This window comes from Duganella callida (assembly GCF_004614165.1).
GTDB lineage: Bacteria > Pseudomonadota > Gammaproteobacteria > Burkholderiales > Burkholderiaceae_D > Rugamonas > Rugamonas callida.
In genome coordinates this window covers 1-40,788 of the sequence record NZ_SPVG01000025.1, presented here as the reverse complement: position 1 = coordinate 40,788, position 40,788 = coordinate 1, and the positions used below count along the sequence as shown (strand labels likewise).

The 40,788-nt window shown below is 62.4% G+C and carries 32 protein-coding genes and 1 other annotated feature; of the genes, 14 read left to right on the top strand and 18 right to left on the bottom strand.

What is annotated here, in order from left to right:
- Nucleotides 1–196 precede the first annotated feature (196 nt).
- The gene (locus E4L98_RS02670) at nucleotides 197–382 is read left to right on the top strand and encodes a hypothetical protein (protein WP_135200027.1); all 186 of its coding nucleotides are present in this window, start codon (nucleotides 197–199) and stop codon (nucleotides 380–382) included.
- Nucleotides 383–407: 25 nt separating this feature from the next.
- On the opposite strand, the gene E4L98_RS02665 is transcribed toward E4L98_RS02670, so the two are convergent.
- From E4L98_RS02665 to E4L98_RS02650, 4 genes are all read right to left on the bottom strand, one after another.
- Nucleotides 408–2,066 (bottom strand): FAD-dependent oxidoreductase, encoded by a 1,659-nt coding sequence (locus tag E4L98_RS02665; RefSeq protein WP_135200026.1) that lies wholly within the window; start codon nucleotides 2,064–2,066, stop codon nucleotides 408–410.
- Between the two features lie 146 nt (nucleotides 2,067–2,212).
- Nucleotides 2,213–3,730, bottom strand: coding sequence for a sugar ABC transporter ATP-binding protein (locus E4L98_RS02660; RefSeq protein WP_135200025.1), 1,518 nt, complete (start codon nucleotides 3,728–3,730; stop codon nucleotides 2,213–2,215).
- A gap of 5 nt (nucleotides 3,731–3,735) precedes the next feature.
- Entirely contained in the window at nucleotides 3,736–4,722 is a 987-nt protein-coding gene (gene rhaS, locus E4L98_RS02655; RefSeq protein WP_229257204.1) for a rhamnose ABC transporter substrate-binding protein, read from the bottom strand.
- A 17-nt stretch (nucleotides 4,723–4,739) separates the two neighbouring features.
- Nucleotides 4,740–5,606, bottom strand: a complete 867-nt coding sequence (locus E4L98_RS02650; protein ID WP_135200023.1) for a DeoR/GlpR family DNA-binding transcription regulator — start codon at nucleotides 5,604–5,606, stop codon at nucleotides 4,740–4,742.
- A gap of 277 nt (nucleotides 5,607–5,883) precedes the next feature.
- Here E4L98_RS02650 and E4L98_RS02645 point away from each other — a divergent pair, with 277 nt between their 5' ends.
- From E4L98_RS02645 to E4L98_RS02635, 3 genes are read left to right on the top strand one after another with little or no spacing between them, the layout of a single operon-like run.
- On the top strand, nucleotides 5,884–7,980 hold the full coding sequence (locus E4L98_RS02645; RefSeq protein ID WP_135200022.1) for a bifunctional rhamnulose-1-phosphate aldolase/short-chain dehydrogenase: 2,097 nt from the start codon (nucleotides 5,884–5,886) through the stop codon (nucleotides 7,978–7,980).
- 15 nt (nucleotides 7,981–7,995) lie between these two features.
- Complete coding sequence (rhaI, locus tag E4L98_RS02640) at nucleotides 7,996–9,291, top strand: L-rhamnose catabolism isomerase (protein WP_135200021.1); 1,296 nt, start codon at nucleotides 7,996–7,998, stop codon at nucleotides 9,289–9,291.
- Nucleotides 9,288–9,605 carry an L-rhamnose mutarotase gene (locus tag E4L98_RS02635; protein WP_135200020.1) on the top strand — a complete coding sequence of 106 codons (318 nt, stop codon included), beginning with the start codon at nucleotides 9,288–9,290 and terminating at the stop codon, nucleotides 9,603–9,605. The genes rhaI and E4L98_RS02635 overlap by 4 nt, the downstream gene beginning before the upstream one ends.
- On the opposite strand, the gene E4L98_RS02630 is transcribed toward E4L98_RS02635, so the two are convergent.
- The gene (locus E4L98_RS02630) at nucleotides 9,593–10,525 is read right to left on the bottom strand and encodes an alpha/beta hydrolase (RefSeq protein WP_135200019.1); all 933 of its coding nucleotides are present in this window, start codon (nucleotides 10,523–10,525) and stop codon (nucleotides 9,593–9,595) included. The two genes, E4L98_RS02635 and E4L98_RS02630, sit on opposite strands and share 13 nt — an antisense overlap.
- A 75-nt stretch (nucleotides 10,526–10,600) precedes the next feature.
- Between E4L98_RS02630 and E4L98_RS02625 the strand changes: the two genes are divergently transcribed.
- Nucleotides 10,601–11,167, top strand: coding sequence for a 3-keto-disaccharide hydrolase (locus E4L98_RS02625; RefSeq protein WP_167761261.1), 567 nt, complete (start codon nucleotides 10,601–10,603; stop codon nucleotides 11,165–11,167).
- A gap of 112 nt (nucleotides 11,168–11,279) precedes the next feature.
- Here the strand turns inward: E4L98_RS02625 and E4L98_RS02620 are convergent, their stop codons facing one another.
- From E4L98_RS02620 to E4L98_RS02605, 4 genes are all read right to left on the bottom strand, one after another.
- A complete protein-coding gene (locus E4L98_RS02620) occupies nucleotides 11,280–12,767 on the bottom strand; it encodes an FAD-dependent oxidoreductase (protein WP_135200017.1) in 1,488 nt (495 codons plus the stop codon).
- Between the two features lie 52 nt (nucleotides 12,768–12,819).
- Nucleotides 12,820–13,578, bottom strand: a complete 759-nt coding sequence (locus E4L98_RS02615; RefSeq protein ID WP_135200016.1) for a helix-turn-helix domain-containing protein — start codon at nucleotides 13,576–13,578, stop codon at nucleotides 12,820–12,822.
- A gap of 63 nt (nucleotides 13,579–13,641) precedes the next feature.
- On the bottom strand, nucleotides 13,642–16,731 hold the full coding sequence (locus E4L98_RS02610) for a di-heme oxidoredictase family protein (RefSeq protein ID WP_229257202.1): 3,090 nt from the start codon (nucleotides 16,729–16,731) through the stop codon (nucleotides 13,642–13,644).
- A gap of 418 nt (nucleotides 16,732–17,149) precedes the next feature.
- Nucleotides 17,150–19,120: a peptidase U32 family protein gene (locus E4L98_RS02605; protein ID WP_135200014.1), complete on the bottom strand. Its 1,971-nt coding sequence runs from the start codon at nucleotides 19,118–19,120 to the stop codon at nucleotides 17,150–17,152.
- 121 nt (nucleotides 19,121–19,241) lie between these two features.
- Here E4L98_RS02605 and E4L98_RS02600 point away from each other — a divergent pair, with 121 nt between their 5' ends.
- Nucleotides 19,242–19,601 (top strand): ArsR/SmtB family transcription factor, encoded by a 360-nt coding sequence (locus tag E4L98_RS02600; RefSeq protein WP_135200013.1) that lies wholly within the window; start codon nucleotides 19,242–19,244, stop codon nucleotides 19,599–19,601.
- A 1-nt stretch (nucleotide 19,602) separates the two neighbouring features.
- On the opposite strand, the gene E4L98_RS02595 is transcribed toward E4L98_RS02600, so the two are convergent.
- Nucleotides 19,603–21,771, bottom strand: coding sequence for a glycoside hydrolase family 3 C-terminal domain-containing protein (locus tag E4L98_RS02595; protein ID WP_135200012.1), 2,169 nt, complete (start codon nucleotides 21,769–21,771; stop codon nucleotides 19,603–19,605).
- 222 nt (nucleotides 21,772–21,993) lie between these two features.
- Here E4L98_RS02595 and E4L98_RS02590 point away from each other — a divergent pair, with 222 nt between their 5' ends.
- Together E4L98_RS02590 and E4L98_RS02585 are read left to right on the top strand one after the other, a co-directional pair.
- Nucleotides 21,994–23,187, top strand: a complete 1,194-nt coding sequence (locus E4L98_RS02590) for a hypothetical protein (protein WP_135200011.1) — start codon at nucleotides 21,994–21,996, stop codon at nucleotides 23,185–23,187.
- Nucleotides 23,180–24,103, top strand: a complete 924-nt coding sequence (locus E4L98_RS02585; protein ID WP_135200010.1) for an AAC(3) family N-acetyltransferase — start codon at nucleotides 23,180–23,182, stop codon at nucleotides 24,101–24,103. Before E4L98_RS02590 ends, E4L98_RS02585 begins: the two co-directional genes overlap by 8 nt.
- Here E4L98_RS02585 and E4L98_RS02580 read toward each other — a convergent pair.
- Both E4L98_RS02580 and E4L98_RS02575 read right to left on the bottom strand, forming a co-directional pair.
- The gene (locus tag E4L98_RS02580) at nucleotides 24,100–25,116 is read right to left on the bottom strand and encodes an acyltransferase family protein (RefSeq protein ID WP_135200009.1); all 1,017 of its coding nucleotides are present in this window, start codon (nucleotides 25,114–25,116) and stop codon (nucleotides 24,100–24,102) included. The two genes, E4L98_RS02585 and E4L98_RS02580, sit on opposite strands and share 4 nt — an antisense overlap.
- Before the next feature lie 83 nt (nucleotides 25,117–25,199).
- Nucleotides 25,200–26,681: a hypothetical protein gene (locus tag E4L98_RS02575; RefSeq protein ID WP_135200008.1), complete on the bottom strand. Its 1,482-nt coding sequence runs from the start codon at nucleotides 26,679–26,681 to the stop codon at nucleotides 25,200–25,202.
- Nucleotides 26,682–26,929: 248 nt separating this feature from the next.
- On the opposite strand from E4L98_RS02575, the gene E4L98_RS02570 reads away from it, so the two are divergent.
- Nucleotides 26,930–27,517, top strand: a complete 588-nt coding sequence (locus tag E4L98_RS02570) for a PEPxxWA-CTERM sorting domain-containing protein (RefSeq protein ID WP_135200007.1) — start codon at nucleotides 26,930–26,932, stop codon at nucleotides 27,515–27,517.
- A gap of 5 nt (nucleotides 27,518–27,522) precedes the next feature.
- Here the strand turns inward: E4L98_RS02570 and E4L98_RS02565 are convergent, their stop codons facing one another.
- The 3 genes from E4L98_RS02565 to E4L98_RS02555 are packed head-to-tail and all read right to left on the bottom strand — an operon-like array spanning nucleotide 27,523 to nucleotide 30,460.
- A complete protein-coding gene (locus E4L98_RS02565) occupies nucleotides 27,523–29,058 on the bottom strand; it encodes a phage tail sheath family protein (protein ID WP_135200006.1) in 1,536 nt (511 codons plus the stop codon).
- A 10-nt stretch (nucleotides 29,059–29,068) separates the two neighbouring features.
- Entirely contained in the window at nucleotides 29,069–29,401 is a 333-nt protein-coding gene (locus E4L98_RS02560) for a hypothetical protein (RefSeq protein ID WP_135200005.1), read from the bottom strand.
- A gap of 9 nt (nucleotides 29,402–29,410) precedes the next feature.
- Nucleotides 29,411–30,460 carry a hypothetical protein gene (locus E4L98_RS02555; RefSeq protein ID WP_135200004.1) on the bottom strand — a complete coding sequence of 350 codons (1,050 nt, stop codon included), beginning with the start codon at nucleotides 30,458–30,460 and terminating at the stop codon, nucleotides 29,411–29,413.
- A gap of 211 nt (nucleotides 30,461–30,671) precedes the next feature.
- Here E4L98_RS02555 and E4L98_RS02550 point away from each other — a divergent pair, with 211 nt between their 5' ends.
- Nucleotides 30,672–30,878 (top strand): hypothetical protein, encoded by a 207-nt coding sequence (locus tag E4L98_RS02550; protein ID WP_135200003.1) that lies wholly within the window; start codon nucleotides 30,672–30,674, stop codon nucleotides 30,876–30,878.
- 104 nt (nucleotides 30,879–30,982) lie between these two features.
- Here the strand turns inward: E4L98_RS02550 and E4L98_RS02545 are convergent.
- Both E4L98_RS02545 and E4L98_RS02540 read right to left on the bottom strand, forming a co-directional pair.
- Nucleotides 30,983–32,229 (bottom strand): IS3 family transposase gene (locus E4L98_RS02545; protein ID WP_135200002.1). Its coding sequence is split into 2 segments (ribosomal slippage): nucleotides 30,983–31,941 and nucleotides 31,941–32,229, totalling 1,248 coding nucleotides; the frame shifts between segments, so codons are not numbered across the junction.
- Nucleotides 31,835–31,951: a sequence feature (AL1L pseudoknot), on the bottom strand. Its footprint overlaps the gene before it by 117 nt.
- A 50-nt stretch (nucleotides 32,230–32,279) precedes the next feature.
- On the bottom strand, nucleotides 32,280–33,989 hold the full coding sequence (locus E4L98_RS02540) for a putative bifunctional diguanylate cyclase/phosphodiesterase (protein ID WP_135200001.1): 1,710 nt from the start codon (nucleotides 33,987–33,989) through the stop codon (nucleotides 32,280–32,282).
- A gap of 526 nt (nucleotides 33,990–34,515) precedes the next feature.
- On the opposite strand from E4L98_RS02540, the gene E4L98_RS02535 reads away from it, so the two are divergent.
- Both E4L98_RS02535 and E4L98_RS02530 read left to right on the top strand, forming a co-directional pair.
- Nucleotides 34,516–35,004: a hemerythrin domain-containing protein gene (locus E4L98_RS02535; protein ID WP_135200000.1), complete on the top strand. Its 489-nt coding sequence runs from the start codon at nucleotides 34,516–34,518 to the stop codon at nucleotides 35,002–35,004.
- Nucleotides 35,005–35,023: 19 nt separating this feature from the next.
- On the top strand, nucleotides 35,024–37,438 hold the full coding sequence (locus E4L98_RS02530; RefSeq protein WP_135199999.1) for a catalase: 2,415 nt from the start codon (nucleotides 35,024–35,026) through the stop codon (nucleotides 37,436–37,438).
- Between the two features lie 68 nt (nucleotides 37,439–37,506).
- On the opposite strand, the gene E4L98_RS31025 is transcribed toward E4L98_RS02530, so the two are convergent.
- Nucleotides 37,507–37,638, bottom strand: a complete 132-nt coding sequence (locus tag E4L98_RS31025) for a hypothetical protein (RefSeq protein WP_267874877.1) — start codon at nucleotides 37,636–37,638, stop codon at nucleotides 37,507–37,509.
- 876 nt (nucleotides 37,639–38,514) lie between these two features.
- Here E4L98_RS31025 and E4L98_RS02525 point away from each other — a divergent pair.
- Together E4L98_RS02525 and E4L98_RS02520 are read left to right on the top strand one after the other, a co-directional pair.
- On the top strand, nucleotides 38,515–39,108 hold the full coding sequence (locus tag E4L98_RS02525) for an SLATT domain-containing protein (protein WP_167761260.1): 594 nt from the start codon (nucleotides 38,515–38,517) through the stop codon (nucleotides 39,106–39,108).
- Entirely contained in the window at nucleotides 39,105–40,499 is a 1,395-nt protein-coding gene (locus tag E4L98_RS02520; protein ID WP_135199997.1) for a reverse transcriptase domain-containing protein, read from the top strand. Before E4L98_RS02525 ends, E4L98_RS02520 begins: the two co-directional genes overlap by 4 nt.
- The last annotated feature ends 289 nt before the right edge of the window (nucleotides 40,500–40,788 follow it).

Below are 40,788 nucleotides of genomic sequence, written 5' to 3'. Positions count from 1 at the left end.
TGCAGGGCGGCCACTCCGGGGGGGGGGGGCTGCAGTGCGTGGGGGGGGCGCTCGTTGTGACCACCATCTGGGGGGGGGGCCGGGGCGTTTATGTGGGGCTGACGGGGGGCGCGCGGGCGCGGGCGCGCAAGGCGGTGAAGGAAGAAGAAGTGCTGGAGCAGGTGGTGCCGGCGCTGGCCACGGAAGGCGAAGCGCGATGAGCGGCCCGTTCATGCGCATGTGGGGCGCGCCCATCGCGCTGGCGGTGTTGACCGTGATCGGCCTGATCTCGGCATTGGTCGGCGATGGCGTGTGGGATCATGTCTCCGCGCTGGCGCTCGGCATTCCGGTGCTGCTGTGTCTCTGGTTCGGGCTGCGAAAAAAACGGCAGCCTGGTAACTGAAATCCCGGCCGTCCCTCAATATTCCTTAGCGCTGGCGGGCCAGGAAGGCGTGAATCTGCGCCACCACGGCGGCGCCTTCGCCCACGGCGGCGGCGACGCGCTTGGTGGAATTGGCGCGCACGTCGCCGATGGCAAACACGCCGGGAATGCTGGTTTCCAGCCCGGCACGCGGACCCGCCACTCCCGGCACATCGAAACCGGTGAGGATGAAGCCTTTATCATCGACCTGTACACCACAATCGGATAGCCAGCCGGTGTTCGGGTCGGCGCCGATGAACAGGAACACGCGACAGATGTCGTAGTCCGTTTCGGCGCCGCTGGGGTGATGCCGCACGCGTACCTGCTGCAGACCATCCTCGTCGCTGCCTTCCAGCGCGACAATCTCGGATTGCGTGTGCAGCTCGATGTTAGGGGTGGCGGCAATACGGTCGATCAGATAGCTGGACATGGTGGCGGCCAGGCTGTCCTTGCGGATCAGCATATGCACTTTGGCGGCGTGGCTGGACAGGTAGACGGCCGCCTGGCCGGCCGAGTTGCCGCCGCCGACCAGGATCACTTCGTCGCTGCCGCACAATCCCGCCTCCAGTGGCGAGGCCCAGTAATAAACGCCCTTGCTCTCGAACTGCTTGAGATTCGCCAGCGACGGCCGGCGGTAACGCGCGCCGCAGGACAGCACCACCGTGCGCCCGCGCAGCAGCGTCAGGCTGCCGCACATTTCCACCTGCAGCGGATAGGTGTCGCACAACAGACGGCCGGCAGGCGCCGGAATCGCCATCTTGACGCCGAACTTCTGCGATTGCACGAAAGCCCGTCCGGCCAGTGCACCGCCCGAAATACCGGTCGGAAAGCCCAGATAGTTTTCGATGCGCGCGCTGGCCGCGGCCTGGCCGCCGTAAGCGCGCGTCTCCAGCACCAGCACCGACAGACCTTCCGATGCGGCATACACCGCGGTCGCCAGGCCGGCCGGACCGGCGCCGACCACGATCACGTCCCAGACAGCATCGCTGCTCAGTTCAGGCAGCGTGCCCAGGCAGCGGCCCAGATCGACCACGCTGGGATTCTTCTTGACGTCACCGTTGGGGCAGACCGCCAGCGGCCAGTCTTCCGGCTTCGGCGCATAATGCGCACAGAGCGCGCGCGCCTGCTCGTCGCCGACAGGATCGAGCACACGGTGCGGCAAGCCATTGCTGTTCAACCAGCCCTGTAGCGCATGCGTGCGTCCGTGGCCGGGCGGCGCCACCAGCACCAGACCGCCGTCCTTGTTTTCGATCTGTTCGACGCGGCGCAGGATGAAAGCGCGGACGATGCGTTCGCCCAGCTCCGCCTCGGCGATCAGCAGCGCGCGCAGCGATTCGGTACTCAACGCCAGCACCTCCACATCGCCCACCGCGTGGCCGTTGACCAGCGTCGGCGCGCCGGACAGCTGGCTGATTTCACCCGCAAACTCGCCGGCTTCGTGTTCGGTGATGACCGAGGTGTTGCCCAGTCCATCGTGACGGCTGATGCGGATCACGCCCTTCAGTACCACGTACATGCCGAAACTGGTCATGCCGGCCTCGAACAGGCGTTCGCCGTCGCGGAAGCATACCCTGTCGCCAAAGCGTTCGATGCGTTTGATCTCCGCCTCATTCAGCTTGGGCAGCGCCTGCGCGGTACGCGTCTTGAAAGTGTCGTAAATGGCCATGTGCCTAGTCTAACGCGGTTTTTTCGGCACGCGCCAGCTTCTAAAGTCAGACATTCCCGCTACCCGACCGGGGCGCGCGCCGATCAGCGCTATCAGCGCCACGATGCACAGCGCCAGCTGCGTCTCGCGCACTTTCGGCAGCACGGTTATGCGCATTCCTCCAGCGGCAGCGCACAACCCGATGCGGCGGCGACGATCAGCTCCGGCGTGGCGGCGTTGCGTGCATATTCGTTTTCGATGCGACCCTGGTGCATGACCACGATGCGGTCGGCCAATCCCATCACCTCCGGCAGTTCCGACGACACCAGTATCACCGACAGGCCCTTGGCCACGAGTTCGCTGATGAATCGGTGCACGGCCGCCTTGGAGCCGATGTCGATCCCCTTGGTCGGTTCGTCCAGGATCATCACCCGAGGATCGGTCGCCAGCCATTTGCCCAGCACGACCTTCTGCTGATTGCCGCCGGAGAGCTCGGACACATGCTGGCACAGGTTGTGGGCCTTCAGTTCGAGCTGCTCGGCATAGCGCCGTGCGATGGCGATTTCCTGCGCGCGCCGGCCGCGCAGGAAGAAGCCCACGCGCGACAGTATCGGCAGGGTGATGTTGTGCAGAATGGGCAGCGTCAGATGCGCGCCTTGATGCTGGCGGTCTTCCGGCACGTAGGCGATGCCGTGGGCAATGGCGTCGGCCGGCGAATCGATGCGCACCGGCTTGCCATGCATCGTCATCGTGCCGCTGACGCCCGTCGTCAAACCGAACAGCGCTTGCATCACCTCCGAGCGGCCGGCGCCCACCAGGCCGTAGAAACCCAGTATCTCGCCTTCGCGCAGCGAGAAGCTGATGTCGTGGAATTCGGTGGGGTGGCAGAGGTTGCGCACCTCGAGTAGCGTGTCGCCCGGCGTGACGCTGGCCTTGGGATAGGCATTCCTGACCGAGCGCCCAACCATCAACGCCACCAGTTCAGGCTCGGTGATCTCGGCCATTGCGCCTTCGGCGATGAACTGCCCGTCGCGCAGCACCGTGTAGCGGTCGGCCACGGTGAATATTTCATCGAACTTGTGCGAGATGAAAATCACCGCCGTGCCGGCCGCGCGCAGCTGGGCGATGATGCGGTAGAGCTCTTGAATCTCGCGTTGCGACAGCGAGGCGGTCGGCTCGTCCAGGATCACGACCCGCGCGTCCTGCGACAGGGCGCGCGCGATCTCGACGAAATGGCGCTGTGCCACGCTCAGATCCTTGACCCTGGCGCGCACCGGCAGCGATACCTCCAGCCGCGCGAACAGCTTCTCGGCTTCCGCCTCGATCAGCTTCCAGTCGATGCGCGCGCCGCGGCAGGGCTGGCGCCCGACGTAGATATTCTCGGCCACCGTCAGCTCGTCGAACATCACGGTTTCCTGGTGTACCGCCGTGATGCCGGCCCGTATCGCATCCTGCACGCTGGCGAAGGCCACCGGCTGACCGTTCAGCGCGATGGCACCCTCGTCGGGCTGGTAAATGCCGGTCAGCGTCTTCACCAGCGTCGACTTGCCGGCGCCGTTCTCGCCAATCAGCGCCATCACTTCACCGGCCCGCACCGACAGCGAGACGCCGTTCAGCGCGACGATGCCGGCAAAACGCTTACAGATCCCGGTCAACTGCAGCACCGGCGTGGTGTCGATATCCATAAGTCTCAGAAGATCTTGGCGAATTTGTCGACGTTGCTCTTGTCGTAGGTGTAGGGCGCCGCCATGGCGCCTTCGCCATTGCCGTCGATGGCGATGCTGCCCATGCGGCCGGCGGACACGCTGCCGCCCGGCTTGGCCGTCGGTTGCTGTTTGATGTAGCCGTACGCCGCGTACGTCGCCGCATAACCGAGATCGATCGGATTCCAGATCGCGAACTCGCGCACCGCGCCGCTCTTCACATGCCCGGCCATCTCGGACGGCAGGCCCAGACCGGTGACGAACACCTTGCCCACCAGATGCTCATCCACCACCGCCTTGGACGCGGCATTGATGCCCACTGTGGTTGGCGCGATGATGGCCTTCAGCTGCGGATTGCTGCGCAACAGGCCGATGGCCTCGCGATAGCTCTTGTCCGACTGGTCATCGCCGTACACGGTCGCCACCAGTTGCAGCTTGCTGAACTCGGGTTTTTGCAGCACCTGTTTCATCACGCCGATCCAGATGTTCTGGTTGGTGGCCTGGGCCGACGCCGACAGGATGGCGATTTCGCCGGCGCCGCCGATGGCATCGGAAGCCATCTGGATCTGCTTCTCGCCGATCAGCGCCGCGTTGGAGGGATTCAGCTGCATCAGGCGGCCTTCCGGCGCCAGTCCGCTGTCGAAGGAAATCACCTTGATCCCGCGCGACATGGCCTTCTTCGTGATCGGCACCAGCGCGTTCGGATCGTTGGCCGAGATGACGATGGCATCGACCTTCTGGCTGATCAGCGAATTGATGATTTCGATCTGGCCTTCCGCGCTGGGCGTGGTGGGGCCGGTGTAGATGATCTCCACGTTCTTCAGCTCCCGCGCGGCGTCGTCGGCGCCGTTGTGGGCGGCGTCGAAGAAGCCGTTGCCGAGGTTTTTCACCACCATGGCGATGCGGATATGATCAGGCGCTTTCTCCTTGCAGCCGGCGACAAGCGCCAGCACGCCGGCGGCAACGGCCGCCAATACGATCTTCCTGAGCTTCAATGCGCGGCCTCCGGCTGGAACATCGCGATCGATTCATAGCCGTACGGCGCCGTGAAGGCGCTGGGCGCGATCTCGCGCGGCATGGCTTCCGGCTCCACCGTGACCACGCGCACGCCGGACTGCTCGAGCAGCTGCACCGCCGAATCGGATGCGTCGGTATCGGTGATCACGGTCGAGACGCGGTTCAAGCCGCACAGGATCAGGCCCGCTTTCTTGGCGAACTTGGAGCTGTCGGCCAATACGATCAGTTCCTCGGCCTGCGAAATCAGGCGCTTTTCGGCCTGGATCAGCAGCGGGTCGGCCTCCATCAGGCCAAGCAGCGACAGGCCGTAGACGCTCATGAACATCTTGGCGGCGTAGTGGTGCTGGGTGATGTCGTTGTCGAAGGGGCTGAGGATGACGTTTTGTTCGCGGTACACCTTGCCGCCGGGGACGATGATCTCGTTCTCGCTGGAGACCAGCAGGCGCTCGGCCATCAGGAAGGAATTGGTGAGGATCTTGAGATGGGTATCGGTCAGGAACTCGGCCATCATGAAGGTGGTGGTGCCGCCGTTGATGATGATGGTCTCGCCGTCGTTGCACATGCCGGCCGCGTGGCGGGCGATGGCGCGTTTGTGCTCGGCGCGGCACTGGATGTTGTTCTGGAAGGTCTCGCTGGTGAGCGTGAAACCGCGCTTTTTCTGCTCAAGATTGGCCGCGCCGCCGCGGGTGCGGGTGAGCAGACTGCGGGCGGCCAGCCAGCTGATGTCGCGCCGCACAGTGGCGGGGGAGGCATTCAACCAGTCGACCAGTTGAGGCACGCTGGCCGTACGATGTTCGGCGAGCAGCTTCAACAAACGTTTACGACGCTTGTGATTTACCATTTCAGTCTCCTTTTGTCTGACTACTATCGTCATCGCCCTCACGTGGCGAAGCAATGTGTCTGTTTATTAACTTAAAGGCTAACCACTTCCAAAACCGGCGTCAATCACTGTTCGATCAAATATTTGATTGTTTGAATCCGGATTTGGTATCGCACTCAGTCACCGCTCAACGCCATGATTATTTGAACCTTGCTCATTTTCTTGATCGCTTCTGCATTGACACCCTTGGCCGCCTGATTTCTACTGGTTGCAGCAAAAACCACAACGGAGATCAGCAATGAAAGAAGCCCGGCAAGCCCCGATTAACTCTCTCTGGGACGATGCGGCCGCAGCCAGCATGAGTGAACCGGAACTGTTGCTATATCGGTCCAATCTGCTCGGTTCGGACCTGCGCATCACGAATTTTGGCGGCGGCAATACCTCGGCCAAGGTGATGATGGCCGATCCGCTGACGGGCGAGCAGGTCGAGGTGCTGTGGGTAAAGGGGTCGGGCGGTGATCTCGGCAGCATCAAGCTCGATGGGTTTTCGACGCTGTACATGGACAAATTGCAGGCCCTGAAGTCGCGCTACCGCGGCCTGGCGCATGAAGACGAAATGGTGGCGTATCTGCCACACTGCACGTTCAACTTGAACCCGCGCGCGGCCAGCATCGACACGCCGCTGCATGCCTACATCGCCCGCAAGCACGTCGATCACATGCACCCGGACGCGGTGATCGCGATCGCCGCCTGCGCCAACAGCCGCGATCTGACGCAGAAAATTTTCGAAGGCGAACTGGGTTGGTTGCCGTGGCAGCGTCCCGGTTATGATCTGGGTCTGAAACTGGAACAACTTTCGCAATCGCAGCCGCAGCTGAAGGGCATCATTCTCGAAGGTCACGGCCTGTTCACCTGGGGCGACACCGCCAAATCCTGCTACGAAACCACGCTGGCCACCATCAAGCGCGCGGAGGAATGGCTGAACGCGAACGTGCGCCAGCCGGTGTTCGGCGGGCAGGCACTGGCGCCGCTGCCGGCCGAGCAACGCAGCGCGCTGGCGGCGAAACTGATGCCGCTGCTGCGCGGGAAAATCAGCCGCGACGAATACAAGCTCGGTCATTTCGACGACAGCGCGGCGGTGCTGGAATTCGTCTGCAGCCGCGATCTGGAGCCGCTGGCGGCGCTGGGCACATCCTGCCCGGACCACTTTTTGCGCACCAAGATCCGTCCGTTCGTGATCGATTTCGATCCGGGGCATCCCGATCTGGACGCGGTGGTAGCGGGCCTGGACGAGGCGCTGGAACGCTATCGCGCCGATTACATCGCCTATTACGAGCGCTGCAAGCACGCTAACAGCCCGAAGGTGCGCGACGCCAATCCGGTAATTTACCTGATCCCCGGCGTCGGCATGCTGTCCTTCGCCAAGGACAAGGCCACGGCGCGCATCGCCGGCGAATTCTACGTCAACGCCATCAACGTGATGCGCGGCGCGAACGGCGTCGATACCTATGTCGGCCTGCCGGAGCAGGAAGCGTTCGACATCGAATACTGGTTGCTGGAAGAAGCCAAGCTGCAGCGCATGCCCAAGCCGAAATCGCTGGCCGGGCGGATCGCGCTGGTGACCGGCGGCGCCGGCGGCATCGGCCAGGCGGTGGCGAAGCAACTGCTGCAGGAGGGCGCCTGCGTGCTGCTGACCGATATCGACGCCGAGGCGCTGGCGGAAGCGAAGGGTGCCCTGGCCAAGGTGGCCGGCAAGGACAGCATCGCCAGCGCGGTCGCCAACATCACCAGCGAAGAGGCGGTGGAAGAGATATTGACGGCATCGGCGCTGCAGTTCGGCGGCGTCGATCTGCTGATTTCGAACGCCGGCATCGCCTCGTCGGCGCCGCTGGAAGACACCACGCTGGAAATCTGGCAGCGTAATCAGGACATTCTGGTGAAAGGATATTTCCTCGCCAGCCGCGCTGCGTTCCGCATGATGAAGCAGCAGAAGCTGGGCGGTTCGATGGTCTTTGTCGCCAGCAAAAACGGCCTGGTGGCTTCTGCCGGCGCTTCGGCCTACTGCACGGCCAAGGCGGCCGAGATTCACCTGGCGCGCTGCATCGCGCTGGAGGGCGCGCCGCACGGCATCCGCGTCAATGTGGTGAATCCGGACGCGGTGATACGCGGCTCGCGCATATGGGACGGCAAATGGAAGCAGGAACGCGCGCAGTCGAATAAAATCGACGCGGACGATGTGGAGGCATTCTACCGCGACCGCAGCATGCTGAAGCTGAGCGTGCTGCCGGAGGATATCGCGGAGGCCGTGTACTTCCTGGCCAGCGACAAGGCGGCCAAGAGCACCGGCAACATCCTCAACGTCGACGCCGGCAATGCCGGAGCATTCACACGATAAGTATCAGGAGACAGCATGAGCACCATCATCAGCGGCGAGCGCGTCGCCGAACACAACGCCCAATTGCGCGCGGGACTGGATGCCGATTACGAGGCGCTGGGCGGCATGCTCGCGCGTCGCGGCATCGACATCGAACATCTGACCGCCGCCGCGCAGGACTTTGCCGTAGCCGTCCCCAGCTGGGGCGTAGGCACCGGCGGCACGCGTTTCGCGCGCTTTCCCGGACGCGGCGAGCCGCGCAACGTATTTGAAAAGATGGACGATTGCGCGGTCATCCACCAGCTGACGCAAGCCACGCCCGGCGTGTCGCTGCACTTCCCGTGGGACCGCACCGACGACCCGAAAGCGCTGCGTCAGCAGGCGGAAAGCCACGGCCTGTACTTCGACGCCGTCAACTCCAACACCTTCCAGGACCAGCCGGGCCAGCAGCACAGCTACAAGTACGGCAGCCTGACCGCGCAAAACGCCGCCACGCGTGCGCAGGCCATCCAGCACAATATCGATTGCATCGAACTGGGACGCACGCTCGGCTCCAAGGCGCTGACCGTGTGGATCGGCGACGGCGCCAACTTCCCCGGCCAGCACAATCTGCGCGGCGCGCTGGAGCGTTACCTGTCCAGCATGCGCGAGATTTACGCGGCGCTGCCGGCCGACTGGCTGATGTTCATCGAGCACAAACTGTTCGAGCCGGCGTTTTACGCCACCACCATCGCCGACTGGGGTACCAGCTTTGCCTGCGCCCAGACGCTGGGCGAGAAGGCGCGCTGCCTGGTCGACCTGGGCCACCACGCGCCCAACACCAACATCGAAATGATCGTCGCGCGGCTGGCGCAGTTCGGCAAGCTGGGCGGCTTCCACTTCAACGACAGCAAGTACGGCGACGACGATCTGGATTCCGGTTCGATCAACCCGTTCCAGCTGTTCCTGGTGTTTAACGAGCTGGCCGATGCGGCCCAGCGCGACGGCGCCGCGTTCAAGCCGGCCTACATGCTGGACCAGTCGCACAACGTCACGGATCCGATCGAAAGCCTGATGAGCAGCGCGGTGGAGGTGCAGCGCGCGTTCGTGCAGGCGCAGATGGTGGACCGTGTGGCGCTGCGCGTGCATCAGGAAGCCAACGATGCGCTGCAATCGGCGCAAACGCTGAAGCAGGCGTACCGCACCGATGTCAGCGCCATCCTGGCGATGGCGCGCGTGCGCTCCGGCGGCGCCATTGATCCGGTAGGCTGCTATCGCGCCAGCGGCTACCGCGCGCAGGCGGCGGAAGCACGTCCGGCCAAGGCAGGCGTCAGCGGCAGCGGCATCGTATGAACCTGACCCGCGCCTTCAAGATGCAGCTGAAGCCGGGCGCGGTGGCCGAGTACAAGCGCCGCCACGATGAACTGTGGCCGCAGCTCGGCCGCGCGCTGACCGACGCCGGCATCTACGATTATTCGATCTTCCTCGATGAAGAGACGCTGCAGCTGTTCGCGGTGTTCAAGCTCTGGCCCGATCACAAGATCGAAGACCTGCCGGGCAAACCCATCATGCAGCGCTGGTGGGACCACATGGCCGAGCTGATGGAAGTCCAGCCGGGTAACCGGCCACGCGAGTGGCCGTTACAGCAGGTGTTTCACTTCGCCTGAGTGGCGGTGGGAGCGGCGGCGGGGGCGGGCGTGAGCAGCCCGCGGTCGCGCAGCCATTCCTCGGCGCGGCGCGGCCACAGCGACGAGGTGCCCAAGCCCTCGCGCATGCCCATGCCATGGCCGCCGTGTTCCAGCAAATACATCTCAGCCGGCACCTTGGCCCGTGTCAGCGCCTGGTAGAACAGGATGCTGTTCTCCACCGGCACCGAGGTATCGGCCTGGGTGTGGATCAGCAGCGTCGGCGGGGTGGCGGAAGTGACCTGCTTCTCCAGCGACATCAGCGACAGCAGTTCCGGCGACGGCGAGGCGCCCAGCAGCGCCTTGCGCGAGCCGGCATGCGCGGCCGGATCCTGCATGGTGATCACCGGGTACATCAGGATGGCGAAGTCGGGGCGGGCGCTGACCTTGTCCAGTGCGGCGCCGGTGCGGCCGGCCGGGTGGTCGAACAGGGTGGCGGCGCTGGCCGCCAGGTGGCCGCCGGCCGAGCTGCCCATCACACCGATGCGGTCCGGCTTGATGCCGAATTCCGCCGCGCGCGCCCGCAGCGTGCGCACCGCGCGCAGCACGTCTTGTAAAGGCGCTGGATGTCCGTACTCCTGCATGCGATACTTGAGGACGAAACTGGTCACGCCCAGGGTGCTGAGCCACGTCGCATACTGATCGCCTTCGCGCGCGGTGGCCATGCGCACGTAGCCGCCGCCGGGACAGATGATCACCGCGGTGCCGTTCGGGTGATCGACGGCCGGCGCCACCATGGTCAGCGTCGCTTCGCTGACGTTGGAAGTGTAGCCGGCGCCGACCTTTTCCGGCCCGATATCGCGTTTGCCCGGCACACCTTCGGGCCATAATGCGATTTCGGTGGTGGCGGCGGAGGTCAGGCCGGCGGCGGACAGCAGCAGAATAAGCAGAAGTTTTTTCATAGAGGAGAGACAGTGAGCAAGTTGTTGAGTGCAGTGATATTAACCTTGTCCGTGCAGTCCGCGGGCGCAGTCGAATTGTTTAACGGGCGCGATTTCAGCGGCTGGGAGCTGACCACCAAGCCGGTGGCCACCGTCGCCGATGCGTTCAGCCTCAAGCCGGATGGCGTGATCGCCTCGGCCGGCAAGCCGTCCGGCTTCCTGGCCACGACGCAGAGCTACCGCAATTACAAGCTGCACGTGGAATGGCGCTGGAGCGGCAAGCCTGGCAACGGCGGCGTGCTGCTGCATATCGCCCCCGGCGAGTTCGATCGCGTGTGGCCGGTCAGCCTGCAGGTGCAGACCAAGAACGGCAACGCCGGCGATCTGCTGCCGATGGCGGCCAACAGCTTCGCCGAGCCGCTGACCAGTGCACCGGGCGCTGAAACCCGCATCAAGGCGCATACGGCGCCGGACAGCGAAAAACCGGTGGGGGAATGGAACGTCTGCGACATCGTCAGCCGCGACGGCACGGTGGAAGTGACGCTGAATGGGGTGATGCAAAATCGCGTAACGCATGTAACTCCCGCATCGGGACGCATCGGCTTCCAGCTGGAAGGCACTCCCTACGAATTGCGTCACGTTGAACTGACACCGCTGGATTAAACGAAAAGCCCCTGCCGACGGAGACGGGAGACGTGGAGAGTGTCGCCGGCAGGGGAAGGAGTGCAGGTCCAGTATCGGGATTCGCTAACAGTGTGTCAACACGCCCGGCGATCTAATCATTATTATGAGCAGAATGCGGCACAAACCAGCGCGCCAGCTCTGACTTAAGCTCAGTATGGTCGACGACCGCGTGCGCCGCCCAGGCGACCACGCCGTCCGGACGCACCAGCAGCGCGGTCAGGCCCAGTGTCTCTGTCGGACGGCCGCCGACGTATTTTATGCCGTAGCTGCCGGCCAATGTGCGCAGCGCCGCGTCGCCGTCGAAGTCCAGCAGCAGGGCACGGCCACCACGCATCAGGTGATTGACCCGGGTGCCGTCCGCAAATTCGAAATTGGGCACGCTGAGCCCCGCCACCGGGCGGTCGCCGGCGGGAATACCCCATACGCGGCCGGCGAAGTAGGTGGCGCCGTCTTTCGTCTTGAGCAGATCGCGGAAAATCTCATACAGCGCACGCGACTCCGGGCGCGGGCGCATGATGGCCACCTGGGCGCGCGACCAGTCCAGCACCTTGGCACCGACCGGAATACGCTCCGCGGCATAGCTGTCCAGCAGGTTGTCGGGCGCGGTGCCGTGGACCGTGGCCGCCAGTTTCCAGCCGAGGTTCATGGCGTCGCCCAGGCCCAGGTTCAGCCCTTGGCCGCCCAGCGGCGAGTGGATATGCGCGGCGTCGCCGGCGAGCAGGATGCGGCCCTCGCGATAACTGGTGGCCTGGTAGGCGCGGTCGGTCCAGGTGGTGGCCAGATGCAGGGCGGCGATTTGCACGTCGGTGCCGGAGATGCGCCGCAGCACGGCCTGCGCATGCTCCAGCGTGACCGGCTGCTTCGCGCCATGGAAAGCGCCGCCGTCGAAGTCCTGGATGAGGATGTGATCGGCCTGGGTCTGGAAATACATGCCGGCCGATGTGACGGTGCGGCCCGGCCGCAGCTTGGCGCCGTCGGCGATGTCGGCCTTGATGGTGTAGCCGGTGAATTCGGGCTCGGTGCCGGCGAACCCGAAGCCGGCGGCCTTGCGCACCACGCTGCGGGCGCCGTCGCAGCCGACCAGCCAGCGCCCGGGGATGGTCCCGTTGACGCGCACGCCGTCCGCGTCCTGCGCCACCCCGGTGACCGCGACGCCGCGACGGATTTCCACACCCAGCGCCAGCGCGCGCGCCGTCAACACGGTTTCCAGCTCCGCCATTTCGGAGATCAGGTGCGTGGGCGGGGAACCGGGCAGACGGTACTTCCATTGCGTCTCGTCGATCTCGTCATGACGGAACCCCAGACCGGCGAAGTGGCCGGCCTGACGCGGCGAACCGGCGGCAAACAGATTCTTCATGCGCTTGTGGATGTCCAGCGCGTCGAGCAGGCCGCGCCGGTCCAGCGCTTCGATGCTGGGCGCCGACAGGCCGCGCACGCCGAACGGCAGCAGCTTGAATGGTGTCTGCGGTTCGGCCGCCTGTTCCAGGATCAGGACCGAGCATGCGGCCAAGGCCAGCTCGCAGGCGAGGAACAGGCCCACCGGGCCGGCGCCGGAGATAATGACGTCGTAGGTTTTCATGTCTGCCAGTGTAGCCGCGACGCCGGCGCGGCGATTGTATAAACGCGACAAATCACGACTTCTTCAGACGGCGCGCGAAGGCGGCTGGCGTGGTGCCCGCAAAACGCTTGAATTCGCGACTGAGGTGCGACTGGTCGGCATAACCCAGCTCCCTGGCCAGGGCGGCCAGATCGCCGGCAGGAGCGCTGAACAGACGGTTGCGCACCTGTTCGAAGCGTATCAATCCGGAGACATCCTTGACCGTGCGGCCGGAAGACTGCTTGAATTTGCGCTCCAGCGTGCGCACCGTCGCATGGGCGGCCGTGGCGACCTGGCTGACGGGCAGGGCGCCGCCGGCGCCGCGCATCGCGCCGCCGGCCCTCAGCAGCACCGCATCCACCGGCGTCTGCAGTGGCAGCAAATGACGCGACAATGACGCCACCGCCAGATCGATGCGATCCTGGGCCACCCACTGCGCCAGCGCCGCCTGCAGGCCGGCGAGCGGATGCTCGAACAGGCACACGCCGTCGCCGCCGGGCGCCATGCCGAGCAAGCCGTACACCGTCCATGGGAAACAGCGGATGCCGAGCACATCGAATCGGCCCTGTGCGCTGAGCCGCAAGGGCCGCTGCAGCAATCCCATTAAAAACGGCGAGGGCAGCGGGGTGCCATCGACGCTGCAGTCGCCGCCGAAATGGAACACGATCTCGGCATGACCATCCGGCAGCACCTCGAACGCGGACGGCTGTGCGCCGAACTCGCGGCGCACATGCCAGAAGCACCTGATCACATCCCCCAGCGCCGGCGGCGGCGCAAATTCCTGCGGCTGCATGACATCCCCAAATGAAAAAAGCCGGGCGCAAGGAGCGCCCGGCTTTGCGGTACAGCTATGCTATTACAGCGACTTCAGGAACGCCAGCATCGCGTCGCGGTCGGCGGCCGAGAGGTTCTCGAAACGCTGGCGCGATTTGGTGGCTTCGCCGCCGTGCCACATGATGGCTTCGGTCAGGTTGCGCGCGCGGCCGTCGTGCAGGTAGCCCACCTGGTAGCCGTTGCCTTTGCCCAGCACGGTTTCGGTGTAGCCGATACCCCACAGCGGCGCGGTACGCCACATGCTGCCGGTGGCCTGGCCTTCGGTGAACTTGTCGGCCAGGTCGGCACCCATGTCGTGCAGCAGCAGGTCGGTGTACGGCTTGATGTTCTGGCTGCGCAGTTCCGCAAACAGATGGCCGGCGCCGGTCTTCTGGTCGACGGTGTGGCAGGCCGCGCAACGCAGGTCGGCGAACACCTTGGTGCCCTGGGCCACCTTGGCCGGATCAACATCCAGATCCTTCAGCGGGGCCACGCCTTTCGGGAAGCCGCTGCTCAGCGCGCGCTGGGCCGGAACCGCCACCAGCGACAGATACTGGGTGATCAGGTTCAGGTCGCTTTCGCTCAGGCCCTTTTGTGCCGCCGCCGATTTGCAGCCAGCCGGATCGCTGGTGCAGCTGCGGTTCGGATAGACCGGCGAGGTAACGGCCATGTCCTGCACCAGTGCCGAGGCGGCTTGGGCGCGCAGGGTGGCCTTGGCGGCCTTCCAGCCGAAGCGGCCCAGACGCACGGCGCCGGTTTCCGGATCGAACACGTAGTTGGCCGTGCCCTTGACGCCATCGGCATCCGGCGTGGTGCGCACGCGGGCGACGATGTCGGCTTCCGGGATGGCTTCCAGCAGACCCACGCCCAGCATCGGTTGCGCGGCGCGCAACGAGACCACGTCCGGGGTCGGACCTTCGAACACCAGGTTAGGCTTGCTCAGCTGAACGGCGGTGCCGTCGGCCAGCTTGACGGTGCGGGTGTCGAAGTTCGCCACGCGCACGCCCATGCCCCAGTTCTGCTTGGTGCCGGTCGCCGACACTGCGTTCATCTGCACGGCGGTGCCGTACACCGGATGCGGCAACTGCTTGCCGCTGGCGGCGTCGGTGGCCGCCACGCGCACGGTCATCTTGTCCAGCAGGTCGGTGCCGAACGGCGCGGGGCTGCGGCCATTGTTGATGTGGCAGCCGATACAGGTCGACTGGCTGAAGTGCGCGCCTTGCAGGCCGACGGCCGCGTCGTAGCGGTCGTTGCCCGGCTCGTTGTGCATGCCGGTGGTGAAGTTGGTGTGCACCAGGCGACGGCCTTCGACGAAGCGCTGCATGTTCTGCATGCCGACGTTGTTCGGCGGTTGCTGGAACATGTGGTCGCCGTTGTCGGCGTAGTCGTACGAGACCGAACCGGAACCGCCTTGCAGGTACTGGTCCGGGATCGGGGTCGAGTTCAGGCGCGGCTGGATGCCATACCATGGACGCAGGCCCTGGCCGACGACGTAAGTCCATTCGTTGGCGTAGTAGCGGCCATTGCCTTCCTCACCCTTGGCGGTCCAGGCGGCCTGGTCGGCGAACATCGATGGCCCGGCTTCGATCACGTCGCCGATCTTCAGTGGACGCGCGTCGGCGGTGGTGCCGTCAGGGAAGCCGGCGGCGTTCAAGTTGCCATGGCGCGGATATTCCTTGATCAGCAGCGTGCAACCGTTGTTGATGCCCGATGCCGAGGCCAGCTTGAAGTTGGCCGGGTACGGCATGGCCGCGCAGTTCTGGTTGTTGTCCTGCACGATCTCGCGGCCGACCATCCAGCCGTAGCCGGTGCTGCCCGGGTCGTCGAAGCGGCGGAAGAACACGGTGTTGCCGCGCTTGCCTTCGGTCTGGTGGTACTCGTTGAAGATCAGCGTAGGCTTGGTGACGCCAGCCACACGGCTGTTGTCGATCATTTCCAGGCCCCAGGTGCGGTTGCGGAAGTAGTTCGGTACGAAGATCAGGTAAGCGCCAGGGCCCTTGTCGACGGCGGCGCCGGTGACCGGGTCGATGGTCTCGTTGGGGCCGTAGCCGATCTCGTTCCACTCTTCGCCGCGCTCGCGGCCGTGACGGCCGACGCCGCGCGCGCCCCAGCGGGTGACGATGGTGCCGTCGGCCAGCGTGAACGAGGTCGATTCCAGCGGCGAGGCGTAGCTCGGCAGCGGCAGCATGCCGGAGCCGTTGGCCGGGAACGGGATGGCCGAGGTGGTGGCCGAACCGACGCTGTTGTCGCTGCCCGGCGTCTTGAACTGGACTTCGAACAGCGAGTAGCCGTACTGGGTGGCGCGCTGCACGCCCTGCATGCGGATGTAGCGGGCGTTGACGCCGAGGTTGAAGAACTCCTCGGTGCCGCCGGCGCCGTTGGACACGGTGCGCACGGTGGTGAAGTTCTGGCCGTCGTCCGACACCTGCAACTTGTATTCCTTGCCGTAGGCGTTTTCCCAGACCAGCTTCATGTAGCCGACCTGGGTCTTGGCGCCGAAGTCGAACTGGATCCAGGCGCCGTTGTCGGCCGCGCTGCTCCAGCGGGTGCCCAGGTTGCCGTCCACCGCCAGCTTGGCGGCATTCGGGCCTTCCACGGCCGACGAGGTCACGTCTTTCGGCGTCAGCAGCACGCCCGGCTTGGTGGTGTCCACCGGTTGTTGCGGCTGGCTCGGATCGGTCGGATCCGTCGGCTGGGTCGGCTGGCTGGTGTCATCGCCGCCCGAGTAGGCCACGATCTCGAAGATCGAGTAGCCGTAGTTGGTCGAGCGCTTGATGCCCTGCATGCGCAGGTAGCGGCCCTGGCCGCTCAGGCCGGTCAGATCCTCGACGCCGCCGGCGCTGCCGGATACGTGCTTGAGCGTGGTCCAGTGCGCGTTGTCGTCCGAGACTTGCAGTTCGTACTCGGTGGCGTGGGCGTTTTCCCAGTTGATCTTGACGCGGTTGATGGTCTGGCTCTGGCCGAAGTCCAGCGTCAGCCATTCGTTGTCGCTGAAGCCGCTGCCCCAGCGGGTATTGTCCTTGCCGTCGATGGCGGCCGGCGCATCCAGATCACCGCGCTCGTACGAGCTGGTCATCGCTTTGACAGGTGTCAGCGCAACCTGGGTCTGGGCGGCGCCGCCCAGCTTCATCATGCTCGCAGTGCGGGCACTGCTTTCTGGCGTGTCGCTGCCGCCGCCACACGCGGCAAGTGCCAGACTGAGCGCCAATGGCAGACCTGTCATGGTCAAACGGTGAAAGCTTTCCAAGGATCGCTTTCGTTGTGGCTTGTTAATCATCATATCCCCTTAGCTTGTGGCTGGTTGAATGGTTGCTGTGCGGCCAATCGGCTGCGCCGCGCATTCTGCTACAGAAAAAGTTTTATCAGCGCACGAATGGTTCAGCTACTTGAACTTTCGTGAACTGGATAAAACTTGCTGTACGGCAACCTATGTGAAGATAGCTTGCGCAATGTTGCCTGTCAAGCTATCAAGCGACATCTTTCGAGGTATATCAAGCGGAAATATGAAAACGCCCGCTTATGCGGCGGGCGTTGTATGAAAAGATTTCACGTCAGGCACGTGGACGTGTCTTGTGGAAGGTAATCGGGCTGTACGGGATGTTGGATGGCGGCGGCGATTGCAATATACCTGGCTTCATGGCGCCCACCACGTGCATCTCGCATGGCTTGCAGTCGAAACGCAAAGTGTATTTTTCGTCGCCGCTGACCAGCGTCATCGGTTCCGCGCGGACCTGGCCCTGCACGCCTTGCACGCCCTTGGCCTGTTTCGGGCACAGGTTGAAGGAGAAGCGCAGGCAATGCTTGGTGATCATCAGCGACACCTCGCCCGGTTCCTCGTGGGCCTCGTAGGCGGCGGCGATCAGTTGCACGCCGTGCTTGGTATAGAACGTGCGAGCCTTCTCGTTGTAGACGTTGGCCAGGTAGCTGAGCTGGGTGTCCGGATAGAGCGCCGGCGGCTCGGCCGCGGCCTTGCGCCGCGGTCGGTCCCAGGCCGCCAGGCGCGCCGCCTCGTGCGCGGCGATGGCGTCGCGGCGCAGCGCGTTGATCGCGGACGAGGGCACGAACCACGGCTTGGACAGTTGCAGTTCGATGCTGTCGGCCACGAACATGGTATTGCCCAGCTTGGCCAGGCTGGCGCGCAGCGTGCCTTCGGCCTGCTCGGCGTGCTGCGCCGGCTGGTAGGCGATGGCGGCGTCGGTGTGGCTGAGGATGCCGTCCTCGTCGCACAGCGACAGACGCAAGCCGTCCGCATGCTCGCTCAGGCTCAGGTGCAGGCCGACTTTGCGGTCGGCCGATTTCTTGTTCAGCGACGCTTCCCAATGGTGATCGCGGTTGCGCTTGATCTCGATGCCGACCTTCAGGCCGGTCAGGGTGGCGATCGCCTCGTTGGGGAAGACGCGCCACAACTGGCCGTCCTCGGTCTCGTCGAGCTTCTTGACCACGTTGGCCTGGATGCCATGGACTTCACGCTTGTGCATGTAGTTCAGGCCGTCGCCATTGGCCATGGCGGCATTGGTCAGCACGTCGAAATGGTCGGCGCCGACGCGGCTCACCGCGCCCAGTTCCACGCCCACGTATTTCGGGCTGTCGAAGGCGCCGATGTTGTCCAGGCGGCCGTTGGCAAAGTAATCGGTGTGGCCGCGGTGGAAGGTCTTGTCGACGTCCGGCGTGAACAGGATGTCGGTGCGGCCGCTGGCGGCGCGCGTGAATTCGGTGCGGCGTTCCAGGATTTCGTCCAGCAGCAGGCGATAGTGGGCGGTGATGTTTTTCACATAGCCGATGTCCTTGTAGCGGCCCTCGATCTTGAACGAGCGGATGCCGGCATCGACCAGCGCTTCCAGGTTGGCGCTCTGGTCGTTGTCCTTCATCGACAGCAGATGCTTTTCGAACGCCACCACGCCGCCCTTGCTGTCGCTCAGCGTGTAGGGCAGACGGCAGGCTTGCGAGCAGTCGCCGCGGTTGGCGCTGCGGCCGGTGTCGGCGTGCGAGATGTAGCACTGGCCGGAATACGCCACGCACAGCGCGCCGTGGATGAAGTATTCCAGCGGCGTATCGACGCTGGCATGGATCTTCTTGATCTGCTCGATGGTCAGCTCGCGCGCCAGCACCAGCTGCGAGAAGCCGACGTCGCCGAGGAATCTGGCTTTTTCCATGGTGCGGATGTCGCACTGCGTCGAGGCGTGCAGCTGGATCGGCGGCAAGTCCATTTCCAGCAGGCCCATGTCCTGCACGATCAGCGCATCGACGCCTGCTTCGTACAGCTGCCAGATCTGCTTGCGCGCGGCTTCCAGCTCGGCGTCGTGCAGGATGGTGTTGAGCGTGACGAAGATGCGCGAACGGTAGCGGTGCGCGAATGCCACCAGTGCCGAGATGTCTTCGATCGGGTTGCTGGCGTTGTGGCGCGCGCCGAACGCCGGCCCGCCGATGTACACCGCGTCGGCGCCGTGCAGGATGGCTTCCCGGCCGATCTCGGCGGTTTTGGCGGGCGACAGCAGTTCGAGCTGGTGGGCTAGCAGTGACATGGCGTGATTCCTTACGTATGAAGGCGGGAATTATAGCGAAATCAAGGCCTTAAGTCATGCTCTTGGCCATTCATAACCATTCGGTTATATTTAAATGCATAACTAATCAGTTATGAATCATATGGAAAAGAACCCGGAGGTTGTATTCCGCGCCCTGGCCGATCCGACCCGGCGCGCGCTCTTCGAACGGCTGTGCGCCGGCGGCGAGCAGACGGTCGGCACACTGACCGGGCAGGCGGGCGTCTCGCAGCCGGCCGTGTCCAAGCACCTGGCGGTGCTGAAGGAGGCTGGCCTGGTCAAGGAGTCTGCCTACGGGCTGGAAAGCGTCGTGGCCTGGACCATGGACGCCGCCGCGCTCGGCACCCGCCTGCACATGGAGCAGACCGGCTTCTGTCCGGATCAGGAGCAGGCTTACCAGGGTGCGCAGATGGGCTGGCCGCGCTTCTTCGACGAGCTCGGCCAGGTGCTGGCGCGCGACTGATTCAGCGTACCGGCAGCTGTGCGACCAGCTTGATGTCGGCCGACGAGTGGCCGACCGACAGCCGCACCGGCGCACTTTCCACGGTGAAGGCGCCGCGCGCCTGGTCCCAGTACGCCAGCTGGCTGGCCTTGAGCGGAATGTGCACGGTGCGGCTCTCGCCCGCTTGCAGGCTGACGCGCTCGAATCCGGCCAGCGCCTTCAGCGGCCGCGCCACCCGCGACGCCGGATAGCTGACGTATAGCTGCACCACGGTGTCACCGGCGCGCTTGCCAGTGTTGGTCACATCAACATCGACCGTCAGCGCGCCATCGGCCGCGAGGTAAGGCGCGCTGGTGCGCAGCTTGCTGTACTTGAAGCTGGTGTAGCTGAGGCCGTGGCCGAAGGCGTACAGCGGCTTGCCTTTGGCGTACATATAAGTGCGGCCATGGCGGATGTCGTAATCCATCATCGGCGGCAGTTGCGCCATCGATGCCGGCCAGGTGCTGATCAGGTGGCCGCCGGGGTTGTAGTCGCCGAACAGCACGCGTGCGATGGCGGTGCCCTCATCCTGCGACGAGTGCGCCAGGTGCACGATGGCCGGCACGTTCTTCTGCGACCAGTTGATGGTGTACGGGAAGCTGGACACCAGCACCATCACGGTCTTGCGGTTGGCGGCGTACACCGCCTTGACCAGTTCTTCCTGTTTCAGCGCCAGCGTTTCGCGGTCGCGGCCTTCGCGGCCATCGCCGGGATCGGCGCACGGCTTGGTGCCGGCGTCGGTCCAGTCATGCGCCATGTTGGGGCCGCAGGTCGGATCGTTGCCGACCACCACCACCACCGCATCCGACTCGCGCGCGGCCTTGACGGCGGCGCCATCGGTATTGTCGGCCGCGTAGCGGACCGTGACGCCATCGCCCAACGCCGCCTTGATGCCTTGCAGCGGCGTCACCGCGTAGGGCGGATGGCCGCCATACCAGTCCCAGTGCACGCTGTCGGCCAGCGGCCCGACCACGGCGATCGATTTGAGCCTGCTCCTGGCCAGCGGCAGCGCCTGGTTGGTGTTCTTGAGCAGCACCACCGATTGCAATGCGATCTGCAGCGATTGCGCCCGGTGCTTGTCGCTGAGCCAGGGCGCCGGGCCGTCCTTGACCGTCGCGTAAGGGTTGCCGTCCGGCGGATCGATCAGGCCAAGGCGCAGCGTGACCTGGAATTTGCGGGCTAGCGCCGTGTCCAGTTCAGCTTCTGTCACCAGCCCTTCAGCGACCGCCTGCTTCAGCTCATCCTGGAACTTGTCCAGGTACTGGTTGATGCCGGCTTTGAACGCCGCCACCACCGCCGTCTTGTGATCGGGATAGCGGTGATACAGCTTGGTCAGGTTGCCGACCGCGCCGCCGTCGCCGGAAATCACTTCGCCATGCCACTGGTCGATCACCAGGCTTCTGAGGATAGGGTGCACGCCCATCGGCGTGCCGTTCCAGGCATTGTAGGACGCCATCAGCGCGCGTGCGCCACCTTGCTCGAAGCCCATGCGGAACGGCACCGCGTAATATTCCCAGAACAGGCGTTGGTCGAAGTCGGACGAGGAATTCCCGCGCCCGTTCTCATTACTGTTGGCGAGAAAATGCTTGAGCAGGGCGCCCGCGCGCCAGTATTTCGGGTCGTCGCCCTGCAGACCCTGGGTAAAGGCGACCGCCATGGTTCCGGCCAGGAAGGGATCTTCGCTGTACACCTCCTCGGTGCGGCCCCAGCGCGGATCGCGCGCCAGGTCGGCCTGCGGGCCCCACAGCATCAGGGATGGCTGGCCATAAACGGGATTTTGCGTGATGTAGCGGCCTTCGGTGCCCTGGATTTCGCCGGCCATGCGCACCAGCGCCGGATTCCAGGTCTCGCCCATGCCCGGCGGCTGCGGCAACTGGGTGGTGGGAATTGCCGCCAGACCCTGCTTTTCATTGCCGCGCTTGACCACGCCATGGATACCTTCGGAACTGCCGAAGCTGGGAATGCCGAGGCGCTTGACGCTGGTGTCGGTGGACAACGCGGCGATTTTCTCGTCGAGCGTCATCAGCGACACGATGTTGGCGATGCGCTGCGCGGCCGGCAACGCCGGATCCTGGAACGGGTGGTCGTAGGCCAGGGCGGATGCGCCGGCCAGCAGGCACGCCAGCGCGCCCGCACGTAGAACTGCATGCATGGTCTCCTCCTTATGCCGGTCCAAGCCGGTCTGTTGGGCGGAAATGGTGCAACGGTCCGGCACGGCTTGCAAGACAGAAAACGGCCAATCGGCATTATGTTTTTTCATCGGTGCGCTGTCGCTTCCAGGCCGCAAGGAATTGACATTACGCAAATTGAATGGCAATATTGATCATAGTCAATTAGCAACACCGGCCCCTTCTTCCAGCCTTGCAGAGTGACCATGCGCCAGCTATTCAAGTCGATCAAAGACAGATTTACTCCTGAACCAGCGCTGCCGCATCAGGCTGTCGCCGAACTGGCGTCGGACCGCAACGGCTTGCCCGACAGCGACCCGGGCTGCCAGGCCGTGATCGATGCCAGTCTCGCTTGGCTGTGCGCGGCGCAGGACAATTCGGCCTCGGCCGACGGCGGCGTGGCGCGCGATTTCAGCCTGCTGAAGGGCTGGGCTACTTCCTATCCCGAGACCACCGGCTACATCATTCCGACCGTGATCGACCTGGCGCGCCGCCGTCAGGACGATGCACTGCACGCGCGCGCGCGCCGCATGCTGGACTGGTGCGTCGCGATCCAGTTCCCGGAAGGCGGTTTCCAGGGCGGCAAAATCGATTCCACGCCCAAGGTGCCGGTGACGTTCAACACCGGCCAGATCCTGATCGGCCTGGCGGCCGGCGCGCGCCACTACGGCGAAGACCGCTATCTGCAGGCCATGCACCGCGCCGCTGGCTGGCTGCGCGACACGCAGGACGCCGACGGCTGCTGGCGCAAGCATCCAACGCCGTTCGCCCAGCCGGGAGAAAAAGCCTACGAAACCCACGTCTCCTGGGGCCTGTTCGAAGCGGAGCGCGTGGCGCCCGGCCATGGCTACGGCGACGCCGGTCTGCGCCAGGTCGATTGGGCGCTGACCAAACAGCGCGCCAACGGCTGGTTCGCTTCGAACTGCCTGAGCGATCCGGCACATCCGCTGACGCACACCATCGGCTATGTGCTGCGTGGCGTGCTGGAAGGGCATCTGCTGTCCGGCCGTCCCGCGCTGCTGGCTGCGGCGCTGCGGACTGCCGACAGTCTGCTGGACGCGATTGCCGACGACGGCTATCTGGCCGCGCGGCTGGACAGCGAATTCCGCGCCGCCGCCGATTTCGTCTGCCTGACAGGTTCGGTGCAGATCGCGCACTGCCTGTTCATCCTGTATCAGCTCACCGGCGAGCAGCGCTATCTGGACGCCGGCCGGCGCCTGACCGCCTTCGTGCGCCGCACCGTCTGGCTCGACGGGCCGCGGGAGACGCGCGGCGGCGTCAAGGGCTCGTTCCCGATCAACGGCGCTTACGGCCAGTGGGAGTATCTGAACTGGGCCGCCAAATTCTGCATCGACGCCAATCTGCTGGAGCTGGAGCTGTCGCAGCCGCGGCATGCTTAGTCCGCTGAAACGCCAGGTCAAGGCGCTGCTGGAAATGCTGCGCCGGCGTCGCAGCGCGCGGCAACTGAAGCAGACGCAGCGCCACGTCCGCCGCGCCGATCTGGTCGCCGATCTGGCGCGGCTGGGGATCGCGCCCGGTGATGCCGTGTTCGTCCACTCGTCGCTGAAGAGCCTGGGCTACGTCGATGGCGGCGCCGAGGCCGTGGTGCAGGCGCTGCAAGAGGCGGTCGGCCCCGAGGGCACAGTGGTGATTCCCACTTATTACATGCCGGGCGGCTCGATACGCGGCACCTGCGAGCTGACCGATTACGTGTTCGATGTGCGCAAACACGGCACCAATATGGGCCGGCTGCCGGAAACCTTTTTGGCGGGCACCGGCATCCACCGCAGCGTGCATCCCACCCATTCGGTGTCGGCCTGGGGCCGACACGCCACGTATCTGACGGAGGCGCATCACCGCGCGCCGTCGGTGTTCGGCGAAGGCTCGCCATGGCAGCGGTTTGTCGGCCTTGAGCAAGCCAAGGTGCTGGGCCTGGGCATCTCGATGGGACCCGTGACTTTCTACCATGTGCTGGAAGACGCGCTCGGCGAGGCATTCCCAGTGGCGATCTGGGAGGATCAGCGTTTCCTGCTGCCGTGTCTCGATCAGCAGGGACAGCGCTGGGAAGTGCCGCTGCGCCCATTTGTCACCAACGCCACGCAGCGCCGCATCGACCATCCCTCGCGCGCCGATTTGCGCGCCTACTTCAAGGCCGAATTCAGGCGCGCGGGCCTGCTGACCGAAGGGCAGGTGGGCGATGCCGCGTCATGGTTCATTCCGGCGCGCGGCTTTTACGACCATCTGCAGCAGATGGCGGGCAAGCGCCTCACCATCTACGCGACGCCGGAGGAACTGGCAGCCTATCCGCAGGACTAAGCCGCGGCCACCTTGGCGACGGTGCGGCGCTGATGCCAGGCGTGCCCCAGCCTGACCATCGGATGCTCGATCAGGTGGTAGCCGACGACAGGCAGCAGCACCAGCAGACCGAGGAAAACCATCCATTGCAACAGCGGCGGCTGATGGGACAGGGTCTTGAACGCCAGATCCAGCAGCGGGTAGTGAAACAGATAAATGCCATAACTGTATTTGGCGATGGTCTTGCTGGCCAGATTCAGGCGTGGCGCGCGCAACGCCTTCATCCACGGAATGATCAGGCCCAGCGCCAGGCACACCAGCCAGCGGCCGTACATGTCTTTCCTGGGATCGGCCCAGTGGACGAACGCGAGCGAGCAGGCCGCCAGCAGCACAGGCCACAGCCACCCGGGCAAACGTTCCCGGCCTTGCAGGCGCCAGGCGATGACGCCGCCGAGGAAGCAGGGCGCAAACAGCAGCACTGTCAGGCGCATGGACAGCTGATAGGGCACGAAAGCCAGCGGTATCGACAGCAGCCACAAACCCAGCAGCCAGCTCACCGGACGCCGGCGGAACAGCAGATACAGAAAGGGCAAGGCCACATACATCTGCACTTCCAGCGGCAGCGACCACATCACGTTATTGACGGCGCGCGAATAGGTCAGGTTCTGCGTCAGCGCCAGGTTGCTGAAGATTTCAAGTGGAGTCCAGTGCTCGCCGCTGAAGGCCAGCAACACCAGCACGAAGACGATGCTAAGCGGATAAATCCTGAAAATGCGCTGCACATAGAAGCGCTTGAACAGCTCCGCGCCTTCCAGCTGCTGGCGTTCCATCGACTGCATCAGCACCAGGCTGGTGTGCACGAAGAACAGCATCACGCCGAGCTGACCGAACTGGTAAAGCAGGTCGGTCGTGTCGCCGTCCACCACCCGGTACAGGTGCGAAAACAGGACAAACAACACCGCCACGGCGCGCAGCAGATCGAGGTTCGGATTCATTTTCGGCGTGCCTGGGGTGACAATAAAAATGCTATTCATTTTGCACTTAAATTGCCTTTAGGGCAATGCCGATGGGGCTGCAAGGTGTTGTGCGGACGCCATAGACGTCCGTACGACAGGGGCTACGCCTGGACGTGGAGCAGGACGGCCGAGCCGGCCGGCAGCGCGACATCCAGGGCGCCGCTCGCGGAGACCGGCGCCACGCTCGTGTAGCGCAGCTGCCATTCGGCACCCGGTTCCAGTGTTCCGCTGTCGCTGCCAAAGGTCAGCGCAGTGCGCGCGGTCAGGCTCGGCGCCCGCAGCGGCGCGGCCTGCACCGCACGCCCGGCCTTGAGTCCGCTGAAGCCCGGCGTGCGCGCCGTGTGCTGGCTGGTATTGATGGCCACGATGCGCACGCTGCCATCCGGCGCAGCTGTGGCATAGACGCGCACATCGGGCAAGGCATCGGCATTTTCCAGTACGTAGAAACGGTGTCCCGCCAGCTGCCTTGCCATCACCAGGCCGTAATACAGCGGCCGGGCCGCAAAGCCGGTGTCCAGGTCGCCGCCGATGGGCGAGTAATTCGACGTCACCGCGTCGATGCGGGCGACGATGTCGGCGTTGGCGGCGTTCGCACCGCCGGTTTTATGCCCCTCCAGCGAGCTTTCGATGCTGCGCCGCGGTCCACCCTGGAAGCACAGGCCGGTCGCGCCGTGGCAGGCGGCGGACAGCGCGAAGTCCAGCCCCCATAGCGCCGAAGCAAAGGCATTGCTGACACCGTCCAGTCCGCCTCGGTAGTAGGAATTGACTTCGGTCAGCCAAAAGCCGTGCGCATGGCTGCGGCCGGCTCGCGCCAGCAGGGCGATGTCGCGGTCGAAGTCGTGGTCATGTCTGAGGATATCGTCGAGCGAGCCCTTGTCGGCGGCATCGCGGTAATAGTGGCGGCTCAGCAGCACGGCGTCCGGCACGTCGCGGCTGAAGCGCTGTACCCAGTCGGTATTGGCGCCGCTGTCCGGGCCGGAAAGATCGCCCCGGTTGATTCGACGCCCAAGACGCTCCCACGCCGCATGGAATTGATCGTAGGCGCGGTGGTAGTTGTTGGCCTCGTTGCCGATCTGAAGCGACAGCAATCGTGACCCGAGTTTTGCCCGCACGATGGCGGCGAACTGCGCCACCATGTCGGCGTTGTCGGCGCGCATGTTGAGGCCGAAAATCACCTTCCACCCCGTGGCATCGAGGAAGCCGGCGAGGGCGTCCAGCGCTTCCGGCGTGACGTCGTAATAGGGTTGCACGCGCTCCTTGTCGCGATACAGCGGATGCAGCACCGGCAGCGTGCCCTGAAAGCCCGCCAGCCGCGCGAGGTCGCTGGTATTGCCGCCCAGGCGCAGTATGCCGTCAGGATTCAGGCGGCGGAATTGCCGCACCAGTCCGGTGTTGGCGGCGTTGAAAAAGCGCGGATCGACAAGATTGTCGGTCTCATAGCTCAGGCTGATGAGCGTAGGCGGAATCACCGCGCCCGTCGCCTTGGCCGGGATGACTATCCGTGCTGGAACGGCGGCCCGTGCGATCGACGGCAGCGCAGCGGCGGCAAACAGACTCCGGATAAAGCTTCGTCTCTTCAACATGCATCCTCCTTGCGAATATCTTTTGAATGCTATGTTTTAAAAACGAAATGGTCAATTAGATTATTAAAACGAAAGATAAATCCTTCGATTTGATCGTTTCTGCCAAGTGTTGTTTTATTAACACTAGGTGCGCACGTTACAATTTAATAAGGACTGAAAGTCACATTGCCATGCTATCGTTTTTGAACCATTAAAACGTTAACTTGGAAAGGGCAAATGTGAAAAATCTGAAATTCGCAAAGCGTTTGATGCTTGCTGCCGTCTTCGCGGCCACCGCCATCGGCGGCGCTGTACATGCGGAGGACCTGACCAAAACCATCACACTCAAAGACATTCCCGGCAATACCTACCTGGGCTACGATGGCAACACCATCGTGGACGTCTACCTTGGTGCCAACGCCCATCTGAACACGATGTCGTGGGATGTCACCTTGACCGCCAATCCGGGCAGTCTGCTGAGCCTGGCGTTCATGGCCATCAGCGACAGCCAGGTCAACAACCAGCTGTATTTCCTGCCGGCGAACATCGCCGACCCCGAGGGCGGTTATCACGCGGGCACGGAACATTACACCGGCAGCGTCGATTTCCGCGCGGTCGATGAGCCGGGCTGGGGTGTGGTCGACCTAAGCTTCAGTGTCAACAAGGACGGCATCCTGCGGCTGGAGTTCGCGGAAAATCTGGATGAGTTGCCTGGCGCCGATGCCGTCTGGAACTCGGCCAAGCTGACCTTCGGCTACACCATCGCAGCTGTCCCTGAACCGGCCACCTACGGCATGATGCTGCTCGGTCTGGGCGTGGTGGGCGCAATGGCGCGAAAACGCCGGCACACTGCCTGAGGCGATTACATGAGGCCGGCGCCGACAGGCAGCTGGAGGGTGAGAACCACGAAGTCGGCAGGCCTCAGCGGCGCAAAGCCAACCATGAGATTGACCATGCCGCGGACGGCATCGTCCGGCGTGGTGGTGGCGGCGTCGCAGCGCACCAGATAGGCGTCGCGCGCCGCGCTCCCCTGAAACGCGCCTTGCGTGAACAGCCGATTCATGAAGTCGCCGGCGTTGTAGCGGATCTGCGCCCACAGCGATTCGTCGTTCGGCTCGAACGCCACCCACTGCAGGCCACGGTACAGGCTTTCCTCGATAAACAGGGCAGTGCGGCGCACCGGCACGTATTTGAACGGGTCGCCCAGATCGTCGCCCCCGCGCAGCGTGCGCGCGCCCCACACCACATTACCCCTGCCGGCAAAGCTGCGCAGGCAATTGATGCCCAGGGCGTTGAGCTGGCCGTTCTCGCCGTCGGTGACGGGCACGGATGGCGCGGTCACGCCAGCCATGACGACTTCCAGCCCCGCCGGCGCCTTCCACACGCCGCGCTGGGCATCGTTACGCGCAAATGCACCGGCAACCACACCGGCCGCGGCAAAGCTTTCGATGCGGTTGCCGCGCAAGGGATTGGGCATATCCACGCGCGGAAAATATAGCGCGGCATTCGGACTCAGCGCATGAAACCGGCCTGGAAACTGCGACGCCGCCTGGACAGGATCGCGCCACTCCGCCGGTGCATCGAGCAGCAGCATGGCTCGGCGCAGCTCGCAGCAGGCGATGGCGGCGGTCGTCACGGTATCGTCGATATTCCCGGCGGTGTTGTAAGGCGGGATGACCAGCAGATTGAACAGGCTGTTGCGCGCGTACAGCTGATCGAGCGCGCGCAGGCCACAGTCGGGATCAAGGAAGTCATCGGCCGTGAGCGGCGTGCCGTCGCTGGCGCTGCCGGCGACCGGCGGCACGGTCAGCCCGCCGGCTGGCAGCGAGGGCAGAGCGGGCAGGGCAGGCGCAGTCGCATCTGCATCCAGATTGGCGCCGGCCCACTGTACCAGCGCCGAGACGCCCTTCAACATCAGATCCACGCGGCGCGCGCCGTTTTTGAGGCTCACATTCTCATACATCTCCATCACGCCGCCCGGCGCGCGATCGGTCACCGTCAGGTTGAACGCATCCGCTGCGGCGCCCGCGCTGACGCTCAGTTCCAGCTGGTCGGCCCAGCTGCCACGACTGGCGGCGCGGAAGCGCAGCGTCCCGCTTTCCAGAATGCGCGGCGGGCTGCCGGCGGCATCGGCATGAAACAGCCGGACGATCACCGCATGGCCGCCGCCGTTGGCAAAGAAATCCCGCACCGCGTAGCTCATGGCGCTGTCGAGCCACAAGCCGCCGAACTGCCGTTCGTAGTCGGCAAAGCTGAAGATATCGACCGCCTGGCCCTCGGGGCCTCTCAACGCACGGCCGACAAAGGCGGTGATCGCAGTGGGAGCGCCTTCGATGGGGCGGAGGCCATGCGCGATCTCTTCGACGTACACGCCGGGAAAATTGAACGCAGCCGCCATGGCAGGACGCTCAGCCCACCAGCGCGGCAATCTTGGCGAGCACCCCAACCGCGCGGTCGATCTTGTCCGTGATGTTGACGATCTTCGCGATCTCCGCCTCGGTCTTGTCGATTTCCGCTGTCGCCGCCTTCAGATTGCCGATCATCGCCGCGATCTCGCTACTGTGCGAGTTGAACTTGCCGTTGTTGGCCTTCTGAAACGCCGCGTAAGCCGCCTTGTCCTCGGCCAGCAAGCGGGCTATGGCGGCGGAATCGGTGGTCGCGCCCAGCGCGGCGATGATCGCCTTGTGCACGGTCTGATAAGACGCGATGACCTGCTGGATCGAATCGTTGGTGTCTGCCATGTCGAACTCCTACTCAGGATGAACCACGCCTTTGATGGTCTTGATGATGTTGCGCAGGTCGGCCAGATCCTCCTGCCGGCTTTGCACCGTGCCGCGGATATTGATCACGTTGTCCGTCTCCGCGGCCAGATCCTTGAGTGCTTCGACCAGCTTCTCGCGGCCTTCGATGCCGGCCGCGGCGACGCTGCGGGGCTTGATGTATTTGCGGGCAAACGCGGCGAAGAATGGATCGTTGCGGTTCGGCAGGTTCAAAGCGAAGCCCAGGCGCGCGACGAAATGCGCGGTGCCCACCGTCGCGTCGACCAGTTCGCGCTGATAAGCCATGTCGCGGATGTCGCTGACTTTCTGGTCGTACAACCGGTAAAACTCCGCCAGGAACCGGGCGTTGGCATCGTCGTCCAACACGGCGCGCAAGCTGTCCGGCACATTGCGCATGGCTTTGGCGAAGGCTTCGACGCCCTTGGCATCCTTGATACGCACCACGGACTGGCTCAACACGCCCAGTGCCGCGCCAAGTTTGGGATTCACCGTGGTCTTGGCCGCCTTGGCGATCTCTTCGGAGGCATGGGCCAGCGATTGCTGCAGGGCGTCCGCGTTATCTTCGTCGGTAAGGCGCGACAATGCGGCGTACGCGGCCGCCACCTGACGCGCGTCGTTGGCGAGCGAAATCAGTGTGGCATAGACCTGATCGTTCTTTTTCTCGGTTTCGCAATCGATTGCACCGCGCTCCCAATCCTGCGCCTTGGCGCCGGGCTTGCGCACGGCCAGCATGGTTTCGAACGCCGACAGCTCGCAGATCGAGGCTTTGACGTCGGCGGAAGCGACCATGTATTCGGCAAAGCTGGAGGTGACCGCCTTGCCGTCAGCGCTCAGCTGCGCTCCGGCTTGCAGGATTTTGTCATCCTTGCAGGCGGTGAGGGCGAGGGTCAGGCAGACCATCGCGAACAGCCGGGCAGGGTGCGCTCTGGCTGCGGTTGGTTTTGCACAAGTCAACAATTGTTTTCCCCTCGTCCCAAGGTTCATCGCAGGCAGGCTGATCGAAATCGAAAACACGCGCATTGTATTTTTGCAATTTATAAATTTACCATAGTTATCAAACGAAATGAATGGATTATTGAGTTGTCGCAAGCTAAACGGTCAGAAAAAATCTCGCTTACATCAGGACCTATTGTAAAAATCTTAATCAGCCTCATATCCTCAAGGTACACCCACGCTGATGCGGCGGCCACTCCGGTTTGTGCCTGGCGATGTGCAAAACTATGAGGCAACTATGCAAACCTACCTCCCTGAAGGAATTGCGGCGTTCCGCGCGTACGCAACCGCTGCGGCTGAAGAGCACGAATCTGCGCATGAGTTGGCCCAATGCGCCAAGATTGAAAAGTACGACCTCTTAGCCAGCGACCTTTTCGCACGTGTCAACGAGGCACATGCCAAAACCATTGCAGCGTTTAAAGCAGTCGAGCGCTTCAAGAGCTAGTTCGGAAAAAGAACGCTCAGCTCGATGGTGTCCTCGGAAACCGTGTAGGAGATGTGATTCTCAAGGGGTTGGGGCGCCGGTCAGTTGTGAATCGCCCCGGAAATTTAGGAGGCCGTTTGGTGTGAGTCAGGCGTCATAGCCTGCTCGGAAAGTTGTCGATAGTAGTTTGCCTCAGCCTCGGCCGGCGGTATATAGCCAAGCGGTTCGAGTAAGCGATGGTGATTGAACCACGTCACCCATTCTAGCGTCGCCAACTCAACGGCCTCGCGAGTCTTCCAGGGAGCGCGACGATGTATCAGCTCTGCTTTGTACAGACCGTTGATGGTCTCGGCCAGCGCGTTGTCATAGCTGTCCCTCTTACTACCCACAGAGGGCTCAACTCCGGCCTCTGCCAAGCGCTCACTATATCGGATGGAAACGTATTGCGAGCCCCTATCGCTATGATGAATCAAGGCGTCATCACGCTCTGGTTGGCGCGCGTACAGGGCCTGCTCCAAGGCATCAAGAACGAAGTCGGTGCGCATCGAACTGCTGACACGCCAGCCCACGATACGCCGGGCAAAGACATCAATCACAAAGGCCACATAAACAAAGCCCTGCCAAGTCGAGACGTAGGTGAAATCGGACACCCACAGTTGATTGGGGCGTTGTGCCTTGAACTGGCGGTTGACCCGGTCCAGCGGGCAAGGTGCAGCCGCGTTGCCGATGGTGGTCTTCACGACTTTACCCCGCATTACACCGCGCAGGCCGGCGCGGCGCATCAAGCGCTCAACGGTGCAGCGGGCAACTTCGGTGCCTTCGCGCCGCAACTGGCGCCAGACCTTTTGGGCACCATAGACCTGCATGTTGGCTTGCCAGACGCGTTCAATTTGAGAAGCCAGTACCTCGTCACTCTTTGCACGAGCGCTGCGCAAAGCCGGATTGCGCCGCTGCGCGGCGTAACGCCAATAGCCGGACGGGGCGACTTGCAGGACTTTGCAAATCGACTCGACCCCATACGCCTGGCGGTGCTGGTCGATGAACTGTCTCACGATTTGAAGCGACGGTCGAGCTCCGCCTGGGCGAAAAACGCACTGGCCAGGCGCAGGATTTCATTCGCTTTGCGTAGCTCCCTGTTTTCGCGCTCCAACGCCTTAAGGCGCTCGCTCTCGGCCGTCGTAGTCCCTTCACGTTGGCCTGTGTCCCGCTCTCGCTGCCGTACCCAGCGGCGCAGGGTTTCGGCTGTACAGCCAATTTTGGCTGCGATGGACGTGATGGCTGCCCACTGTGACTCGTACTCGCTGCCGGCCTCTTGGACCATGCGCACGGCGCGCTCCATCACTTCGGGGGAATATCGGACTGATTTCTTCATGGTGGCTCCATTTTCTCAAATGTTGGAGCCTCCTTCAAACCCGGGGCGATTCAGTTGATCACTGCGGAGAGGGCACGGTCCGCCAACAACCAATCAGTCGCTGTGTCCGGCCGCATGGCACCAGAAAACAGGAAGCCTTGGAACGCCTGGCACTCGATGTGGCGTAAAAAGACCGCCTGAACGTCTTCCTCGACGCCCTCGGCCACCACGCGCAGATTCAGATCCTTGGCTAGCTTGATGACCGCGGAGGCAACAGCATTTGCATCGCCCTCGGCGGGGACACCTGATAAAAAACTACGGTCAAGCTTAAGCGTAGCGACCGGCAAGGTCCTCAGATAGCTGAGAGAAGAATAGCCGATACCGAAATCGTCGAGGGCCAGCCGGAATCCGGCGGTGACCAGCGTCTCCAGTACGTCACTGCCAGTATTCTTCAAGTCGATCGCATCGCGTTCTGTCAGCTCGATCTCGATGTCCCGCGCGACAATGCCGCTGTTTGCCATCGCCGCGTCGATTGATGCCAGATAGCCATCGTTGAGCAACTCCTTGGCGCAAGTGTTGATACAAAGCGTGACATCGGCAATGCCGGCCGCACGCCATTTCGCCAGTTGCATTGCTGCTTCAGCAAATACCCAGGAACCGATTTCGAAAATCAGGCCGAGCTCGCGCGCCAAATCAATCACATAATCCACCGGGTAGCGCGACAGTACTGGGCCAGAGAAGCGTATCAGCGCCTCCATCGCGACGGCACGGCCTGTTCCGGAATCGATAATGGGCTGATAGACCAGCGAAAACAATCGTGCCGTAACGGCCTCGCGCAATTCACTGCTGTCCAAATTACGTTTATGTGCGGCGAAGTTGAGCTCTTCCGTGAAATGATGGTAGCAATTGCGCCCTGAATTCTTCGACTTATATAATGCCAGATCGGCGCGCTTAAAAAGCAGTTCAGGTTCCACGACGTCATTGGTTGCTGAGGCGATGCCGATGCTGGCGCTGATGTGGACGACGGCGCTACCTATTTCAAATGGCTGCGCCAATGTGGCGACGATCTTCTCGGCCAGAACACCACCCGACGACAGGTCATTCGAACCTACTTGCAACATCCCGAACTCATCACCACCTAGGCGGCCAAGATAATCACTGCTGCGGCCGACATGGCGCAAACGATTCGCAACTTGCCGAAGCAACTCATCGCCAGCCTGATGACCCAACGTGTCGTTTACATTCTTGAAGTGGTCGAGATCAATCATCAATAAATGAAGCGGCGAGGCACCCCGAGCACATAAGTCCAGCATCTCGCGAGCTCTGCTATCGAACGCAGCCCGGTTTGCCGCGCCGGTCAACGGGTCGGCCAGGCTTAGCGCCATAATTTCTTCCTGGGCGAGTTTTCGCTCGGTGATGTCACGCAAGATCTTAAGATAACCAAGCAGCACGCCGTGTTGGCCGCGTATCGGCGTCATGACGCCATCGGCCCAAAAACGCTCGCCGTTCTTGCGTAGATGCCATCGATAGTCACCGGCCCGGCCGGTGTCCGCCGCATTCGTCATTTCCTGGGCCGGCACTCCGACAGCGCGGTCTTCCGGCGTAAAGATGACCAGGGCGGTCCTGTCGAGCATTTCGTTCTCCGTAAAACCAAAGATGACTTCGGCTCCCGCGTTCCAGCTACTAACGGTGCCGTCCAGCCCAAGGGTGAAAATAGCGAACTCAGTTGCGCTGCTATAAATATGTTGCAATAACATTGAGGGACTAATGGTCGTGTGCATGGAGGTCTTCTATAGAGTGTCGGACACTCGGATGGGGGGGGCGTCACGAGGGGACGCGGAGGAAGCCAGTGCAATCACCCGCGGTCCATTCCCAGGAATGCACGACCGCTTCCGGCTGTACCATACCGCCAGGCGCCGCGATTGCTTTCGACGCCGTCTCACGCCCAGCAAAGCGTTGCGCTGCAAGCCTGTGGTTGCCTTGCATTGGCTCACTGATTGGGTGAAGAATGATTGACTATACGCAGTCAGTTCATACGGCGTGATTGTATTTTGCTATCGAGTCGACGATAACCAGGCACATTACATCCGCAGTCCCTCTACCTGATCAGGCTGGCGTCGCAGACTTCGGAATGGCCCTCAGGTCCCGCCTATCCTATAGACGCTCTCCTACGCCGATTAGAGCTCGTGTCCCACTGATTCACCTGCATGACTCCGTACAATCAGCACATCGATTTTTAGCCTTGCAATCAACTCGGCGACGTCGAAATACGCTTTACCTATGTACACCAACTGAGGAGTTACCCGAATGAAAACCGATATGCAAGACGCTATTTCGATGCTGGAAGCGGACCACAAAAAAGTCAAAACCCTGTTTGAAAACTTTGAAGTGCTTAGTGACCGCTCGAAGGTCAGCAAGAAAAAGCTTGCCGACCAGATTTGCCTCGAGCTCAGCATTCACGCCGAAATCGAAGAGCAGATTTTCTATCCCGCGGTGCGCGGGCCGGTGAAAGATGAAGATTTGATGGACGAGGCGGTCGTCGAACACGCAAGTGCCAAGGAGCTGATTGCGCAAATCAGTGAAATGGATCCCGGCGACGACCTCTATGACGCCAAAATCAAAGTGCTATCCGAACAAATCGAGCACCATGTCGAAGAGGAGGAGGGCGATATGTTTCCGAAAGTACGCAAGGGTGATGTCGATCTGGTCGCGCTCGGCAAGCAGATGGCAACACTGAAGGAAACGCTCGGTGCAGCCGTACTGAACAATGAAGCCGGCGCCGCCGAAACATCGTAAATCAAAAAAGGTCAGTCACATGTCAAACAATAAAACTGCGGCGCCGCGCAGCAACGTCGCCGGCGCCGGCTCGGTGCTGAGCACCGTCTCTGGGCCATCAGACGCAGCACCGCCGGACAGCCTGGGAGACGCCGGCCCGCTGGCAGATGAACTGCTGCGCAAAGTCGCCGGCAACCAAGCCCTGGCCGCTCAAATGCCCTTCAATGCGGACAAGCCGTTTGAATACGGCGACGCTAGCCGCCAGCCGCACGAGGGGAGCAGCAACACGCCGGCCGATCCGATCGCTACCGCCAGCACCTCGGCTGAACAAAACAGTTCCGCGAAGCTGGGCGATATGCCCGCCGACGGCGTCAACCGCACCAACGCGCCGCTGGATCGGGTGCGGGTTGATAGCGCCGATCAGGTATTGACCACCAATCAGGGGGTGCCCGTAGCCGACAATCAGAACTCACTCAAGGTAGGGTTGCGTGGACCGACCACGCTTGAAGACTTTATATTGCGCGAAAAGATTACGCACTTCGACCATGAGCGGATCCCCGAGCGCGTCGTACATGCGCGCGGCTCCGGCGCGCACGGTTTCTTCGAAGCGTATGAGGCGCTGACGGACATCACCCGCGCGGCACCGTTCGCCGAAGCAGGGAAGGTGACACCGGTGTTCGTGCGCTTCTCGACCGTTGCGGGAGAACGCGGCTCGGCCGACACCGCACGCGATGTGCGTGGCTTTGCCGTCAAGTTTTACACCGACGAAGGTAATTGGGATCTGGTGGGGAACAATCTTCCCGTCTTCTTTATTCAGGACGCGATGAAGTTCCCCGATCTGGCCCACGCCGTCAAACCCGAGCCGCACCACGCCATGCCTCAGGCGTCCAGCGCCCACGACACTTTTTGGGACTTCGTCTCGCTGATGCCGGAATCGACCCATATGCTGGTGTGGCAGATGTCGGACCGCGCGATCCCACGCAGCTACCGCACCATGCAAGGTTTCGGCGTGCACACATTCCGCCTGGTGAATGCCGCTGGCGCCTCGGTGTTCTGCAAGTTCCACTGGAATCCGGTGGCGGGCACCCACTCGCTGGTGTGGGACGAGGCGGCCAAACTGATGGGTGCCGATCCCGACTTTCACCGTCGCGATTTGTGGGAAGCTATCGAAGCCGGCGCCTTCCCGCAATGGGAGCTGGGCCTGCAGGTGTTTAGCGAGGAGCAGGCCGAACAGTTCGAGTTCGACGTGCTCGATGCCACCAAGCTGATACCGGAAGAGCTGATTCCGGTGCGCGCCGTCGGCCGCATGACCCTCAACCGCAATCCGGACAACTTCTTTGCCGAGACGGAGCAGGTGGCGTTCTGCACCGCACACGTGGTGCCGGGCATCGACTTCACGAACGATCCCTTGCTGCAAGGACGTTTGCACTCGTATGTCGACACGCAGATATCGCGTCTTGGCGGACCCAACTTCCACGAGATCCCGATCAATGCGGCGCTGGCCGAGGTGCACAATAACCAGCGTGATGGCATGCATCGCCAGGCCATCCACCGCGGACGTGTCAATTACGAGCCGAACTCATTGGGCGGCGGCTGTCCCTTTCAGGCCGGCCAAATGGGTTTTCAGTCTTTCCCCGAACGCGTCAGCGAGGACAAGGTGCGTGGCAAGCCGGAAAAGTTCGCCGAACATTACGCTCAGGCGCGCATGTTCTTCGAGAGCCAGTCGCTGGTCGAGCAACAGCATATCGCCAACGCCTTCCGCTTTGAATTGACGCGGGTGCAGACCCCGGCCGTGCGCGCGCGCGTGATCGCCAACCTGGCCAACGTCGATGCCATGCTGGCCACCAGCGTGGCCGATGGCTTGGGAATGGAGGTGCCGTACCCGTCGTCGCTGGCGAGCAATGCACCGATGCCGTCGTACCCGCTATCGCCGGCCTTGTCGCTGCTGGTACGTCCCGGCAGCACGGGGATTGCCACGCGGCGGATAGCCATCCTGACCGGTGATGGCGTGGACGGTGCCGGCATCGAAAAGGTGTACGCCGCCTTGCTCAGCGCCGGCGCCGTGCCGCGCCTGGTCGGGGTCCAGCTGGGAACGAGAACTGCCGCCGACGGTAGCCGGCTCGATGTGGAGATTTCACTGGAGGCCGGTCCCTCGGTGTTGTACGACGCGGTCATCGTGCCGGACGGCGCCGAGCAAGGCCGCCTGGCTATGACGGGTCAGACTGTAGAGTTCCTGCGCGACCAGTACCGGCACTGCAAACCCATCTTCGCATGGGGCGGCGGCGCGGCGCTACTGACGGCGGCGAACCTGCCTTCGTCGCTGCCCGACGGCAGCGACGATCCCGGCATGACTGTCGCGACTGCGGCCGATGCGGGCGGCGCGTTCGAGGCTTTCGTCAAGGCGTTAGCCGGCCACCGGACGTTTTTGCGTGAGACCGATCCGCCGACGGTGTAAAGCGGTGCCAAATGAAAAGGCCCACCTCACGTGAGGTGGGCCTTTGCTATGCCAGATCTACACTGGGATTAGAAGCAACAAGCCAGCATCTTAATGCAGCAGGCGATATCACCGCAGCAGCCTGCGCTAGCAGCAAAGGCAACGGCTGAAGCAGAGAACAGTCCAGCTGCGACAACAATTCTGGTTACTTTCGCTTTCATGATTATTCCTTTATCGGTATGGGGTAAAAAGTGTGAGGCGAGGTTTGCCACCGCGATTAATCAGGCGGCGTCCAAACTTCTTCATAGCGCTCCGAGAGGAACAAGGATAAATGGACAGGCTGCTCACGCGCCGGCAATATCATTCCCAATGTCAGTAGCGCAGCGCAGGGGGCGATCGCCAACGCAGCCGGTGCACATCCCATATCGATGCAATGTGCCAACGTGCACTGTTTGATCGGGCAACAGGCATGTACTGGCGTCATCGCAGAAGCGAATGATCCACAAAGAAAAAGTAATGTCAGCAAGAAAATACGAACTTTGCGCATCCTTAATTTTAACCATAACTTGCAGCTGACAGAAGAGAAGTGGAAAACCTGATAACTCCCCGACTTAAAGATTAGTACGTCCGTTAAGCCAAGGATCGTCTCGTTTTCATAGGGGGACCATCTTTAGCTCGGTTACTCCGTACTAACTTTTCTGTCGATCATTAAAAATGAGGTTGGTCGCGAGCGGCAACGAAAATTGATACGGGGAGCGGGGCATACAATCTCGACGCAATGATTTAGACAGAGGTCGGATGTGATCAGGGTCACGCCCAACATTTAAACCAGCAAGCACTCCGACAATACGCATGAAACGGGACTAAGCGACGCCTCGTCGTTAACCGGTTGTACAAATCCCCGAGTTTCGACTTGGTTGCGGTGGACATGAAATTGCAGTATCGTAACGAACGGGAGCACGCTGGCTAGTTCAGCAGGGCCCTTCGGGGCGACCCTATTCAATCGCGGCTTGCCGTCGGCTTAGGCAGTCCCTGGCAACAGGGAGATTAATCCTTGCATAATTTTTCGTGCTCCCTCCCATTTCGGAGTAAGATCATTGACCCCAGAAAAATTGCGTGACCGAGTGTGGTTTACTCGCAAAGCGTGGATCCATGCTGAAAGTCGGATGCTCAAAAATGAGCACCACACCCAACTGCTGTTGGTGGTTTATGCAGCGTACACTACCTGCGTGTCAGTCGTGATGCTCAAATTCCCGCCCAAACTGGAAGCGGACAAGGACCTGGCCGATACGGCATTTGCGGTCCTGTCGATCATCCTGCTAGCGCTCTCGCTTTACCTCAACACGAAGGCGTTCAAGGACCGCGCCACCCGTTTTAAGCAGGGCTACCTTGACCTGCACGTCATCGAACACGAAGCAGCGGCGCTGGCAAGCAGCGTAACGACGAATATCGCCGGCCCGGCCTGTACTGCGCTATCGGACCGCTACAACAAGGTATTGCGCGAGGTGGAAAACCACCACACCCTGGACGACGTCGGGGGGCGTCTTTCCGCCGGATCCGGACTGACCTCGCGTCACCTGACTCCGGCCGAAATGGCGCAGTATTACTGGTGGCGAACGTGGCGCTTTGGCGCGCTGTCCCTCGTATACATAGCCCCGGCCGCAGCGGTACTTTGGTTTCATCTGAAATGAGCGCGGCTGAGTGCTTCCAGGAAGTGTTCGCGGTCGACAAACTGCGTGAAATTTACGAGCAGTATATTTCCCTGACCAGCGCGATCGGCATCGACCGGTTAAGCAGGAGCCTGTTTGAGCCAACTCTCGAACGTGAAATCGAATTCATCAGTAAAAAGGCAGCCGCTGGCACTTACCGATTCTCGCAGTATAAGGAAAAGCTAATTTCCAAGGGCGCCGGAAAGTGCCCTCGGGTGATATCGATTCCGACGTATCGTGACAGGATCACCCTGCGTGCCCTGTGCAACGTGCTCAAGAAAACTTTTTCCGACAGCCTCAACGTCAAACTCCCCCAACATACCGTAGCCGAGTTACGAGCTGCATTGGCCAGCGGCCAGTACGCCCATTTTATCAAGGTCGATGTCACCAATTTCTACCCCAGCATCGACCATGCCATTCTGGAGGCTATAGTCGGCCAAAAAATCGGTGAGACTGAAATTCTGCATTTGATCCAAACAGCGATTGAATGCCCTACGGTAGCCTACCCCGACCGTGATAGGAAGAAGGAAATCAAGGGTGTTCCGCAAGGCCTGTCCATTTCGAACATCCTTGCCGAAATTTATCTATCGAGCTTCGACCAGTGGATGGCTGATACCCACGATGTGGCCTATTTCCGCTATGTAGACGATACCCTGATCCTGACAAATGGTGACCCTGAAGCGCTGTTCGAGCAAGTCAGCGCACACCTCAAAGGTGCCTACCGTCTGGAGGCGCACGCTTTGAGCGCCGGGGGAAAGTCGGTGGTCGGCAAGATATCGGACGAATTTAATTTTCTCGGGTATGAATTCAGCGATACCAGGGCGTCCGTCAAGCTTGATTCGGTACGGCGCTTGGAATCGTCGCTGGCAAAAATTTTCACGACTTACAAATACCGGCGTGCTGCGGCTTTCGCAAACCCGAATCCCTTCTCTCGGGAAGCTATGCTGGAGCGGGCCCGGAAGATTTTTACCTGGCGCCTGAATCTTCGTATCACAGGGTGCTTGTTCGACGACGTCCGCCGCGGCTGGGTGTTCTTCTTTTCGCAGATCGACGACACGTCCATTACCCAACTCCAAAAGTTGGACAAGACCATCGAAGTCTTGTGCAACCGTTTTGCATTTCAGCCGGCCAAGGGGGAATTGAAATCCTTTGTCCGTACCTTTCACGAGGCGAAAAGAAGTAACCTTGCCCATCGATATATCCCCAACTTCGACACCACCGCCATTGATACGCAGCGTGGATTGCTCAAGCTTTATGGCGTAGAGAATGTCGATGCAATGACCGATGAACAAGTGAACCGTGCGTTTAAACGTCGCATCCGGCGCGAAACCTCCGAACTTGAGCAGGACATCGAGGGCAGTTCACGCGGATAAAATTCCTCGATCCAATCCTTTGGGCATCCTTTGCCGCCCAGTCCAGAGCGGAAAACATAACTCGGCTGCGGTTCTGTATTAACTCTTTCATCGATCTGCCCGCCTATCTGTAACCAATGGGGCGCAGAGATTTCGACCTCGCAGGGCGTCCACTGTTTTGACGCAATGCTTTAAACACAGCCCGGGCGTACACGTGATAGCCGTCGAAAAAAAAGAATGGGATGCAAATGACCGGTAAGCGTGTCCCCAGCGCCGTCTGGACTGCGTGAGCACCGTCATCCATGATCGA

Excerpts from the sequence above, each read along its gene's own strand:
- E4L98_RS02535 (WP_135200000.1), top strand. The coding sequence starts at position 34,516 with ATGAAAACCGATATGCAAGACGCTATTTCGATGCTGGAAGCGGACCAC.
- E4L98_RS02575 (WP_135200008.1), bottom strand. The coding sequence starts at position 26,681 with ATGTTGAAGAGACGAAGCTTTATCCGGAGTCTGTTTGCCGCCGCTGCG.
- E4L98_RS02520 (WP_135199997.1), top strand. The coding sequence starts at position 39,105 with ATGAGCGCGGCTGAGTGCTTCCAGGAAGTGTTCGCGGTCGACAAACTG.
- E4L98_RS02645 (WP_135200022.1), top strand. The coding sequence starts at position 5,884 with ATGAAAGAAGCCCGGCAAGCCCCGATTAACTCTCTCTGGGACGATGCG.
- E4L98_RS02635 (WP_135200020.1), top strand. The coding sequence starts at position 9,288 with ATGAACCTGACCCGCGCCTTCAAGATGCAGCTGAAGCCGGGCGCGGTG.
- E4L98_RS02540 (WP_135200001.1), bottom strand. The coding sequence starts at position 33,989 with ATGCACACGACCATTAGTCCCTCAATGTTATTGCAACATATTTATAGC.
- rhaI (WP_135200021.1), top strand. The coding sequence starts at position 7,996 with ATGAGCACCATCATCAGCGGCGAGCGCGTCGCCGAACACAACGCCCAA.
- E4L98_RS02650 (WP_135200023.1), bottom strand. The coding sequence starts at position 5,606 with ATGGTAAATCACAAGCGTCGTAAACGTTTGTTGAAGCTGCTCGCCGAA.
- E4L98_RS02555 (WP_135200004.1), bottom strand. The coding sequence starts at position 30,460 with ATGCGCGTGTTTTCGATTTCGATCAGCCTGCCTGCGATGAACCTTGGG.
- E4L98_RS02665 (WP_135200026.1), bottom strand. The coding sequence starts at position 2,066 with ATGGCCATTTACGACACTTTCAAGACGCGTACCGCGCAGGCGCTGCCC.
- E4L98_RS02585 (WP_135200010.1), top strand. The coding sequence starts at position 23,180 with ATGCTTAGTCCGCTGAAACGCCAGGTCAAGGCGCTGCTGGAAATGCTG.
- E4L98_RS02570 (WP_135200007.1), top strand. The coding sequence starts at position 26,930 with ATGCTTGCTGCCGTCTTCGCGGCCACCGCCATCGGCGGCGCTGTACAT.
- E4L98_RS02550 (WP_135200003.1), top strand. The coding sequence starts at position 30,672 with ATGCAAACCTACCTCCCTGAAGGAATTGCGGCGTTCCGCGCGTACGCA.
- E4L98_RS02565 (WP_135200006.1), bottom strand. The coding sequence starts at position 29,058 with ATGGCGGCTGCGTTCAATTTTCCCGGCGTGTACGTCGAAGAGATCGCG.
- E4L98_RS02580 (WP_135200009.1), bottom strand. The coding sequence starts at position 25,116 with ATGAATAGCATTTTTATTGTCACCCCAGGCACGCCGAAAATGAATCCG.
- E4L98_RS02530 (WP_135199999.1), top strand. The coding sequence starts at position 35,024 with ATGTCAAACAATAAAACTGCGGCGCCGCGCAGCAACGTCGCCGGCGCC.
- E4L98_RS02560 (WP_135200005.1), bottom strand. The coding sequence starts at position 29,401 with ATGGCAGACACCAACGATTCGATCCAGCAGGTCATCGCGTCTTATCAG.
- E4L98_RS02630 (WP_135200019.1), bottom strand. The coding sequence starts at position 10,525 with ATGAAAAAACTTCTGCTTATTCTGCTGCTGTCCGCCGCCGGCCTGACC.
- E4L98_RS02620 (WP_135200017.1), bottom strand. The coding sequence starts at position 12,767 with ATGAAAACCTACGACGTCATTATCTCCGGCGCCGGCCCGGTGGGCCTG.
- E4L98_RS02615 (WP_135200016.1), bottom strand. The coding sequence starts at position 13,578 with ATGCAGCCGCAGGAATTTGCGCCGCCGCCGGCGCTGGGGGATGTGATC.
- E4L98_RS02670 (WP_135200027.1), top strand. The coding sequence starts at position 197 with ATGAGCGGCCCGTTCATGCGCATGTGGGGCGCGCCCATCGCGCTGGCG.
- E4L98_RS02600 (WP_135200013.1), top strand. The coding sequence starts at position 19,242 with ATGGAAAAGAACCCGGAGGTTGTATTCCGCGCCCTGGCCGATCCGACC.
- E4L98_RS02595 (WP_135200012.1), bottom strand. The coding sequence starts at position 21,771 with ATGCATGCAGTTCTACGTGCGGGCGCGCTGGCGTGCCTGCTGGCCGGC.
- E4L98_RS02590 (WP_135200011.1), top strand. The coding sequence starts at position 21,994 with ATGCGCCAGCTATTCAAGTCGATCAAAGACAGATTTACTCCTGAACCA.
- E4L98_RS02610 (WP_229257202.1), bottom strand. The coding sequence starts at position 16,731 with ATGATGAAGCTGGGCGGCGCCGCCCAGACCCAGGTTGCGCTGACACCT.
- E4L98_RS02660 (WP_135200025.1), bottom strand. The coding sequence starts at position 3,730 with ATGGATATCGACACCACGCCGGTGCTGCAGTTGACCGGGATCTGTAAG.
- E4L98_RS02605 (WP_135200014.1), bottom strand. The coding sequence starts at position 19,120 with ATGTCACTGCTAGCCCACCAGCTCGAACTGCTGTCGCCCGCCAAAACC.
- E4L98_RS31025 (WP_267874877.1), bottom strand. The coding sequence starts at position 37,638 with ATGAAAGCGAAAGTAACCAGAATTGTTGTCGCAGCTGGACTGTTCTCT.